Annotated in this window: 37 protein-coding genes and 1 other annotated feature; of the genes, 13 read left to right on the forward strand and 24 right to left on the reverse strand. The window is 43.3% G+C overall.

The window, feature by feature from the left end:
* Positions 1 to 22: 22 nt before the first annotated feature.
* The 3 genes from EL84_RS24340 to EL84_RS24350 form a co-directional block, all read right to left on the reverse strand.
* The gene (locus EL84_RS24340) at positions 23 to 817 is read right to left on the reverse strand and encodes an ABC transporter ATP-binding protein (protein WP_047843426.1); all 795 of its coding nucleotides are present in this window, start codon (positions 815 to 817) and stop codon (positions 23 to 25) included.
* Positions 818 to 846: 29 nt separating this feature from the next.
* Complete coding sequence (locus EL84_RS24345) at positions 847 to 1851, reverse strand: ABC transporter substrate-binding protein (protein ID WP_047843427.1); 1005 nt, start codon at positions 1849 to 1851, stop codon at positions 847 to 849.
* 159 nt (positions 1852 to 2010) lie between these two features.
* Complete coding sequence (locus EL84_RS24350) at positions 2011 to 3525, reverse strand: carboxypeptidase M32 (RefSeq protein ID WP_047843428.1); 1515 nt, start codon at positions 3523 to 3525, stop codon at positions 2011 to 2013.
* A gap of 349 nt (positions 3526 to 3874) precedes the next feature.
* On the opposite strand from EL84_RS24350, the gene EL84_RS24355 reads away from it, so the two are divergent.
* The 4 genes from EL84_RS24355 to EL84_RS24370 all read left to right on the forward strand — a co-directional run bounded on the left by EL84_RS24355 (position 3875) and on the right by EL84_RS24370 (position 6070).
* Positions 3875 to 4450, forward strand: a complete 576-nt coding sequence (locus tag EL84_RS24355) for a beta-class carbonic anhydrase (protein WP_036613541.1) — start codon at positions 3875 to 3877, stop codon at positions 4448 to 4450.
* 173 nt (positions 4451 to 4623) lie between these two features.
* Complete coding sequence (locus tag EL84_RS24360; protein ID WP_036613540.1) at positions 4624 to 5190, forward strand: PadR family transcriptional regulator; 567 nt, start codon at positions 4624 to 4626, stop codon at positions 5188 to 5190.
* Positions 5191 to 5288: 98 nt separating this feature from the next.
* Positions 5289 to 5786 (forward strand): hypothetical protein, encoded by a 498-nt coding sequence (locus EL84_RS24365; RefSeq protein WP_036613538.1) that lies wholly within the window; start codon positions 5289 to 5291, stop codon positions 5784 to 5786.
* 5 nt (positions 5787 to 5791) lie between these two features.
* The gene (locus tag EL84_RS24370; RefSeq protein WP_017687903.1) at positions 5792 to 6070 is read left to right on the forward strand and encodes a YxcD family protein; all 279 of its coding nucleotides are present in this window, start codon (positions 5792 to 5794) and stop codon (positions 6068 to 6070) included.
* Between the two features lie 156 nt (positions 6071 to 6226).
* Here EL84_RS24370 and tyrS read toward each other — a convergent pair whose 3' ends face one another.
* From tyrS to EL84_RS24410, 8 genes are all read right to left on the reverse strand, one after another.
* Positions 6227 to 7489, reverse strand: a complete 1263-nt coding sequence (tyrS, locus tag EL84_RS24375) for a tyrosine--tRNA ligase (RefSeq protein WP_047844391.1) — start codon at positions 7487 to 7489, stop codon at positions 6227 to 6229.
* 119 nt (positions 7490 to 7608) lie between these two features.
* Positions 7609 to 7836: a binding site (T-box leader), on the reverse strand.
* A 98-nt stretch (positions 7837 to 7934) separates the two neighbouring features.
* The gene (locus tag EL84_RS24380) at positions 7935 to 8384 is read right to left on the reverse strand and encodes a DMP19 family protein (RefSeq protein WP_047843429.1); all 450 of its coding nucleotides are present in this window, start codon (positions 8382 to 8384) and stop codon (positions 7935 to 7937) included.
* A gap of 20 nt (positions 8385 to 8404) precedes the next feature.
* The gene (locus EL84_RS24385; protein WP_047843430.1) at positions 8405 to 8848 is read right to left on the reverse strand and encodes an Imm63 family immunity protein; all 444 of its coding nucleotides are present in this window, start codon (positions 8846 to 8848) and stop codon (positions 8405 to 8407) included.
* A 159-nt stretch (positions 8849 to 9007) separates the two neighbouring features.
* A complete protein-coding gene (locus tag EL84_RS24390; RefSeq protein ID WP_047843431.1) occupies positions 9008 to 10477 on the reverse strand; it encodes a protein adenylyltransferase SelO in 1470 nt (489 codons plus the stop codon).
* Positions 10478 to 10788: 311 nt separating this feature from the next.
* On the reverse strand, positions 10789 to 12105 hold the full coding sequence (locus tag EL84_RS24395) for a nucleobase:cation symporter-2 family protein (protein WP_047843432.1): 1317 nt from the start codon (positions 12103 to 12105) through the stop codon (positions 10789 to 10791).
* A 312-nt stretch (positions 12106 to 12417) separates the two neighbouring features.
* Positions 12418 to 13197 carry an NRDE family protein gene (locus tag EL84_RS24400; protein WP_047843433.1) on the reverse strand — a complete coding sequence of 260 codons (780 nt, stop codon included), beginning with the start codon at positions 13195 to 13197 and terminating at the stop codon, positions 12418 to 12420.
* A gap of 46 nt (positions 13198 to 13243) precedes the next feature.
* Complete coding sequence (locus tag EL84_RS24405) at positions 13244 to 13543, reverse strand: Dabb family protein (protein ID WP_047843434.1); 300 nt, start codon at positions 13541 to 13543, stop codon at positions 13244 to 13246.
* A gap of 54 nt (positions 13544 to 13597) precedes the next feature.
* Positions 13598 to 14179, reverse strand: coding sequence for a TetR/AcrR family transcriptional regulator (locus EL84_RS24410; protein WP_047843435.1), 582 nt, complete (start codon positions 14177 to 14179; stop codon positions 13598 to 13600).
* Positions 14180 to 14402: 223 nt separating this feature from the next.
* Between EL84_RS24410 and EL84_RS24415 the strand changes: the two genes are divergently transcribed.
* The 3 genes from EL84_RS24415 (at position 14403) to EL84_RS24425 (ending at position 17531) form a co-directional block, all read left to right on the forward strand.
* On the forward strand, positions 14403 to 15518 hold the full coding sequence (locus EL84_RS24415; protein WP_047843436.1) for an NADH:flavin oxidoreductase: 1116 nt from the start codon (positions 14403 to 14405) through the stop codon (positions 15516 to 15518).
* 226 nt (positions 15519 to 15744) lie between these two features.
* Complete coding sequence (locus EL84_RS24420) at positions 15745 to 16596, forward strand: AraC family ligand binding domain-containing protein (protein ID WP_047843437.1); 852 nt, start codon at positions 15745 to 15747, stop codon at positions 16594 to 16596.
* Positions 16593 to 17531, forward strand: coding sequence for a DMT family transporter (locus EL84_RS24425; RefSeq protein WP_047843438.1), 939 nt, complete (start codon positions 16593 to 16595; stop codon positions 17529 to 17531). Before EL84_RS24420 ends, EL84_RS24425 begins: the two co-directional genes overlap by 4 nt.
* 71 nt (positions 17532 to 17602) lie before the next feature.
* Here EL84_RS24425 and EL84_RS24430 read toward each other — a convergent pair whose 3' ends face one another.
* Positions 17603 to 18304, reverse strand: a complete 702-nt coding sequence (locus EL84_RS24430) for a pseudouridine synthase (protein ID WP_036672780.1) — start codon at positions 18302 to 18304, stop codon at positions 17603 to 17605.
* Between the two features lie 204 nt (positions 18305 to 18508).
* Between EL84_RS24430 and EL84_RS24435 the strand changes: the two genes are divergently transcribed.
* From EL84_RS24435 to EL84_RS24455, 5 genes are all read left to right on the forward strand, one after another.
* Positions 18509 to 19141, forward strand: coding sequence for a hypothetical protein (locus EL84_RS24435; RefSeq protein WP_047843439.1), 633 nt, complete (start codon positions 18509 to 18511; stop codon positions 19139 to 19141).
* Positions 19142 to 19483: 342 nt separating this feature from the next.
* Positions 19484 to 20698 (forward strand): MFS transporter, encoded by a 1215-nt coding sequence (locus EL84_RS24440; protein ID WP_047843440.1) that lies wholly within the window; start codon positions 19484 to 19486, stop codon positions 20696 to 20698.
* Between the two features lie 90 nt (positions 20699 to 20788).
* Positions 20789 to 22027, forward strand: a complete 1239-nt coding sequence (locus EL84_RS24445; protein ID WP_047843441.1) for an aspartate aminotransferase family protein — start codon at positions 20789 to 20791, stop codon at positions 22025 to 22027.
* Between the two features lie 267 nt (positions 22028 to 22294).
* A complete protein-coding gene (locus tag EL84_RS24450; RefSeq protein WP_047843442.1) occupies positions 22295 to 23344 on the forward strand; it encodes a zinc-dependent alcohol dehydrogenase in 1050 nt (349 codons plus the stop codon).
* 71 nt (positions 23345 to 23415) lie between these two features.
* Positions 23416 to 24153, forward strand: a complete 738-nt coding sequence (locus EL84_RS24455; protein WP_047843443.1) for an HAD family hydrolase — start codon at positions 23416 to 23418, stop codon at positions 24151 to 24153.
* Positions 24154 to 24284: 131 nt separating this feature from the next.
* On the opposite strand, the gene EL84_RS24460 is transcribed toward EL84_RS24455, so the two are convergent.
* The 9 genes from EL84_RS24460 to EL84_RS24500 form a co-directional block, all read right to left on the reverse strand.
* On the reverse strand, positions 24285 to 24467 hold the full coding sequence (locus EL84_RS24460) for a YjfB family protein (RefSeq protein ID WP_036613510.1): 183 nt from the start codon (positions 24465 to 24467) through the stop codon (positions 24285 to 24287).
* Between the two features lie 383 nt (positions 24468 to 24850).
* A complete protein-coding gene (locus EL84_RS24465) occupies positions 24851 to 34672 on the reverse strand; it encodes a non-ribosomal peptide synthetase (protein WP_053061599.1) in 9822 nt (3273 codons plus the stop codon).
* 35 nt (positions 34673 to 34707) lie between these two features.
* Positions 34708 to 46641, reverse strand: a complete 11934-nt coding sequence (locus EL84_RS24470; RefSeq protein WP_047843444.1) for a non-ribosomal peptide synthetase — start codon at positions 46639 to 46641, stop codon at positions 34708 to 34710.
* Positions 46642 to 46914: 273 nt separating this feature from the next.
* Entirely contained in the window at positions 46915 to 48120 is a 1206-nt protein-coding gene (fabD, locus tag EL84_RS24475; protein WP_047843445.1) for an ACP S-malonyltransferase, read from the reverse strand.
* 325 nt (positions 48121 to 48445) lie between these two features.
* Positions 48446 to 48667, reverse strand: coding sequence for a hypothetical protein (locus EL84_RS24480; protein WP_047843446.1), 222 nt, complete (start codon positions 48665 to 48667; stop codon positions 48446 to 48448).
* An 18-nt stretch (positions 48668 to 48685) separates the two neighbouring features.
* Positions 48686 to 49951, reverse strand: coding sequence for a YncE family protein (locus tag EL84_RS24485; protein WP_047843447.1), 1266 nt, complete (start codon positions 49949 to 49951; stop codon positions 48686 to 48688).
* 175 nt (positions 49952 to 50126) lie between these two features.
* Complete coding sequence (locus tag EL84_RS24490; RefSeq protein WP_047843448.1) at positions 50127 to 50984, reverse strand: Cof-type HAD-IIB family hydrolase; 858 nt, start codon at positions 50982 to 50984, stop codon at positions 50127 to 50129.
* Positions 50985 to 51058: 74 nt separating this feature from the next.
* The gene (locus EL84_RS24495; RefSeq protein WP_053061600.1) at positions 51059 to 51289 is read right to left on the reverse strand and encodes a hypothetical protein; all 231 of its coding nucleotides are present in this window, start codon (positions 51287 to 51289) and stop codon (positions 51059 to 51061) included.
* A gap of 51 nt (positions 51290 to 51340) precedes the next feature.
* The gene (locus tag EL84_RS24500; protein ID WP_053061601.1) at positions 51341 to 51862 is read right to left on the reverse strand and encodes a GNAT family N-acetyltransferase; all 522 of its coding nucleotides are present in this window, start codon (positions 51860 to 51862) and stop codon (positions 51341 to 51343) included.
* A 221-nt stretch (positions 51863 to 52083) separates the two neighbouring features.
* On the opposite strand from EL84_RS24500, the gene EL84_RS24505 reads away from it, so the two are divergent.
* Positions 52084 to 53241, forward strand: a complete 1158-nt coding sequence (locus EL84_RS24505) for a S8 family peptidase (protein WP_047843449.1) — start codon at positions 52084 to 52086, stop codon at positions 53239 to 53241.
* 119 nt (positions 53242 to 53360) lie between these two features.
* On the opposite strand, the gene EL84_RS24510 is transcribed toward EL84_RS24505, so the two are convergent.
* The 3 genes from EL84_RS24510 to EL84_RS24520 form a co-directional block, all read right to left on the reverse strand.
* Positions 53361 to 53759, reverse strand: coding sequence for a RidA family protein (locus tag EL84_RS24510; protein ID WP_047843450.1), 399 nt, complete (start codon positions 53757 to 53759; stop codon positions 53361 to 53363).
* 314 nt (positions 53760 to 54073) lie between these two features.
* Positions 54074 to 55516, reverse strand: coding sequence for a 6-phospho-beta-glucosidase (locus tag EL84_RS24515; RefSeq protein ID WP_047843451.1), 1443 nt, complete (start codon positions 55514 to 55516; stop codon positions 54074 to 54076).
* A 33-nt stretch (positions 55517 to 55549) separates the two neighbouring features.
* Positions 55550 to 57463 carry a beta-glucoside-specific PTS transporter subunit IIABC gene (locus tag EL84_RS24520; protein ID WP_047843452.1) on the reverse strand — a complete coding sequence of 638 codons (1914 nt, stop codon included), beginning with the start codon at positions 57461 to 57463 and terminating at the stop codon, positions 55550 to 55552.
* Between the last annotated feature and the right edge of the window lie 208 nt (positions 57464 to 57671).

A 57671-nucleotide genomic window follows, 5' to 3' on the forward strand; every position in this document is an offset into this window, starting at 1 on the left:
TCCTGCTTCGGATTCATTGGATTCACGCGTCTTCCTCACCTCCCCCGGACTGATCCAGTTCACTCCACAATGCCTGAAACAACGCATTAAATCCTTCTTGCTCCCTGGCATGAAACGGCTGAGATTTACGAATTCCATCGGGAATGATAAATTCACGACGGATGCGGCCCGGATTGCGATCCAGTACAATGACGCGGTCACTGACCGCAATGGCTTCAGACAAATCATGGGTGACGAGAACAGATGTTTTGCCAAACTGTTTTAACGTGTCCGAGACCAGATCCTCCAATTGCAGCTTGGTTTGATAATCAAGTGCTGAGAATGGTTCATCCAACAATAAAATCCCCGGATCGGTTGCCAGCGTGCGCACCAGGGCTACTCGCTGTCTCATGCCTCCTGAAAGCTCTGAAGGGTACTGATTCTCCGTTCCGGCCAATCCCATACTTACCAGCAGTTCCCGTACACGCTCACGGCTCCGTTCATCCAGTCTGCCTGTCAGTTCAAGACCGATTAATGCATTATCCAGAATGGTCCGCCACGGAAACAGATAGTCCTGTTGAAGCATATAACCAATCTGTGCTGAGGGGCCGCCAACGAGTTTACCTTTAACCTTAACCTCTCCTCGGGTGGGTGTGAGCAGCCCGGCGATGATCGACAACAATGTCGTTTTACCGCATCCACTCGGTCCAACCAGACTGACGAACTCTCCTTTTTGGATCTCCAGACTCAAGTCCTCAAGCACCAAGGAAGCTTCCCGCTCGCTGACGTATACTTGAGAGATCCCCTCCAGTCGGATCACACTCTCGGATTCAGGCATTCTGCTCACTTCCTTTCCTGAATACCCCATTACTTTGATTTCGTAGCTTCTTCCGCATGGGCATTATCCACAATGGCATTCAAATCCACACGTTCTTTCAACTCTCCGGCGGCACTCATGACATCAAGCAGATTGTTCCACTCTTCCTCATCAATGATCGGATCCGTTGCATAGCTGCCCTGTTCCTTATAACGGTTCACACTGCTTACCAAAATGGCTGGATCGATGTCTTTGAAAAAAGGAGAAATGACTTCAGCAATCTCTTCAGCCGTATGGGAATCCACCCATGCCTGCGCTTTGTGTAGACCATTCGTAAACTTCTGTACGATATCCTTATTGTCGTTAAGATAACTCTGTTTCGTCATGAAGACGGTGTAAGGCAGAAGACCACCTTCTGTGCCAAACGATGCAACAACCTTACCCCGACCTTTTTGTTCAAAGATGGATGCCTGGGGTTCAAACAGTTGAACATAATCTCCCGTGCCTGAAGCGAAAGCAGACGCAATGTTGGCAAAGTCCACATTTTGAATCAGCTCCAGATCACTTTGCGGATCAATGCCATGTTTGTTCAGTGCGAACTCCCCTGCCATTTGCGGCATGCCGCCTTTGCGTTGACCGAGAAATGTGGAATCCCTCAGTTGCTCCCAATCGAAGCTACCTTCTGTGTTACGAGCGAACAGAAATGTACCATCCGTCTGGGTGAGCTGGGCAAAGTTAATAACCGCATCTTCCGCTCCCTGCTGATAGACATATATGGACGTCTCCGCCCCTACCAGTGCGATATCCACCGAACCTGCGAGTAATGCCGCCATCGTTTTGTCACCACCAGCAGTCGTTTGAATATCCACCTCAAGTCCCTGCTCTTCAAAAAAACCTTGAGCCACAGCCACATACTCCGGTGCGTAAAATACCGAACGAGTCACTTCGCCTATCGTAATCTTGGCTTCATTCTCTTCCTTATTACAGCTGGTGAGCGCCACAATGATAATCAGCAGAATAACGATGCCCCGGACGAACCATGGCGTGTATTTCATGTTGTTTCCCTCCTTCACTGGTTTCAGCAGTTTCTCTCTATTATGGATATGCCGATGCCCAACAAAAGGTTAAGAACTTAAATGCAAAAAAGAGCCGGGCAATGTTGCCCGGCTCTTCAGCTCTTCGATATGTTATTTAATATGTTATATATGGGATATCTACAGCTTGTAAATCTCGGCATATTTGGCTTCCAGATAATCGGCCAGATAATCCGGGTTCAATTCTTCACCCGTTACGGCAACAATCAATTCGGAAGGTGTGCGACTTCTACCATACTGGTAGATCTTGTCTGTAAGCCATTCCTTAATTGGAATCAGATTTCCTTCGGCAATGAGGGTATCAAACTCCGGCATTTCCTTGCGCAATGTATGTAGAATTTGAGCTGCATACATATTACCCAGAGAATACGAAGCAAAGTAACCAAAGTCACCACCAGACCAGTGAACATCCTGAAGAACACCGTCTCCATCATTCGTTGGCATAATACCTAGGTATTCCTTGTATTTTGCATTCCAGGTCTCTGGCAGGTCTTTCACTTCCAGACCATCGTTGAATAACATTTTCTCGATCTCATATCGGATAATAATATGCAGGTTATAGGTCAGTTCATCCGCTTCGATCCGAATGAGTGAACTCTCCACCCGGTTGATTGCACGATAGAAATCTTCCAGTTCAACCTCGCTCAGTTGCGGGAAATGCTGCTGCAAATCTTTGTAATAGCGTGTCCAGAATGGCAGGCTGCGACCAATCATGTTTTCCCAAAGACGGGACTGGGACTCATGAATCCCCATGGACGTTCCTTCGGCAAGAAGGGTACCCGCCAGACTGTCATCAATATTTTGCTCGTACAGGGCATGTCCACCCTCATGCAGTGAACTGAAGACTGCGCTTGCTACATCATCTTGCAGATAATGTGTTGTGATCCGCACATCACCCGGGTTAAGACCCGTTGCAAAAGGATGAACACTCTCGTCCAATCGTCCAGCTTCAAAGTCATAGCCCATTTGTTCCAGGATGAACAGACTGAATTTTTCCTGCTGTTTGGTGTCAAACAACTGATTCAGGAACTCTGTATTTGGCTTGTTTTCTGAAGCATTAATCTTCTCTTGTAGAGGCACCAAACGTGCTTTGAGGCGGGCGAACACAGCGTCCACTTTCTCAACCGTCAGATCCGGTTCATACATATCAAGCAGCGTATCATAACGTGTATCCTTCACACCCCAATAATCAATAAACTCCTGTTTGAGCTTAACGATATCTGTGAGATAAGGTGAGAATCCTGCAAAATCACTATTATGCTTGGCATCTTCCCATGCTGTTTCCGACTTGGCTGTTAGCACGGTATAAGCTTGTACTTTCTCAGGTGGTACGGATTGACTGCGATCATATTCTTTCTTGCAATCTTCAACCAGACGACGATCTATATCTTCGAGCTGTTCCAATACTGCTGGAGTCGTTAATGCATCCAGGTAAGTCTTCATGTCAGCCGAGGTTTGCAGCTTGAATGCTTCGGTGGACAACATACCCAGCGTCTCCGAACGAGTCGGAACGCCTTTTTTCGGCGCACCTGTGCGCAGATCCCAGTGAAGCAAACCAATGGCTTCATGATAGCTCTTAATTTTACGAGCCAGATTACGGAAGGATTCCAAATGTTCCTGTGTTTGTTTATCCATTGTTATCGTTCACCTCTTCAAAAAAAATGTTATACCCTATTGATGATACTTTTTGCATTGCGTATAATCAACTTTTAACAGATGAAAATTGCATTGTTCTCCTAAAGATACGTGTTCAAAAAGTCTGGTTTTCATTACCGCGAAGATAGAAATGGCGTTCAACTTCGATGCTGATGATGCCCTCAGGCATGATTCGTAATCAAAAGTGGACTTTTTGAACAACCTCTAAAGGGTTGGAGTAATGCCATCTGCTGACCGTGAAATACTATTAAAGCAAAGGCGTGTAGGACAAGCTGCATCATATGCAAGTGGCCGTGCTCGTCGTATTGGATAACAGGAGGCAATGGACATGAACAACATTCAAGAGATTTTGACTTACAACAAATCATTTGTCGAGACTAAAGAATACGAAAAGTATACGGCTGGCAAGTTTCCAACCAAAAAGATGGTTATCATCACTTGTATGGATACACGTCTGGTGGAATTGCTGCCCAAGGCCATGAACCTGAAAAACGGTGATGTGAAAATCATCAAAAACGCAGGCGCAATTATCTCTCAGCCTTTCGGAAGCGTAATGCGTAGTGTACTTGTCGCCATCTATGAACTGGGTGCAGATGAAGTCCTGGTAGTGGGGCATACCGAATGTGGTATGGCTTCCCTTCACGCTGAGACCATGATTGGACATATGGTTGAGCGTGGCGTATCGGAAGAAGTCATGACTACTCTGGAGAACTCTGGCATCCGTTTGCAAAAATGGTTGCGCGGGTTTGACAGCGTCGAAGAAGGGGTAAAACATACTGTGGAAGTGATCAAGAAGCATCCTTTACTTCCTCCCAATGTACCCGTCCACGGCATGGTTATCGATTCTGCCACAGGTGAGCTTGATCTTGTCGCTGAGGGGTATGGACAACAGGCATCTCTCTAAATGGTTTGGAGTGCGGACCTTATGGTTCGCACTTTTTTTGTCTAAATTAAGGCAGTTGCTCTGTCAGGTTGTCAAACCATACAGTTTCAGTGTACACTTTTTATGAAAGCGGTCAAAGAAAGTAAAAACGATTGTTCTCTCTGACCTAGCCCTAATATTAAGGAGACATGTGCATGAACATACTTTCCTACGGATTACTCGGGCTGCTTACCCGCGAGGAGTCATCGGGCTATGATCTGATGCTGAAAATCCAGCCACATTGGCAGGCGAAACACAGCCAGATCTATCCACTCCTGTCCAAGATGGAAAACGATGAGTTATTGGCCTCCCGCTGGGTACAACAGTCTGACAAACCGGACAAGAAAATGTACGCAGTTACGGAAAAAGGCATTGAAAAGCTCTTGGAATGGATGATTACTCCTGTTACCGCACCGGTTACACGCGATGAATTTAATTTGCGTATTTTGTGTGTTGGCATAGCGGAAGACGGAAGCATGAGACGCATTCTTAACGAGCGTAAAAGCTGGTTTATGGAACGCATACGTTATTTCGAGGATCTGAAGTCACGTATACCTCAGGATAATCTTCGTGTAGGCAACCGAGATTTTGGAAGCTACATCCTGGTACAAAAAGGGTTAATGCACGCACAAACAGGCCTGGAATGGTGTCATTGGGTTACCCAATTGCTTGATGGCCAAGCTGCAATTCAAGACCCGAGTCCAAGCGTTTCAGAAATTTAATAAAATTTGAAACGTTCCTGCAAGTTGACCGTATTACATGAGTAAGGCCCATTTTTGGGCGATTCAAACAAATTAATCGGGGGGTTACGATCTTTACAATGAAGAAAAAATTCGGAGTTAAACATCTAATGATGGTATTTATGGCCTTTACATTATTGTTCGCAACAGTGGGAGTAACGAATCCGGATTCTGCAGATGCAAGACGTGGTGGCGGATTCAAATCCGGTACGAAAAGTTATAGCAATACACCTAAGAAATCCGACAGCAATGTAAGCAAATCGAATACGAATAACAATTCCAGCAATGGAGCAGCTACAACGAACCGTGGCGGATTCTTCGGCGGTGGCGGCGGATTCATGAAAGGCATGATGCTTGGTGGTCTTGCTGGTATGATGTTTGGCGGATTGTTCGGTGGCATGGGCGCTCTGGGTAACATCCTTGGATTGCTCGTGAACGTTGCAGCAATTATGTTGATTGTTATGCTGGCTATGGCACTCTTCAGAGCCATCTCCAATCGTCGCAAACCTGCAGCGGATGGTCGTTATGACCGTCGCAATGATCGTGATGATGACCGTAACAGAAACGGACGGTACTAATCTCTATGGTTCTGAGCATGGATGAAATTGTGAATGCAATCTGTATTCATATGGCAGAACGTAAGGGTGTACGTCCAACCGATGTGAATGTAGAACTGAGCTGGGAAGAAGATACAGGTTATTCCGCTGAAGTTTGGATCCAAGGACGCAGTCAATATCTGGTCGAGTCCAATATGATTGAAGCGATTCTTCGTTACCTGCACAGTGAATACAACATCCGGGCGTACCGTGAAAATGTGCGACTTGATCTGGATGAAGAAATCACAGCGATCGTTAATCAATAAGATAGGTCACTCACTGGCCTGATATACGAAAGACCGCCTCCCCTCTGTCGCCTGACAGAGATGGAAGGCGGTCTTTTTGTTTCTGTATTTGTAGCTCTATTTGTGCGTCTATTGTAGTCTCTATACGTCTCTGTGTTACGTTCTAATTCTTGGAAACTACGATTGAAGTTTAACCAGGCTGTAGTTCTTCTTACCTTTACGGATAATAATGAATTTACCGCCAATGGCATGCTCTGCCGACACTGTGAATTCAAGCTCCGTGATTTTCTCACCGTTCATGGAGATAGCGCCTTTAGTGACATCCTCACGCGCCTGGCGTTTGGATGGCTCCAACCCCAGATCTACGAGCCAGTCGACGATATTTTTCGCTTCCCCGTCCGTTTCGAATGTTGGCATTTCCTTGAAACCCTGCTCGATTTCATCTGCTGTTAGGGAACGGATATCACCACTGAACAGCGCCGCTGTAATACGTTTAGCCTGTTCGAGCATTTCTTCGCCGTGAACGAATTTTGTCATTTCTTCCGCGAGTGCTTTCTGTGCTTCACGTCTGTGCGGTTCTGTCTCTACCTTTTCAGCCAAAGCTTCAATTTCTTCTTTGCTCAGGAAGGTAAAGTATTTCAAGTATTTGATCACATCACGGTCTTCTGTATTCGCCCAGAACTGGTAGAATTCAAATGGTGTCGTTTTGTTCGGATCAAGCCAGATTGAACCGCCAGCTGTTTTACCAAATTTCGTACCGTCGGATTTGAGCATGAGCGGAATGGTCAGACCGTACGCCTTCGCTTCAGATCCTTCTTTTTTACGAATCAGATCAAGACCACTCGTGATATTCCCCCATTGATCGGAACCGCCAATTTGAAGCTGTACATCTTCGTTCTGGAACAGGTGCAGGTAGTCGAGTGATTGAAGGATCTGGTAGGAAAACTCGGTGAACGAGATTCCGCCCTCCAGTCTGCTCGCAACTACATCCTTAGCCAGCATGGTGTTGAGGTTAAAGTTTTTGCCGTAGTCACGCAAGAATTCAATCACATTGATTTTGTGTGTCCAATCGTAGTTGTTCACCATGCGAACCTGATTATCACCGTCTGTTACAAACAACTTCTTCATCTGCGCTGTCAGTGCATCCACATTCTCCTGCACTTGCTCCATCGTTTGCAAAGAACGCTCTGCCTGCCGACCACTTGGATCACCAATCGTTCCTGTAGCTCCACCTATCAAAATAACCGGACGGTGTCCTGCCAGTTGAAAACGTTTCAGCATCATGAATGGAATGAGATGTCCGATATGCATGCTGTCCCCCGTAGGGTCAACGCCGCAGTACAATGAGATTGATTTGGTTTCAGTCAACTCACGCAGTCCCTCTGCATCTGTCTGCTGGTTAATGGCGTCACGCCACTGTAGTTCATCAATAATATTCATCATGTGTATAACCCCTTTTCTATCCTCAAGATTCAGTCATGATCAACGTTAAATTACGAAACTACACGCTGGAACGGATTTTTTGGACACAAAAAAATCGCCTCCTTGTCTTCATTAGACACAGGGACGATTATCATAACCGTGGTACCACCCAAATTGCATGGACAACACGTGACCTTAACACGTTATCCATACCACTTTTGGCAATATATCGTTTGCCCATCCGCTTGGCATTACCCAAGTACTCCAGAGTGTAATTCGCAGCCCTTGTATGTATCAGGTTCCATCAACCCCTGACTTTCTGTAACAGGGACAAAGCCGCTACTGCGCTCTATCAACGTGATTCATGTATTCAATTTATAGCAAGTATAGCCGAACGTTTCAGTCATTGCAAGACCAAGTATTAATCTTTGAACAGAACAACGGATGCATAGTTGAAACCAGATTATATAATCATCATGTTCAATTTTCCGTGATAATAACCATAAGCTTTCTCCGCGATCTGATCCTCATTGTTCCAAAACTGCTGATCCAGCGCATCTAACTGCTGCTCTTGTTCCTTTGTCAGGAATTTAGGAATATCCCACAGTTCGGTAAGCCTTTCATCCTCTTTCAAGTGCTCAATGTAGCCGTATGCTGACGTTATAATCTCCACGACTTGAGTCGCACCAATGATATGTAATGCCCGCAACGCGTAACGGTATACCTCTTCCCCCCAGTTGCAGAAAAACTGTATAAAACCGCCATTAAAGACATCCGCCTCTAACAGCCATAAAGCAGCAATGTCCTGCTCGTTCGAATTCAACGATGCCCAGCCCTGTTCAGATTCATTCTTTTTTTCGACAAATAACACAGCATAGTCATACCATACATCATTAATATCTTGCTCGCTCACGTAACACACCTCACTTTTCTTTATGCCATGCCCTCTAACTCCTGACGTTTACCCGTCTGATGCCAATGTAAATACGGATTACCGATCTGCTGGAAGGCTTCCAGAACACCCCTGTTCAGGTCTTTCATCACTTCATTTGTATAGTTCAAATGCGTTTCTTTATTATCCACGCCATGTCTTTCCAACAACCCTACATGCGTCGCGGTGAAAATAATATCTTCCAGCAACCAATAGATGACTTCATCCGGCTGTTTCACCCGTTTCTCCAACGAGACGAGACCACGTTCGTAAATTCGAACGATATACGCATCTTCTCTAATCTCTACATAGGGCACCCCATCCCATTTAAAGGTCTCAAACAAGCGGTTAACATAGTTCTGCATCTGTTCCCTAGGGAAAGATGTACGCTCTAAAAGCTGTAAAAGGATGTCTGCCAATTGTTCTTTGCTTAACATGTTGGACATGAATGCACCTGCCTCTGCAAAAGTAAAACTCTACTTCTCTGATTATTGCATGATAATCTAAAAATTCAATAAAAACGTTGAATTCTAACGTTCATGACAGAATAAAAAAATGAAAAAGCTGCCCAAGGCAGCCTCTTCATATTTATTCCTACTGTTCAATCAGGTCCCACAAAAAGTCTGATACGAAGTATTACATTGTGCAGGTAGTTCGGCATATTCAGCCTGTTCAGGTGAGTGTGCAAACGGATCTGAAAGAACTGCCAAAAGCTTCTCCATCACGCTAAGGTCTCCGTGATTCTCCGCTTGCTCAAGGGCTTCCTCGACCCGATGATTTCGGGGAATGACCGCTGGATTGTTTGTTCTCATCAACTGTCGAGAGACTTCCTTCTCCTCTTGCTGTCTGTCCAATCTTGCTTGCCACCGCTCATGCCATTCAGCAAATTCTGGCGTGCCAAACAAAGCTGTCCCTTCCAATGTATCAAAGGTCAAAGCCAGGAACGTATTGGTGTAATCTGCACTATGCTTCTCCATAAGTTCAAGAAGCTCCTTGATCAATGCTTCATCTTCGGCCTCTTCATCCAACAAGCCCAGTTTGGCACGCATTCCCTTGAGCCAATGATGATGGTACAATTCAGAAAATTGTGCGATAGCATCCTGAGCGAGTTGCACGGCCTGTTCTTCATCTTCATGCAACAACGGCAGAAGCGTCTCGGCAAAACGAGCCAAATTCCACCCGGCAATATACGGTTGATTACCATAAGCATAGCGACCTTGTCTGTCAATGGAGCTAAATACGGTCGACGGATTGTAAGCATCCATAAAGGCGCATGGACCATAATCGATGGTCTCACCACTGATCGCCATGTTATCCGTGTTCATCACGCCATGAATGAAACCAACACGCTGCCATTGGGCTATGAGAGCCGCCTGCCGTTTAATCACTTCCTGAAGGAACAAAAGATAGCGATTTTCGGCTTGGGCAACCTCAGGGAAATGTCGATTCAACGTGTAATCAGCCAACGCCCGAAGATCTTCAATAGACCCCCATCTTGCTGCGTACTGAAAGGTTGCTACCCGGATATGACTGGAAGCCACCCGGGTCAATACGGCACCTGGCCGCTCTGTTTCGCGGATAATGTTTTCTCCTGTTGATACCACAGCCAGACTGCGTGTCGTTGGGATACCCAGTGCATACATCGCTTCACTAATAATATACTCTCGCAACATGGGCCCTACAGCAGCACGTCCATCTCCTCCACGAGAGTACGGTGTTCTCCCTGAACCTTTCAGCTGGATATCCACTCGCTCGCCCTGTGGCGTAATCTGTTCACCCAACAGCAAAGCTCGTCCATCTCCAAGCATGTTAAAATTGCCGAATTGATGCCCTGCGTAGGCTTGAGCTAAAGGCTCGGCCCCTTCCGGAATCAGGTTACCTGCAAAAATTTCCGCTCCTTCATCACTGTCAAGAGACTCCACATCCAGACCCAAGCTGGATGCAAGCAGTCTATTGAAAATAATCAGCTTTGGTGATTCAACAGGCACTGCGCCCTGACTTGTAAAAAAGGGTTGCGGCAACTGCGCATAACTATTCTCCAAGTTCCAACCTTTGTTCAACGTTTCTTGTTGCATGGTGATCACAACTCCTTTTCTGCACCAGGGATATCCCTTGGTTATATTGTAGCCTTGTGAACCAATGCTCATTTATGTAGTCGCATGGAAATTCAATTCAAGAGGTTGTTGACTTAAACGAACATCTAAAATGTTCTTGATGAAACTTTAGCATATTTGCATGCCTTTTGCATTCCTCATGAATCGTAAACACAAAAAAATCCAAGAGGTTTCTTTGCCAAGTGGAATCATTGTCTTACATTCCACTTCCCAGAAAACCATCTTGGATCTATTCCACTTACTACCAGATGACACGTCTGTTATTACAAGGATTACGTATGTGCTTCTTGAGCCTGTACAGGCTGTATTGGCAAGCTCTCTTTTTTCAAAGCAAGGTTAAAGAAGACATTAAGCAGGATGGCTGACAGGCTTCCCGTAATAATACCATCGCTAACAATAATCCGAATACTTTGAGGAAGCTGGGCAAACAGATCGGGTACAGCAGTAACACCGAGCCCAAGTGAAACGGAGCAAGCCACGATCAATAGATTCGATTGTTTGCCAAAGTCGACGTTTTGCAGCATTTTGATCCCGGATGAGACGACCATTCCAAACAGGACAACAGTCGCTCCCCCGAGGACAGCACTTGGAATAATGGTTGCAAAAGCAGCTACTTTGGGAATAAGTCCGAGAAAGACCAGTATACCTCCGGCTGCAACAACAACATTGGTCGTTTTCACTTTGGAGAGCTGAACCAAACCAACATTCTGAGCAAATGTATTATATGGAAAAGCATTAAAGATGCCGCCAAGGACAAACGCAAGACCTTCTGCGCGATATCCCCGTGCCAGATCGTTTTCGTTGATCGGTTGATCACAGATTTTGCTCAAAGCCATAAATACACCTGTTGATTCGATGATAACCACCGTACCTACAATAATCATTGTAATAATGGGGCCGATTTCGAAGGTAGGCCATCCAAAGTAAAAGGGTTGAGGTAAATGGAACCAGGAGGCTTCCTGTACAGAAGCAAAATTCACTTTTCCCATGATGGCTGCGATGAGGGTTCCCACAATAATACCAAGGAGAACAGCCAGGGATTTTACAAAACCGCGAGCATATCGATTCAGGATTAGAATGAACAGTAATACACCAAATGAAAGCGCCAAATTGTCCAAACTTCCGAAATTCTCGCTGTTTGCTCCACCCGCCATGTTTTTAATGCCGGTTGGGATTAGCGCAAGACCGATAATGGTTACCACTGTACCGATCACAACTGGCGGAAACAATTTGACGATTTTGCTAAAAAATACGGCAAAGATGACGATAAATAACCCGGCTGCGATGATCGACCCATATATGGCAGGAATTCCGTATTGCGATCCAATCGCAATCATGGGTGTCACCGCTACAAAAGAGCTCCCGAGCACCGCTGGCAAACCAATACCCAAATACTTCCCTTTCCGAGCCTGAAGCCATGTTGCAATCCCACACGTTAACAGGTCAATGGATACCAGATACGCCAACTGCTCTGCAGTCAGATTTAGTGCTCTGCCCACAAGCAAAGGCACCAGAATTGCTCCCGCATACATCGCGAGTACGTGCTGAATCCCCAGTGAAAAAACTCTCATCTTTTTGGTTTCTTTCATCCCACGTTGCCCCCCTGAAATTAGAATCAACCGAACCGCTGCAAAATCATGTTATGTTGATTCACATTATATAAACTATTCAGGGAAGTTCCATGATTCATAACATAGAATTGTGATAAGAGATAAAGAGCCTAACTAAAATTGGGCGTGTTATACAAAAGGTACTCTCAAACCGTTTATGTCGCGTTATATTAGTTGACATAGAGAAACGAGAATACTCTTTAACTCAGAAGAAAAGAAACATGAACTTTGGATTTAACTTCAGTGATTCATGTAAATGCATAATGTTTGAACATCATTTCTTTCATATTCTCAGCTTGTCGAGTTAAGATGTTTGATGTTAAAACGTTGCTCCATTACCTCTCCGTTCTGGTGAACCCTCTCCGTAAAAGACACTTCTTCTCTGTTCATTAGAACAACGGATGAAGCTCTGGTCCCATAGTCGAATTTTTCACTTTTTACGAAGATGGGAGAAAGCAAACGTTCCCATTCCAATGGAACACCTGTATGGGGTAGAAGATCATCCACTGAAGGGTCTGCCATTTGCAGCAAACCTAACATTTGTTCTCTCAGGGTAGATTCGTCCTCCCCATGGATGATTTTCTCCAACCCTTCTTTCCCACGTTTCACCTTAGGCCAATCTGTATTAATCAAGTGATTACTAATCCCGTATATTCCCGGTTTCAACTTCAGCACAACATTACCCACATTAGAATAATAATAGAGGTCGTCAGGATCACCCACTAACAAATTGTAGCCAGGATAATCATTGCGACTTCTCTCCGCGTGTTGCATATATTGCTCAGGTGTGGACGTTCCCTTTAAAAAATCAGCAACCAGATCTCCTCTTGAGCCCTTGGCATGTACCTCTTCATTTGGATCACGATAATTTGTGACAGCAGCCAGACGCCCCTCTGTGGTTACGCCCATCCAGGTACCCATTTTCGACAAATCCCGGCCAGCCAATATATGAGGATGATCTTCCCAATAGTGTGCTTGAGCCGTAGGTCTATGATAGAATTCATCCCTATTGGATCCCAATATAAGCGGATACTTTGGATGCATGTTGTAAGCAAATAAAATTAAACACATGGGAATCTTCAACTCCTATATTCGTTAAACCTCTGATTTCGCGCCTTTAAATAGCATAATCAACTACAATTACATCTTCCACCCAACCATCGAGGGAAGCTACAAATGCCTGATGAGCAGGATGTGGACCATAGGCGCGCAATGCCTCCTGATCTTCAAACGTCACTCTCAATCCAATCGTGTAACCTTGGATACGATCCGTTTCTTCCGTTGCATTGATCCCTGCGGTCAGCCCGACAATCCCCGGTATTTGTTCCTGTAACGCGAGCAATTGATCCACCCATTCCTGCTGTTTGGCTATTGTGGTTTTATCGTTAAATTTAAAAACAACCAAATGTTCAAACATCTTGTTATTCCTCCCATATCCATCCGAATATTAATGCAATTTCGTTAAATAAAGTTAATTCAACAATTCCAATCCACCCATCATATAAGGGACCACTCTGTTGGCTAATTCAGCCGGAGATTCCTGCCCGCCTTCAATATTCCATCGATACGTCATTCCATAGATCGACCAACTTAGCGTGGTTGCCGTAATTTTCAGCGTTTTGGGATCTACATTACCCGCTACTTTGCTCAATAATTCAAGAAGGAATTGCTCCAGTTGAGTCTTGATGTTCTCTTCAATAATTGGTGCAACTGTCTCATATTTTTTGATGCAACCATTACTTGAGACGTGATAATCACATAATGAAAATATAAGCTGCTGTATGGTTTCGGCTGATAACCGGGCATCCGGGTCCACTCTTTTCGTCACATATTCCATAAAAGCATCCGCTAAAAAGGCTTCAAGCAGTGCATATTTATCCTGAAAATGGGCGTAGAATGTAGCCCTGTTAATTGTGGCTTGTTCTGTAATGTTTTGAATCGTAATACTGTTGAAATTTTTAATATTCAATTGGTTTATAAACGCATCAAGAATTAATTGACGCGTGCGGATTACACGCGGATCATTCGAGTTTGGAGACAATACACCAGACATGTCCCAATCCTCCTTTGTACACAAAATATTTGGTTAGACTCCTTCATTATAGATAAGTGTTAATTGTTCAACAAGTGAAAGTAAGTGCAAAGACACCATACAATAATCCGTGTCTTTCGCTTAAGCAACAAAATGCTTCGATTGTTGGTTGAGCATGCCTATACACCTTGTTAAGATTGCACTTGTACCCGCTTGAAGGTGCATAATAATGGAGGTGCTTAGTTTGAGTAATCAACAACATAACGTTATTTCTACGGAGCTTCTGTTCCAACCATACACTGTTCAAAAGTTAACCCTGTCCTCGCGCATCGTCATGTCCCCCATGGCTCGTGCCTTCTCCCCGGATGGTGTGCCAGGTCCCGATGTAGCTGCATATTATCGCCGGCGTGCCGAGCATGGTGTTGGACTCATTATTACAGAGGGTGCAACTATTGAGCATCCGTCTGCATCAAGTGAGCCTAGGCTCCCTCATATGTATGGAGAAGCAGCTCTTCACGGCTGGGCTGAAGTAGTCAAGCAAGTCCATGAAGCTGGCGGCAAGATTTTCCCGCAAATTCTGCACTTGGGTATTACCCGCCCTTCTGGATCTCAACCTCACCCAGAAGCTGAATCTCTTAGTCCATCGGGAGTTGATATGGAAGGTACTCAAGTAGGTGCGCCCATGACGGAGGCAGAGATCGCAACTGTGATTCAAGCTTATGCAGATGCAGCAGCCAATGCACAAAGCATTGGTTTTGACGGAATTGAGCTTCACGGTGCACACGGTTTTCTGATCGATCAATTTTTCTGGAAAACAACGAATAGGAGAACAGACCGCTATGGCGGTGACCTACAGAAACGAACTCAATTCGCGGTTGAAGTTGTAATGGCAGTTCGTGCTGCGGTAGGTCCTGATTTCCCTATCGCGATGCGGATTTCCCAATGGAAGATGAATGATTATCAAGCCAGACTGTTCGACACCCCCGAACAACTGGAGCAATTCCTTCATTTGCTGGTTGACGCAGGTGTAGATATCTTCCACTGCTCGACACGACGCTTCTGGGAGCCAGAGTTTGAAGGATCTGAGCTTGGATTTGCAGGTTGGGTGCGAAAGCTAAGTGGTCAAACCACCATTACCGTCGGTTCTGTGGGTATGCCAGATGAGCCTGAAGCAGGAGCAGATAAAGCAACACATCCAGGTATGAGCGAGCTTATGAAGCGTTTCGATCAACAGGAATTTGATCTGGTGGCTGTGGGACGTGCACTCCTTGGTGATCCGGCATGGGCTGCCAAAATACGCGAAGGACGCGTATCCGAGATTCAAGCTTTTACACCTGAAGTACTCGCTACGTTACACTAAGAACAATTAGTTATTGTTCCCAGAGATTTCTTCTCCCCTATATATAGGTTTGAACTCATGAATCAATTATACTTAGCAAAGGGCTCGCTTTCCCTCCGGGATTGCGGGTATTTTGTTTTTATAGATATCTGTCCGATCAAACACTTCGAGCAATAGCAATATCGTTCAAGAAAATTCCTTCTTTGCAACCTATAATAACGTTAACATACCAGAAAGAAGGTGCATCATGACTCGGGAAGTCCGGACTGTCGTATTTGATACCGATCTACAGCTAGAAGCTTATCAATTTGAAGGCATTATGCAGAAGTTTCCCAATCATTTTCATGACTATTACGTCATTGGATTCATTGAGCAAGGCAAGCGTCACCTCGTCTGCAACAACGAAGAATACATTCTGAATAGTGGTGACATGATTGTTTTTAATCCACATGATCCGCACGCCTGCGAACAGGTGGATGGCAGAACCCTCGATTATCGCTGTATCAACGTCCAGCCTGAGGTTATGCGAGAGTATGTGAGAGAGATTACTGGACAAGCTTACTTGCCACGGTTCACATCCCCCGTTCTCTATCAAAGTGAACTTGTGGGTTCCCTGCACGAGCTGCATCAGATGATTCTGGAAGAGCAATCGGATTTCTGCAAAGAAGAATTGTTACTCTTACTACTGGATCAATTGCTGCGAGATTATTCGGATGCTGAACCACCTGTTTCCACACAGGATGTGACCTTGGAGATCAGACGCATATGTGATTACATAGAAGCTCATTACATGGAGAGCATCTCGCTGAACGAGTTAGCCGATTTGACGGAGATGAGCAAGTACCACCTGCTGCGTTTATTCACCCGCCAGAAAGGAATATCACCTTACCGTTATCTGGAGACGATTCGCATTAATCAAGCCAAACGTCTGCTGGAACAAGGTCTGCTTCCGATTGAAGTAGCCGCACAGACAGGATTCAGTGACCAGAGCCATTTCACGAATTTTTTCAAAAAACTGATCGGCCTGACACCCAAGCAATATAGACGTATCTTCAATCATGATTCGGAGTTGAAACGAACCTCCACTAACATCGTATGACAAGTCATCTTGATCATCAAAACACTAGAGCCTCTACCGGACATTTACTCGCTTTGTTTACTATACTGATCTGGGGGACTACCTTTGTCTCGACGAAGGTTCTACTGATTGACTTTACTCCAGTGGAGATTCTATTTTTCCGTTTCCTGATCGGGTATTTGGTACTGTTATTGATCTATCCACGTTCACTGCGGATCGCCTCATTCAGAGAAGAATGGTTATTTATCGCAGCAGGACTATGTGGGGTGACGTTATATTTTCTTATTGAAAATATTGCTCTGGTGTACACAACAGCTTCCAACGTGGGTGTCATTGTCTCCATTGCCCCGTTCTTCACTGCCGTGCTCGCACACTTCTTCTTAGATGGTGAGAAGTTAACTCGCCGCTTCATTATCGGATTCGGGATTGCCTTGAGCGGCATCCTACTCATCGCACTGAACGGCAGTTTCATTCTGCAACTGAATCCGATAGGTGATCTGCTTGCTTTCATAGCACCTGCGGTATGGGCGATCTACTCTGTGCTAATGCGGAAAATTGGGCAGCTTCGCTATCACTCCATTGGTGCGACTCGCAAAGTGTTCTTCTATGGCCTGATCTTCATGCTGCCAGCTCTTTTCCTGTTTGAATTCCACTTGGAACTCGGACGCTTCACAAACATGACCAATCTCTCCAATATTCTCTACCTCGGTCTGGGTGCCTCCGCGTTGTGTTTCGTGACCTGGAACCGGGCCGTGAATCTTCTCGGAGCTATCCAAACGAGCGTATATATCTATCTGGTGCCTGTCATTACTGTTGTGTCATCTGCACTGATTCTTCAAGAGCAGATAACCTGGGTGATTGTACTCGGTGCGTTCTTAACCCTATTTGGCTCTTACATTTCAGAACAAAAAGGACACAAGCTTAACAACAAAAACACTAATCCACATAGGGGTTAGTGTTTGCTTCATTTTTTACTGATATAACTGGACATCATGGTTGACCACCGTTGACATGCAGCAGAAGTCATTCATTTTATCTCATTCAATTGAGACAGCAGAATCTCCAGTTCCTCTTGCTCCAGATGACGCCATTGCCCCCGCTCCAGTTGATCCAGCGTAATATTCATAATTCGCACGCGCTCCAGCTTCAGGACTCGGTACCCCAAGGCTTTGCACATTCTGCGGATCTGCAGGTTGAGACCCTGTGTCAGAATAATACGAAATACATTGTCACTTTGCCTATACACTTCGCAGGGCTTGGTCACCACGTCCAGAATTTCAACGCCATCAGACATGGACTTTACGAATTCGTCAGTTATGGGTTTGTCTACAGTCACTACATATTCTTTATCATGATTATGCTCCGAACGCATCATCTTGTTCACAATGCCTCCGTCATTCGTAAGCAAAATCAACCCCTCAGATGCCTTATCCAGCCTGCCTATCGCAAATATGCGAGAAGGATAATTCATATATTGAATGATGTTCCCCTCCACATGTTCTGCTGCTGTGCAGACAATACCGATGGGTTTGTTCAAAGCAATGTAGACAGGTTCGCTGTCATTACGAGGAATCTGCTTGCCATCAATGAGTACCACATCGTGAGGTTCAACTTCCGCCCCTTTTTCACATACCCTGCCATTGATCGTTATGCGTCCGGCCGCAATTAAACGGTTCGTTTCCCTGCGGGAGCAGAATCCCGTTTCACTTATGTATTTGTTAATTAACATGTGTCACCACTTCTCATCTATAGTATTGCCACTGGTTCTTTGAATGCTGGTATGTTCATTCGCTTCATGCAATGAGTTAGTACCTTGTACTGATTTTCATTCCACATCATCTCATTTATACTGAAACGAAGCAATGAATTGTTATATAAAAACACATACAACGTTACATAGGAAAGCCAAAATACACTCTGGAAGGAGTTTCTCATGTACAAAGTTACTCGATTTACAGTTGACCCCGATGATCCAAACCAAGACTCTGGCATGTGGATTGGTGGAGAAACTGCATACATTTCCGACTGGCCTCTCAACCCTGAGGGGCAACCTTTATTGCATCTGTTCTCCATCAATTGCAATACACTTTCACAGCAGATCCATATCCCTTCTTTACCACAAGATAAATATATCTCGGTCTTCTCGACCTACTCCGCCTCCGAATACTTTCTGGATCAGGTAACCTATACGGGAGATGAACTGGAATGGAACGAGAATATTGTTGCCGGATGCACTTATGTCTCGGTATCTTCGCATCCACTCACTTCCGTATGTCCCGTTCCACCCATTCCGTTAAGCGGCGTACGTTTGATAGAAATGGAGTTAGACGAACGGGAGTTCCCTGCATTTTCATTTTTCTCTCCCACTGTACCAAACGGTGTGAAAGGAATTGACCATTTGCTAGAGGAACATCAACTGGTGTGTCAAATATATTCCGGAGATTTTCCTGAGCCTTATCGGGATATATTGGGTCTTCCCGATGCAAATGGTTATTTATTTTTGCGAAAGGGTCCCGCGTCTGCTCACGCACCATTCGATGGAATTTTCTTTGTACAGACTGCTTAAGAGCGATACGTGGAAGTCAGGTATCATCATATAAAACGGTTAATCAGAACGTTTCCCGTCTACCTAGACAGGGAACGTTTTTTTATATATGCACGTTTTACTATTCTCGATCAATACAGATGCCAAACCCTGTTAAAAGGCATATGGATTGAATCATATCTACCCTTTCGACACGAAATCGTTTTAGAAAAAACTTAGCACGAGAAATATTTCTTTTCATCAAAATTTAACATTATTTTACAACAAAAAGCATGTACATTTGGACAATTATGGTATAAGTTATATATGAAATAAACATTAATTACATAATATAAAATTTATATCCATCTAGGAGGCGGGCTTTTGAAAAGAATATTCGCTCTAAGCTGCGGTTTTTATCTGTTAATCGGCATAACCAGCGTTGTCCTCGGTGCACTTCTTCCTGTTTTATTGTCACATTATGAGCGCGGTTACAGTGATGGCGGATTTTTGTTATTTCTGCAGTTTCTTGGATTTCTTGTCGGTGTCATCGCAGCTCCTGCCCTGACAGCCCGTATCGGAAGAAAAGCGATGCTGACCCTAGCTCTGATCTGTATTGTAGCCGCCTATATAGTACTCGGTTTTCTGCCATCCTGGTCTGTAGTTCTTCTTCTCACAATTATCGTAGGTTTCGGTTCAGGTATCATCGAACCCTCTGTAGGTGCATTCACGATCGAATTCACTGAGAATCAAAAGGCGGTCGCCATGTCCAAGCTGGATGTCTTCTTTGCTCTTGGAGCACTTCTCATCCCGGCTGTCGCTGCTTTATTCATCTGGATGGATCTGTGGCATCTTACTTTTTATACGGTGGCCGTGTTGTCACTGGTTCTTATGCTGCTGTGGATCACTATGCCCCGGCCAGCCGCACTGTATCTGGAACAGGCTGGCGAGAATACAGTGGCACATGCAGCAGGTAAAGCCCAATATTCGAGAAAACATCTGGGTCTGCTGACGATCTTCGTCATCTTCTTTTTCATCTACATGGGATTGGAATTGGGATTGATGAACTTCCTGCCTTCCATTCTCGTAGAACGATTGCAGCTTCAGGAATCCGTCGCATCGCTGAGTGTCTCCATCCTATGGATTGCGATGATCATCGGTCGTCTTTTCTCCGGGAAAATAGCGGAAGCCGTCAACTATATGCCTTTCCTGATCTGGAGTACAGTCGGTACGTTTTTGTTCACATCCGCTATGGTATTTGTAACTGGACAGTGGGCAACGTATGTACTCATCTTCGGAACCGGTCTATTCATGTCAGGGCTGTTCTGTATCGCACTGGTCTATGCTAATGTTTTGATTCCCGGTATGACCGAGCGGACAACCAGTATCCTGATCGCATCGGGGGGTATTGGGGGTGCCATCTTGCAGTATGTGACTGGATGGAGTATGAGTACAGGGCCTGTCGTGAATACAATCTGGATTTTGGCCGGATTCTGTCTGATCCTGCTGCTCACATTGATGGTCTCTCATCTATGGACTGTAAAAAATAAAAATAATGCAGTACGTACTGCTCTCGCACAACATAGCAAGAAAATGTAAACATCGTTTCTTAAGGGAGGTGATGCCCGTATCATCCGGGATTGTTGAGCTTCGTTCGAGCTAGTACACCATTATATTGGAGGAAATCGTATGCAAACTTTAACCAACAACCGCTTCATAGCCGGAAAAGGGATTAAGTTGATTGACGATTCAGGTGTTGAATACCTGGACGGCGTGTCGGGAACATTCAATCTGTCACTGGGCTATAATCACCCACATGTAGTCAGCAAAATTCAGGAACAAGTCGGCAATCTGACGCATATGTCTTCCTCCTTCACTGAACCGTACGTAAATGAAGTACTTGATCACTTAATCGAATATGCTCCAAACGACATTAATGCCGGATGGATGCGGGATATCACTGGTTCAACTGCCAACGAATGTGCAACCAAAATTGCACAGAAGTATACCGAATCAACAGACATCATCAGCCTGTATCTATCCCATCATGGGCAGACCCAATTTGCCACCGGGATTTCGGGAAATGCCTTCCGGCGGAAACGGTTCCCCAATTCGGCTGTGGCTAACGCTGTCCATGTACCTGCCCCATACTGTTATCGCTGCCCATTCAAATCCTCAAATGGAGACTGCGGATATCAATGCGTTGAAGCTATATCAGATGCGATAGAATATGCAAGTTCTGGCTCAGTCGCCTGCATGATTATCGAACCTATTCTCGGAAATGGCGGCAATATCATCCCTCCTCCCGGATATTTCAAACGTCTGCGTAAACTGTGTGATGAGTACAATATTATTCTCATTGCTGACGAAGTGCAGACAGGCATCGGTCGTACCGGAACCATGTTTGCCAGCGAACTGTTTGATATCCAGCCTGATATGATTACCCTTGCAAAAGGTCTTGGCGGGATCGGCGTACCTGTTGCTGCGGTGTTAATGCAATCCCGGCTGAATGTGCTCGAAAAGCACGAACACTCCTTCACCTCAGGAAGCAATCTGATCTCCGTAACCGCTGCCAAATCCACCTTGGAAGTGGTATCCGAACCCGGGTTTCTGAATGCGGTGAAACGCAAAGGTGAAATTTTGGGTGAATTGCTGCAAGAATTGGCTATGAAATACCCAAGTATCGGTGAAGCTCGTGGTGTCGGGTTAATGTGGGGGTTGGAGATTGTAGGTGACGGTAATGAACCGGATACGCTCAAAACCAATGCCATTGTTGACCGTGCTTTTACAGATGAGCATCTGATCTTGAGAAGTTCAAGATATGGCTTCGGTAACGTTGTTAAGGTTCGGCCTTCCCTTACCACAACCGAAGACGAACTGGTTGAGATTGTAGAGCGGCTGGATTCGGTGCTTGCCAGCGTTAATTAGTGAGGAATTCATATTACACTCGAACACTACACAAACAGAACAACCTTTCGATCGCTGTTATCTCTGTTTTTTTGATTCCCTTTCTCAAGGGAAAAATCCGTGGATAGCGTATGCTCCCGAAGTAGCTTTCTTTCAGAAAGCTTTGAGGCGAACGCTTCGCTTCTCCAGAATCGATTTCGTCCCCTTCACTACTTTCGTATCTTGTCAAAAACTGTTTAAGATGAATCGCTATATTTATATTTTATATAATTATAAGGAGGTTATATCATGCTTGCATTGGTATACAAATCGGCTTGGGATGTGGCTCTTGAGGAAAGGCCTGTCCCTGAAATTACAAGAGATTATCAGGTGTTGGTTCGTATTCGGGCGACAGGTGTATGCGGTACCGATCTCGGTATTGTCAGCGGCAAATATCATGCGGTTCCTTCTGTCATTCTCGGTCATGAGTCTGCCGGGGAAGTCATTGCTGTTGGCTCTGCGGTAACGACATTACAACCGGGCGACCGTGTTGTGATCGATCCTACCTACTATTGCGGACAATGTGACATGTGCAGAACAGGCAGACAAAATCATTGCACACACAAGTCTGTTACCGAGACAGGTGTGAGTGCTGACGGGACATTTACAGATTATTATGTGACCGAGGATCGTTTTTTGTACAAATTGAAGGACCATGTGAGCTATGAGGAAGCGACTTTGACGGAACCGCTCAGCTGTATGCTGACGGGGATTAATCAGATTCATCTACTGCCGAATTTCAGAACAATCATCCTCGGTGCAGGCCCGATTGGCATTCTGTACAGCTATGCGCTCGCTTCCAAAGGGGTTACCGGCTGTCTGGTTGACATCTCCGAAGAACGCTTAGCCATTGCAGGTTCCATTGCACCTGATCGTTGGGAAGTTCATTCATCCTTCGAAAATGCAATAGAATCACTGTCACCCGCAACCCATCAGGTCGATATGATTGTGGATACAACTGGCGTTGTGGGCACACAAGTGCTATCCCAGCTCGCCAGCGGCGGTTACCTGATGCTGGTTGGTCTGAGAGATGGAAACACATCCTTCAATCCCAAGGAAGTTGTGGACCGCAGTCTGAAAATTATTGGTTCCATCGATTCTCTGGGAACATTTGCAACCGCACATTATATGATTGAACAAGGGATTATTCCGGCAAAAAAAATCATCACCCACTCCTTCCCGTTGGAGGATTACGAAGAAGCATTCCGCACACTTGGCTGCGATATTCAGGGACGCACACTTCAAGCCTCTTCACATGCCATTAAAGTTGTGCTGCAATCCAGCGGTTCCAGTTTCTAAAGTGGAACGTTAACCATGAAAGGACTACATTAGAGATATATGTATACACAATCCTGGAGGAGGAATACAACATGGCAGTAAACAAAGAATCTAACGGACTGGGAGCCCCCAATGATGACATCATTCAAGCGGTCATTTTTGACATGGATGGTGTACTAATTGACAGCGAACCGATTTATTTCGAGATTGAGCGCAGCTCTTTTACCCATTTTGGAGCAAGGGTGACTGATGAAGAACATCATAACTATGTAGGAGTTACGCTGGAATCCATGTGGCAGCAAGTATTGGACAAACATCAGCTGACAGCTACGCTGGAAGAAATATTTGCTTATCATCAGCATAATGTGATGCAAACGATGCTCGCCCATCCCAATTTGACGGCAATGCCTTCCGTGGAACGCTGGTTACGCTGGCTACATGAGCAACACGTACCCATAGCCGTAGCTTCTTCCTCTCCACGTGCACTGATTGATTTGATCATGGACAAAACCGGACTTGGACAATACTTTGAGGTGCGAATGACAGGTGAGGAAGTTACAAACGGCAAGCCGGCACCAGATATTTTCCTGACCACCTCTGAGATGATTGGTGCATCTCCTTCGAATTGTCTAGTGATCGAGGACTCGCGCAATGGTGTTCAGGCCGCCAAAAGTGCAGGCATGCGCTGCATCGGATATCGTAATCCGGGATCAGGCAATCAGGACTTATCCAAAGCCGACCTTCAGATTTCCAGTTACGATGAGTTATGGACATTGAAGGACACACTGCCCTTTGAAGGCAGATTGCCAAGCTTGTCAAAGCTTCGCTGAGACGATCGTAATTTAGGAATGAGTATTCAGAAAAGAAACAACCCAAACGGCTTCAATTCATTCGAATTGGAGCTGTTTGGGTTTTGCTTGCTGCAATGGGTGTTACATGTGGACACATGCTGTAATTTCAACTAAACCGAAAGATCGAGACTTCTACCCAGATTGGGATGAGGAGCAGGCATTGACTTCAACATTTCCGCCATCTGCTGGCCTTGCTGCTGTGCCATGTCTTTTGTAATCGACATCACTTGCAAGCTTGCCGACTGCACCACTGAAGCTTGGCTCATCGCCATTGATAATGCTGCAATATCCATGTTCTGCACTCCTTTCACTTTCTGATTACATGATGTACTTATTATATATCGGTCAGAAGGGAAGAAATGTTAAAAGGTCGATCAAAATGTTGATCCGACCACGTAAGAAGCTTTATTTCTCCATCTACAGTAATTTTCCAGCTATCATCATTAACGGAGCATAAAAAGGGGATGCCTCAGTCATGAGCATGACTGAGGCATCCCTTATTAAAGTTATTTTATTCTAATGAACCTGGCACACGCTATTCGCTCTGATTTGCACAGGTCTGTGGTGTAACGAATCACTGAGACATTATTTCGTAGATTGGGTCGTTTTTTAGGTTCTGACACCCTGATATGATGAAATAACGTTACTGAGGTTCGTTAAAGATTGCTATTCACGTCTAATAACTGTTCGACGTACTCAACGCAAGTTTGTTTATTTTAACTTCCGGGTTACTTACCACCTGTTGAATCATGGAAATAAAGTGTTTTTGAATCTGTTCAACGGTAGATGGGTCATACACATTGGCATTGTACATCAATATGATCTTCATATTTTCATAAGGCTTGACGATCAAGGTAAAATCAAAACTATTGTGTTCTGTACCCCCAACATTCATAATCTCAAGCGGTATTTCGCCTTTCTGACCCAGACTCTCCATTCGGTTCTCTACCGGGAAGTTCTGATACACAACAACATGATTAATCAGAGATTGTTTTTGCTTGGTCAGATTTTGAATATCATATAACGAATACGTATCATATGCATGTGACTCCACAGCTTGTGCCTGATTCCTTTTCATTAGAGATATAAATGACTCATCGGCCTGAGCCTGGATCCGAACAGGAATTGCATTAATAAATAATCCAATCATGCTTTCGATCCCAGGAATGACAGGCGGTCTGCCCGATACAACACTTCCGAATACAACATCGTTGCTCTCATTGTATTGTTGCAACAATACACCCCAGACCGTCTGCACTAATGTATGGAGCGTTACATGCTGCTGTTCCGCAATCTGTTTCATTTGCTCGATTAGTACATCATCCAAATAACAGTTTAACGTTCTGGAATCCTGTCTTTCATGTTTCGGTTTGATTTTTTCTCCAGGCAATTTCGTTTGTCCTTCATAACCCTTCAGGTAATGAGTCCAATACGTTATTGCACCTTGATGATCTTGCTGTTCCAGCCATTCGATGAATTGACTATATGGGGTTAATAGAGTCACTTGAGGCTTTCTATTTTCCCGAATCGCAAAATAATTTTCAAATATCTCTTTGCTTACAAGAGACATACACCAGCCGTCCATCAAAATATGGTGAAAACTCCATATGACGCGGTATTCCTCAGGCTCTATTCTCAAAACAGACATACGGATTAGCGAATCTCGTTGTAAGTCAAATCCTCTTGCCTTGTCCTGCTCGATATACTCGTCAACATACGTTTTACGTTGCAGCTCACTTGTGCCAGCTACAACTTCATAGTTAAATTCAAATTTCTTCTCTTGATACACGATTTGAAGAGGGATATCCACGAAATCACTGTAAAAATTAGTTCTTAATATCGCATGCCTTTGCATTAATTGATCCAAACTTTGCGCAAAAGAGGCAACATCCAAATCTCCACGCATATCAAACATGATTTGTACAAAGTAAGCGCCCGAAATTGGATTCCGTTCACTTTCGTACAACATTTCCTTCTGTAATGGTGTAAGTGGGTACACATTTTCGATTCGACCGATGTGCCCAGTGTGTTCCACGATTTGATCCAATTGATCAATGGTTAATGACTTGCATGAAATATCACTTGGCGTAAGCTCGGTTTGTTCCTTCCTTACACAATGTTCAACGACTCTATTAAGACCTTCCTTATAGAGACAAGCCAGTTGCTCCATCGTTTCCCGGCGATATTGTTTTGAACTATAGTTAATGGACAACGACAACCGCCCCTCTGTAACAATGCCATTGATATTAAGCACAAAAGGTCTCTTGTTGTTTTCACTTACGGATGGTCCGCTGGAATAAGGCGAGAATTTAATGCCATCTTGGCCCGAATCCTGATTCACCTGTCCCATATAGTTGAAACTAATTTCGGGATTTTTCTCTAACTTGAATCCTTCATTTCCATGTGACAAATACCTCGAAATCCCGTAACCAATGCCCTTGGTTGGGATCTGGCGCAGTCCTTCCTTGACGGTCTTAATCTTCCTTGATAAGTCAGCCCCGGACTCCATCGTAATCATAACGGGGTACATACTCGTAAACCATCCCACTGTACGCGTAATGTCCAGCTCTGGCAGGATGTCTTCTCTACCATGCCCTTCCAGATTTACGAGGATTTCTCCCATGCCTGTCCAATCATGAACAGCCATTCCCAATGCCGTTAGCAATATATCATTAATTTCCGTATGGTACGCATGATGTGTTTGCTTTAATAATTGCTCGGTTTCCGCTGCTGTCCAATGAATGGTGATCGTTTCACTATCTTTGCCAATCGTCTCATCACAATCCCTATCTTTAGGCAGCGAGCTTAGCTGTGCCCGCTCCACACGACTCCAGTATGGATTCTCTTGCTTCATCGCCGGGCTGTCTGCAAACGTCGACAATTGTTCTGCCCATTGTTTAAACGAGGTCGTTTTTTGAGGAAGTCGGATTTCTTGGCCTCTCAGGAACTGGTCTTGCCCTGTCTGAATATCTTCATATAAAATACGCCATGAAACCCCGTCTACCAACAAATGATGAATGGCAATAAGCAGGTGATCCCCTTCAGCACATTGGAACAACCCAAGTTTGATCAAAGGTCCGTGAGACAGATCCATACCACTCTGAATTTCTTTTGCTTTATTTTCAATGAACGATGCAGGATCTGCTTCTGTTTTGAGGTCAACGATTTCAAGGCTGTATAATCCATCTTCGTCTGCCCCTCGGTTCCACGCTTCATATCCGCCTTCAGGCGCTTGTCGATAAAGGGTACGTAGAGCATCATGCTGTTTAACGATCTTATCCATGATGCTGTGAATGAAGCGGACATCAAACCCTTTTTCACGAAAGAACATCATTTCCTGATTGTAATGATGTGCGTCCACCATATTTTGATCAAAGAACCAGCGCTGAACAGGTGTCAGCATCACTTGTCCCGTAACTTCCCCTTGGTCAGAAATAGTGCTCACGGATGTAACGTGTTCACTCAACTCCGCTACTGTCGGATAGGTGAAGAAATGCTTCATTTCCACTTTATACCCTGCTTGGAGCAGTCGTGAGGAAACTTGAATACATTTAATCGAATCGCCCCCGAGTTCAAAGAAATGATCTGATGTACTAACCTTTTGAACACCAAGCACAGCTTCCCAGGCAGCGACGATCGCTTGTTCTACAGCGTTTTGCGGCGCCATATACTCGGTGCCTTTTTGCATACGTTCTTGTGGAGATGGCAATGCCTTTCGGTCAACCTTCCCATTGGAAGTTAACGGTATATGCTCTAATTGAACAAAATAAGACGGGATCATATAATCCGGAATTTCATGAGATAATGCCATTCTGATTTTCTTCGCTGTCAGTGAGCTGTCGCCTTTCCAGTACGCACACAACTGCTTCGAACCATCCTTATGCTCACGGGCAATAACGACTGCTTCCTGAATGGAGTCTATTTGCAAGAGCGCAGTTTCCACTTCGCCAAGCTCAATTCGGTAACCGCGAATTTTCACTTGATGATCGATTCGTCCCAGATATTCAATATTTCCATCCGACAGCCATCTTGCGGCATCTCCTGTGCGATACATTTTCCCTTTTGTAATCCAGGGATGATCAACAAATTTCTCTGCGGTTAAATCAGGCCGGTTCAGATAACCTCTGGCAAGGCCCTCACCTGCTACAACTAATTCTCCCTGAACACCGATCGGTTGAATGCGCTGGTGTTTATCCAAAATATAGGTCTGCAACGTCGGGATTGGTTTTCCAATATTGCTCTTTCCAGCATGTATTTCAATGTCGGTTATTTCCTTATACGTTACATGAACCGTTGTTTCGGTTATCCCATACATATTAATTAACTGGATAAATGGATATTTCAGCTTCCAATCCTTTAATAACACGGGATTGAGGGCTTCTCCTCCAAAAATCACTTTTCTTAATTTCAGATTTGTTGCATGACCTGCCAGTTCTTCCTGAAGAAGATGATAGAAATACGTTGGCGTTTGATTCAATATCGTCACTTGCTCGTTTTTTAACAATTGTAGAAATTGTTCCGGACTTTTTGCCGTCATTTGAGGTACGATAACCAGTTTTCCGCCATAGAGCAATGCTCCGTACATTTCCCATACCGAAAAATCAAAACAAAAGGAATGGAATAATGTCCATGTATCTGATGCATTAAAATCAAACAAATTTTTACTGTTGAACAACAATCGCACCACATTTTTATGTTCAATACATGTCCCTTTTGGTTTACCTGTCGTTCCTGAGGTATAAATTACATATGCCAGGCCTGTTGGTGCAGCAGTCATTCCCAAATTGGAATGATCTTCATGATAGGACTCAGGTTGATCCAGGCAAACGACCTCTCCTGCAAAAGAGATGCGTTCTTGCAAATGACTTTGCATTAATAATACATGTACGCCCGAATCCTCAAGCATGTAGTTTATACGATCCTCCGGATATTCAGGATCAATCGGCACGTATGCGCCACCCGCTTTCAAAATCGCAAGGATTCCTACAACCATGTCTAGCGAACGATCAGCGATGATCCCGACTAACTGATCATTTTGAATGCCTTTAGCCTTCAACGTTCTTGCCAATTGGTTGGCTTTCTCGTTCAGCGCTTGATAGGTCAAATGTTGATCCTCAAATACAACCGCAACGTGTTCAGGAGTTCTTGCCACTTGTTCCTCAAACAGTCCATGAATCGTCTTGTCCATTGGGTATTCAGCCATAGAATCATTAAAATGTTCCAAAATTTGTGTTTTTTCCTGTGTTGTCGTCAAGTCAATGTCATGGATCGCAATATTCGGATTGTTGACCACTTGCTCCAACATCTGAATCAAGTGACCTTGAATGCGTTCTACGCTTGCCCGATCATAGACGTTAGCATTGTAATAGAACATACATTTCATGGATTGGCCTGGTTTAATAATCAGATTAAAGTCATAGTTCGTTTGTTCATCTGCTTCTACATTCGTAATCCGAAGAGCTGTCTCTTCCTGATCCCCAAACTGTTCCATAATGCCCTGTACAGGATAATTCTCGAATATCAGGATATGATCAATCAAATTTTGCTTTTGCGATGTTTCTGCTTGAATCTCGTATAACGGATACGTGTCATGTGGATGCGAAGCGACAGCTTGTTCCTGATTCCGCTTCATAATCGCTGCAAATGTCTCGTTACCTTGAGTCTGAATGCGTACAGGAATGGTATTGATGAATAAACCAATGATTCGCTCCACTCCAACAATCGCCGCAGGTCTGCCCGACACCACGCTTCCGAATACAACATCCTCACTGCCATTATATATCTGTAGCAATATTCCCCAGGCTGTCTGCATGAACGTATTCAGAGTTACCTGATTCTGACTGGCCACATGTGCGATTTGTCCGGTTAATTCCTGACTTATTGTACAAATCATATGCTCTGAATGATATTCATCACTCTTCGTAATTGAATGTTCTTTTGGCAAAGTGGTCTGCTCATCATAACCTTGCAAATAGTCACGCCAGTATTTCAGGGATTCTTCATGATCTTGGTTGTCCAGCCATTCAATATAGTGTTTGTATGGAATCGTACTCTTTGCCTCCAGTTTTCGTTGTTCCTGAATAGCAAAGTATCCATCAAACAACTCCTGGATTACAAGAGACAGGCACCAGCCATCCATCAAAATATGATGATAATTCCAAATGAAACGATAGGTTTGGTCATGCGTTTGCAAGATCGAAATACGCATTAACACATCCTGAGACAGGTCGAAACCTTTTATTTTATCTGCTCTTGTATATTCTGCCACGTATGCTTCACGATCTTTTTCATTCATCTCACGCAAATCTTCGTATATTAGCCCATTCCGTTTATGACGGTATACCACTTGCAGGGGTCCATTCTTCCATTTGCTATGAAAATTTGTTCTGAGAATCGAATTACGCTGCATCAACTGATCCAGACTCTTCGTAAATGCTTCCACGTCTAACGGACCATGAAGATCCAGCGTAGTTTGAAGGAAATACGCTTCCGATTTTGAATGAAGCAAATGATGAAAGAACATTCCATTTTGCATCGGTGACAAAGCATATATATCTTCGATTTCACCAATGTGTTCCGATTCTTGAACAAATCCTTCTAATTCTTCAATGGTAATTCCTTTTAACGTTAGATCACTTGGTGTACATTCCGGCTTCTCTTTTGTCACACAATGCATCACGATTTCTTGCAGATGATCTCTAAAATATGTTACCACTCGCTCCATCGTTTCTTTTTGATATTGGGTGCGACTATACCGAAGGGACAACGTCAATTTGCCTTCCACAATTAAGGCATTCATATCGATAAGAACATTTCTTCTGTGATTGTCGCTTGCTGTTGCTCCGCCTGGATAGGGAGAGATCTGCATCCCGCTATTCTGAAGATCCTGATCAAATTGACCCAAATAGTTAAAACTAATTTCAGGATTCAAGGTAAAGGGCGTTTCTTGTTGATGTGCACTTAAATATCGTAAAATACCATAACCAATCCCTTTTTTAGGGATTTGACGAATCATTTCTTTGTTTGTTTTGATGAAAAGAGACATATTTGAACTTGCTTCCATATCAAGTACAACCGGATACTGGCTCGTAAACCATCCGATCGTTCGTGTAATATCGAGATCCGGTAAAATTTGTTCTCTTCCATGTCCCTCCAGATTGACCAGCACTTTATCCATGCCCGTCCATTGGTGAATAGACATGCCTAATGCATGGAGCAGCAAATCGCTAATCTCCGTTTTATACGCACGATTCGCTTGTTTTAATAATTGTTCCGTTTCTGCCGCTGACCATTCTATCGTGATCTCTTCACTGTCTTTTTCCAGTGCATGATCCGCTTCGAAATCTGTAGGTAACGGTTTATAGGTTGCTTGTTCAATTTCATTCCAATAGGCTAGCTCTTGCGTTATCGCATCACTGTTCGCATACAACTGAAGCTGTTCTGCCCATAATTGGAATGAAGCCGTTTTTTGCGGTAGTTGAATCGATTCTCCCTCACTTAATTGTTCATATCCTCTCGATAGATCTTCAATCAAAATTCGCCATGAAACCCCGTCGATGACGAGGTGATGAATAACGATGAGTAAATGATCTCCGTCTGCACATTGAAATACGCCCAGCTTCATCAAGGGTCCACGTTCCAAAGTGAACGTGCTTTGCATTTCGTTTGCTTTCTTCTCAATTTGTTGAGATGGATCTGCTAATGACTTGAAGTCCATCACTTCAAGTGTATATAAGGATTCCCTTGCCAACCCTTCATTCCACGCTTCATAACCCTGTTCTGTAAGACGATATACCGTACGAAGTGCATCATGATGCTCACTCAATTTATCGAATACACGGCGAAGTGTGACTTCATGAAAACCTTCTTTCCGATACAACATCACGGACTGATTATAATGATGGGCATCTACCTTGTATTGCTCAAAAAACCAATGCTGGATTGGAGTCAGCATCACTTTTCCAGTGATGATTCCCTGTTCTGACAGGGTACTTATGGGTTGAACATAGGGAATCAAGCTTGCTATGGTTGGATTTTTAAACAAATGATCCATCTGCACCTGGTAACCTGCTTGATATAACCTCGAAGAAACTTGAATGGATTTAATCGAATCTCCTCCAAGCTCGAAGAAATTATCCAAAATCCCAATGTTCTCTACCCCAAGTACCTCTTCCCAGATCGATACAAGTTGTTGTTCCACCATCGTTCGGGGTGCTTCGTACTCCATGCCCTTCAACATATGTTCTTGGGGAGCAGGCAAAGCTTTGCGATCGATTTTCCCGTTAGACGTGAGCGGCATCTGATCCAGCTGTACAAAATAGGACGGAATCATGTAGTTTGGCAGTTGCTGGGACAGCGCCTCCCGCAGTTCCCCGATCGTGATTGCATCCTCTCCTACCAGGTACGCACATAATTGTTTGGTTCCCGTTTCATCTTCTCTGGCTATGACGATGGCCTCTTTTATCTGGGTACTATTTAGAAGAGCCGTCTCCACTTCACCAAGTTCAATCCGGTGTCCACGAATTTTCTCTTGATGATCCACCCTTCCTATATACTCTATGTTCCCATCGGGCAGCCATCTTGCGAAGTCACCCGTCTTGTACATTTTCGCTCCCGAAACAAATGGATCATCCACGAATTTCTCCGCAGTCAGATCTGGACGGTTCAAGTAACCTCTGGATAGCCCTGCTCCGGCTACACATAATTCTCCCTGAACTCCAATAGGCTGCAATTCATTCCGTTCTCCTAAAATGTAGACTCTATTGTTCGCAATAGGCTTCCCGATTGAGATATTTTGATCTGCCGACTTGATCGACAGAACTGTGGATACAACACTATTTTCAGTCGGACCGTATTCATTACACACTTCGATGAGTGGATTGATGCGCTGCAATTTGTGTATTAAGGCAGGAACAATCTTCTCTCCCGCAGCCACCACATTTTTCATGGATGTCCAATCTTCCGCGCTTACTTGTTCCAATAGGGTCATCAAGAAACTGGGTGGACTTTGGATATGCGTGATTTGCTGTTTTTTGACCATCTTATTAATGGCTATAGCATCTTTACACTGTTGCTGGTTTAACAAATACACTGTCGAGCCAGATATCATCGGACCAAAGAAATGAGTAATAAATGAATCAAAAACGAAAGGATTCAGCATTATTACCCGATCATCTCCGGTAAAATGATAAAAATCCGATTTCCATTGCAGGGAATTCACAATGCTGGCATGTTCAATCATTACGCCTTTGGGATGACCTGTTGTTCCAGACGTGTAGATCATGTATGCCAAATCACTGGAGATCGCTCCATCTTCCAAATTTAAATGATCATCATAATGATTTATTTCAGAATCCAGAATGACACATGTCCCTGCAAAATGTTCAGGTTCCTGTATATGACTTTGATGCAGCAACCAAGCCACTTTTGAATCCTCAAGGATGTAATGAATACGGTCTGCCGGATATTCCGGATCGATTGGGACATATGCCCCGCCAGCTTTTAGAATACCGAATAAACCTATGATCATCTCAAGTGAGCGCTCTGCCATAATGCCAACGAACTGACCCGCCTGCACCCCCTTAGCTTGAAGCAATCGGGCCAATTGGTTGGATTTTTGATTTAACTCTCTGTACGTTAACTGTCTATTCTCAAATACGACTGCCGGATGGTCCGGTGTTCGTTCCACCTGTTCTTCAAATAATTGATGCATCGTTTTGTTCTGTGGATACCCCACCCTTGTATCGTTAAAGTCATATAACAGCTTGTTTCGATGAAACTCTGATAACATATCAACTTGACTTAACTCCAGATCAGGCTGGTTTAGAACTACGGAAAACAATTGGTCAAGATGCTCTACAATCTGAACCATATAATCGCGATCATAACGATCATCATCATAAACTAATCTTAACTGAATGGAGTCGTTCTCCAGATCAAAGTGGAACATCGTCGCCGCTTTTACGTTATTTTCATCAAGGGCAGGATGAATTTCATTTAACGAAACCAAGGTATGAATTAGAGGTACATGGTTCGAATCATACTGAACATTTAAACGTTCAACCATTTTTCTGAAAGGGATTCGTTGATGCTGAATGGCTTCGGTTAAACTGATCTTCACTTGATTAAATAAGGATTTGAATGACATCGCTTGATTGATATTATTTTTTAAGACAAGAACCTTATTCGAGAGCGATAGATCAGTGTTCTTTTCTTCCATCGTTGGTATACCAATAATCATCTTGGTTTCATTCGTGTATTTATATAACAGACACTGAACTCCCGTTAATAAGATCGTATATATCGCCATAGGAGCATTTCGCGACATGGACTTGATTTTATATGAAACATCGGCTGACAAAGACTTATATATATCATTCTGGTGCTGCGTATCGTCTGGGTGTTTGGAGGTTGTCTTGCAATAAGGCAAATGAACAAGATGATCATCATCTTCAAATCGGCTTGCCCAATACGATTCCTGTTTCTTGAAAATAGACATACGGCACCCCGATCACATTTATATTTTTAGTTATCTTAGAAATCTACTTCAATTAGATCAGCCAGCGTATCCCCATCTATTAATTCTTCAACCAATTGAATCTTGTTGATTTCAATATGAGGGTCTTTGGCAATGGTTGTTAATATGACCAACAGATTTTGTGACATCGCTTCAATCGTTGTTTTCTCAAATAAAATCGTACTGTATTCAAAGGCCACTTCTAACTTGTGTTGCAATTCGGTAACATACAACGTTAAATCGAATTTGGATACTCTCGTATTTGGGGCATAAGGCTTACAGGTTACTCCATCCATCTGAATCTCTGAAGCATCTGTATTCTGCAATACAAACATAGTGTCAAACAACGGATTCCGCCGAGCATCTTTGGTTACATTTACTTTCTCAATCAATTCTTCAAACGGATAATCCTGATTCTCATAAGCGTTCAACATATTTTCTTTCACTTCCAGCAGATACTCCGTGAATGTTTTATCCGCGGCAGGATAATTTCGAATAGCCAGTGTATTCACAAACATCCCCATAACCGGCTCCAGCTCAGCATGTGTCCTTCCTGCAATCGGCGTGCCTACAATGATATCTTCTTGTCCGCTGTATTTAGATAATAGAATGGTATAGGCGGCTAATAGAATCATATATAACGTTGTTCCTGTCCGTGCTTCGATGTTCCTTAAGCCTGGAAAGATGTCTTCCTGCAAAACAATGTCCAATACATCTCCCGCATAGCTTAGGGTTTCAGGTCTTTCGTAGTCTGTTGGCAGATCCAATAGCGGGATACTTTCACCAAACACAGTAAGCCAATACTTCTCCTGCTTTTTCATCCGCTCACTATGAAGTTGCATTTGCTGCCATTCAGCATAGTCCTTATATTGAATTCGAAGAGGAGACAGCTCCTCTCCCTTATAGAACTGGCTAAGTTCAGTCATCAGAAGATGCACGGATAGTCCGTCTGCAATGATATGGTGGAGATCTACCAGCAAAACATGACGCTCCTGCTGAAGTTCAATAAGTCCCACCCTCATAAGAGGTGCTTGCCCGAGATCAAATGTGCGAACAAACTGTTCAATTCGATCTTCGATCTCTACTTCCGTTGACTCGATCAATTCAATTCCAAAGTTCACTTTAGGGTATACGATCTGTTTCGGTTCTCCGTGTATGACTTTGAATCCAGTCCGAAGCGATTCATGACGATGAATCAATTGTTGGAATGCTTCTTCCAATCTGATCCGATCAAGCGATCCTTCCAACATAAACATACCTGACATGTTGTACATGAGTTCCTTGCCAGCTTTGATGCTCATAATGTACATTCTCATTTGCGCTGAAGAAATAGGATAATATTCTTTTTCCTCCACTTGAGGAATGGACACTGATACTTCCTGTTCCATTTGTTCAATAGATTGAGCCATCTGTTCAATGGTCTGCCATTCAAAGACGTTTCTTACCGATATGTGGATATTCAGCTTTTGATTGATTTTGGCGGCCAGCTTGGTCGCACGTAAAGAGTTGCCTCCAACATCAAAAAAACTGTCTTTTACACTGATTTTTTTCACGGCAAGCACATCCTGCCAAATAGGCAGCAACTGTTTTTCCACCCCAGTTTGGGGTTCTATATATTCACTTCCCGTTTGTATGTTTTCTTCTGGACTCGGAAGCGATTTGCGATCGATTTTCCCGTTCGCTGTCAGAGGCATGTGATCCAATTCTATAAAGTAGGCTGGTACCATGTAATTTGGCAACACCTTAGAGAGGCTTTGTTTTAACTCTCCCACCGTCAGCGTGGAATCCGCTGTAAAGTATGCACATAACGATTTGTCTCCATGATCATCCTCATGTGCAATGACGATAACTTCTTTCACACACTCTAGATCTAACAGCGCCCCTTCGACTTCTCCTACTTCGATCCGATATCCGCGAATCTTAATCTGGTGATCCATTCTTCCCAAATACTCGATATGGCCATCGGGAAGCCATCTCACCAAATCTCCCGTTTTGTACATTGTCGCTCCCTGTACATACGGATCACGCACAAATTTTTCTGCTGTCAGCTCAGGTAAATTCAAGTATCCTCTACCAACCCCATCGCCAGAGATACATAATTCCCCTACGACGCCTACAGGCTGAACTTTGCCATGTTTGTTCAATACATACAGGCGATTATTTCCTAATGTTCGACCAATCGGTAGGTGAGCTCGTTGATTCGCTGTATCCAGGTGTTCTGGAAGTACACGGTATGTCGCAACATCCACACAACATTCTGTTGGACCGTACACATTAATTATGGCTGGCGCCGTGATCTGATTGAGAGCAAATAATGATGTGATTTCATTTACACTTTGCTGAGAAAGAGCTTCACCGCCAATGAGCATATATTTTAGCGATATGCCTTGAACGTTTTTTGCCTTCGAAAGCAATTTCAGGTGCGCAGGCGTACCGTCTGTCAAATCAATTTGGTGGAGCTGATAATAATTCATTAAATCTTGTCCATCCAGTACCGTGTCCTTGTCTACAATAAACAAGGCATGGCCTGACAGCAGTGCGCCAAAAATCTGCTTCACAGATGCATCAAAATAGTAAGGCGCAAGTAAAGCGACATGCAAACCGCTATGCTGATCATCTATAACTTGACTGTACAACGCTTGAACCAAGTGATGAACCTGACGATGTTCGATCATTACACCTTTTGGCATGCCTGTTGTGCCTGAAGTATAGATCACATAAGCCAACTGCTCGGAATTCCCTGCCGGTTCCAGATTCGACAGATTAGCTGCATAGATTTCTTCATCGTCCAAATCAATCATTTTTCCATTAAACGATACCAACTGCTTCAAATGCTTTTGCGTGACTAACAACGTTGCCCCCGAATCATGCAGGATGTACCGGATACGCTCTTCAGGAGAATCCGGATCAATCGGTACATACGCCCCGCCTGCTTTTAGAATGCCAAAGATGCCAACGATCATATCAATCGAACGATCTGTCAGAATACCTACAAATTGATCCTGCTGCACTCCCTCAGCTCTAAGCGTATATGCCAACTGATTCGCCCGTTCATTCAATTGACGATACGTCCATCGCTCATTTCCAAAACTAACAGCCAATTGATCAGGTGTCCGTTCCACCTGTGCTTCGAATAACTCCTGAATGGTCTGTTCCCGGGAATATTCTATGTTGGTATCATTAAAATCATATAAAAGAACGTTCTGCTCAGGTTCAGACAGCATTTGAATATCGGACAAGGCAATATCAGGTTCGATCACAATGTCTCTGAGGATGTTGAACAGATGTGTTTTCATTCTGTCGATGGTATCCCGTTCAAACAGCTCCGTCTTGTAATTAAAGTGCATTTCCAGACACTCATTATCATCCTCAACGATGAACATCAGATCATATAACGATACACCAACATTTAATTCTCTAACTTCAAAGCTGCAATCCTGTTCTTGCCGTTGATTCAACGCGGTATTTAAGAAGATATACATCGTATTAAAAAGTGCTGTCCCGGTTGTATCCCGATGCGTGTTTAAATTCTCTACAAGGTTGTCAAAAAGATAGTCCTGGTTATCCAATGCATCCAGGGATTGTTTTTTAATTTCCTCGAGATAGGATCGAAATGACTTATTCCCCACCGGCTGTGATCGAATCGCTACCGTCTGGATAAAGACACCTATCATATTCTCGACATCCGGATGGTTTCTTCCTGATGTTGGCGTGCCTACAATCATATCTTCTTGATCCGTATATTGATGAAGCAGCACATTATACGCTGCCAATAACACCATAAACATCGTAGTTCCCGTTTGTTTCGCAAGCTTCTCCAGCGACTGCTTCAAGTGTGCGTCCAACACAAATGACAATCTAGAACCTGCCGAAGTCAACTGAGGTGTCCGAACAAAATCAGTAGGCAGATTAAGGTTCGGGAGTTCTCCTTTGAATTGATCCAGCCAATATTTTTCTTGCTGCTTATAAGACTCACCCGCCAGGAATTCTTTCTGCCAAGCTGCAAAGTCTTTGTATTCAACCTCAATGTCCGACATGCTTCTTCCGTCATACGCATCAATCAATTCATTCGCAAGAATACCAACGGAATATCCGTCCGATATAATATGATGCATCTCAATGAGGATCTCTGCATGATCATCGTCTATACGAATGAATTCGGCACGTATTAACGGCGCTTTGGAGCAATCAAATGGTTTGGCAAACGTCTTAACATGTTGTTCGAATGAAGCAGAGCTTTCCTGAGATCGTTTCACTTCAAAATCAATCGTTGGCGCGATACGCTGGTAAAGCTCTCCATCCATCAGATGAAAACTGGTGCGAAAAGCTTCGTGACGTTGCACGATTTGTTCCAATGACGAAATTAGTTTAGCTTCATCGATTTTTCCTGTGACCGTGATATGACCGCACATGTTCTGAAACACACTATTCGGCTCAAATTGATCCAGAAAGTAGATTCGCTGTTGTGCAGCTGACGTCTCATAGAACTCCTTCACGTCCAATGCCTTGATTGGAATGAATGTTTCCTCGTTCTCGCCTGTAATCAGACTGGCAAGCTGCTTCAGACGTTGGTTTTGGAAGAATTGAACGATTGAAATTTTGTGTTGAAACTGCTCATGTACCTTGGATAGCATTACTGTCGCCTTGAGCGAGTTACCTCCGAGATCAAAAAAGTGATCATGTCTCCCCACTTGATCGAGGGATAATACGTCCTCCCAGATCAAAGCCAGCTTTTTCTCCACGTCATTGACTGGAGACTCGAATATGGCTGCATGATTAACGTGAGGAAGACGCTCCGTAACAAACCGATTATATATTTCCTGTAATTGGTCCTGTTGCTCGGATGAGAACAACGTCAAAGACGAGATTTCAGCCTCTGGATGACTCACCATTTTTTGCAGCAAACCCTTAAATCCTTCAGACCACAATTTCATCATCTCAGGTCCAATAAGCTCGGTATTGTAATCAAAATCCAGGTACAATTCATGGCTAACATCTGTAATATTAAGAAATAAATCGTAAGAAATATGTTTGATCGGATACGACATGAATTCAGTCTTGATATTTTCAAATTGGAGATGATGAATCGTTCTGTCCATATTAAATAAAATCCGGGTATCCGGTGCAGTCATATGAGCAAGCTGTTCGGATACGAGGGTCAATGGAACATGCTGATATTTCATGACTAGAGCCAGCGTTTCCTTGAGCTGAAGAACATGGTCTACAACGGATTGCTTCGTTAACAAGGCATGATGAACAGGTACAATGTTGACACAGTTGCCAATCAGCGCATTTTTTCGCATATGAGACTGACCCGCTGTAGGCACGCCGATGACAAGGTGAGACTGCCCTGTTAGTTGATGCAAATATAAATGAAACGCTGCAAACATTGTTACAAACAAACTGCTCTTATTATTGATACTTAACGTTCGCAATGACTCTGTTAATTGATGATCCAGCTTGATGGAATACCTGTCACCAGAATATCCCCTGGGCACATCATGGGACGGTGCCGTTGGAAGTGTGATGTTGGGATAGGATAAGGAAAATTGTTCTTTCCAGAACTGAATCCCTTCGGTAAATGACCCTTTTTCATGTTCAAGTCGTTGCCAGCTTAAATACGCACGGAATGGAGTGGCTTCAGGTAATTGAACCGGAACTCCTCGGACCAGAGCAGAATAGGTATGTTCCAACTCTTGAATGAATACAGCAATCGACCAGCCATCTACAACAATATGATGAAATGTCAGCACCATAAGGTATTGATCGGCTGCCTTTTTAAGCAAGGTGATTCTAAATAGAGGTTCCCCAGACTGTAAATCGAAGGCTTCATTTGCATCGGCAGATAACCAATTGGAAATTTCCCTTTCTTGATCCTCACCCGCATATGCCGAGAAATCCAACCATGTACATTGAAATTCCATTACGGATCTGATTTGTTGTGTTTCACGATCGGCATGAATGACTGTTTTCAGGGCTTCATGACGCTGTGCGATCTGATTCACGGCCTGATCCAGTGTGGAAGGCTTTATTCCACCTGTCATTTTTAAAATAACACTCTGATTTAATGCAGCATTCGCATCTTCCCCATGTAATGAAGTTAACAATAATTGTTTTTGCACTAAAGAGAGCGGATATTCCGAAACAGGCGATTCACCAGGGATAAACCCCCACTCGCGTAGTTCATGGATCGTCTCTTTCACGATTCTGATTATCGTATCCATCTCACCCATGGAATGCACAGTCGATATAAAACAGTTACGACCTTCCCAAATATATAAACCTTTATAAATTAAATGGTAGAAGAATAATTCCATATCTCCAAATGATATAAATCGAAATAAAGATCCATAGTTCACCATTTGCATCGGTACATTCGCTGTTTTGAAAAACACATTTAATTCTTTAACAAGATAATCTGTTTTTTCATTTAATTCCTTATATAAAGTTCCTGCTTCGGATTGAAGATACTGCAGTACCGTTAACATCACTCTCATCGTAAGAGGGTGTGTACAGAAGGTTCCACCGACAAACGTTTTCTTATCTGCATCGGAAGGGTAAGAATCATCACCAAAGTTCCAGGTTCCACCATCTACCGGATTCATAAATTCAGCCTTACCCGCGACTATGCCAATAGGCAGCCCACCACCGACCACTTTTCCATACGTAACCAGATCTGCTTGAACCCCAAACCAATCCTGTGCTCCACCCAGACCAATTCTGAATCCAGTGATGACTTCATCGAAAATAAGTGCAGTCCCAGTTTGATTTGTTATTTCTCTAAGTTCCCGTAAGAATTGTGTTGGCTGCATATCAGGTCTTCGACTTTGCACCGGCTCTACAAGCACAGCAGCCAATTCACCACCCAGGTTCTGAATCATATCCAGGGATTGCGGATGGTTATAATTAAGAATAATCAAATCATCCATTGAGCTTTGTACAATACCAGGAGCCATAGGCATCGCAGACGATAAAGCATCCCCAGGATTCGCTACACCCAACACGCCGTCATGTGTACCGTGGTAAGATCCAGAAAATAATACAACTTTGGAACGCCCCGTTGCTGCCCTCGCTAAACGAAGTGCAACCATGACAGCTTCTGTTCCTGAATTATAAAATGCGACACGCTCTACACCCGTTAGCTCGGAAATTTTAGCTGCAACATCTCCTGCCAAATCTGACATAGGGCCCAATGGAGGCAATTGTTCCTGGAGGCTGTCTGCTATTACATTTTGAATAAACGCTGGATTATGGCCAAATAGATTCACACCAAATCCCATCGTCAGATCCAAATACTCGTTCCCATCCAGATCCCATATCTTAGATCCCTCTGCACGACTTGAAATGATGGGATACACCATTTCCTTCCAATACGAGCGAAATCCGGATACATTGCGATTATTCGCATGAACCAAACGTGTTTGGCCAGTTTTTAATTTGGAGCCTTTGGTTCTTGCGGTATACTTTGTTACAAACTGTTCAACATACTGGTTCTGAAGCGGTGATAATCCGTTCTCTTCATGAATTTTCAACGATTGATACGGTATAAAAGGTTTTTTTTCTTCCTTCGATTCCGAATCCGGTTGGATCTTTTTGGGTTCGTTGGTTTTATTGATTTCATTCATTACCGGTGAAGCTTGAACTTTTGGGGTTTCATGATGTTTCATCTCCAAAAGAGGCGATTGAACAGCATTCATTTGCTCGCCTAACAGCACATTCAAACTTTTTAATTGAGATTCCATGAGCTGAATGGCAGACATCACAATTTGTTCCGACACATTCCCTGATGATTTTGCCGTGTTTATATTGTTCACAGATGCCAGATTTCGTTGTTCAGTATGCTCCTGAACTGTTTGATTGTTTATATTTTCAGATACATCATGATGCTTTATATTCTCTGACACATATTTAACTAAGGAATTAATATTTGTAAGGGTTTCAAAAAACATTTCCATCGGGATATTCAAACGGAACAGCTCTGAGATTTCCTTCTGAATTTGCACAAGAATAATGGAATCCAATCCCATTTGGAGAAAATGAGCTTGATGATCCAGCTCTTCCAACTTCAAACCAGATGCACGACTGATGCTTGTTTTAATCTTTAATTCAATATCGTTTGTATTCATCTCCATTTGAACCTCATTCCTCTCTGACCAATGTTCCGCTGGTATCGTATGTTTGACTTCAATCCAACACCGCTTCTGCTCAAATGGATATAGAGGCAATGGAATTTTCCGAATGACTTCATGATTATAAAACCTTTCCCAATCAATCACTGCCCCCAGTGTAAATAACTGACCGAGTTCATTTAAAGATTCTGCCTTTCCCTGAACATAGAGATGATCGCTAACAAGCGTTTTGTCTTTTTTGGCATAACCAAAATAAACATTTGGCAGTTTACCCTCTCCGCTTGCAATTCGTTGTAATTTTTCATGTAATTCTTGTGTACTCGTCACTACGATGGCAAGCCGATAATCCAGATTAGCCCTTCCCGTACTGGCTGTATAACAGATTTGTTGAATAGAAACATCCGTGTGATCGGTTAGATATTCATGATACGTTCTGACCAATTCACCCAGCGCCCGTTCCGTGGCAGCAGACAGAACAAATAGATTAGGCTCTTGGGACATTCTTTTATCTACGGTTGGGGAAGGAACATATTCTTCGAGAACCACATGCGCATTGGTACCACTGAAACCAAAAGAACTAACCCCGCATCTTAATGGACCCTCTTTTTCACCAAAAGCCATTAGTTCCTGATTCACATAAAAAGGTGAAGCTTCAAACTTAAGCAGGGGATTAGGCTTGTCAAAGTGAACCAATGGTGGAATCTTTCTATGTTGAAACATAAGAATAGATTTAATTAATCCAGCGATCCCCGCCGCTTCAAAACCATGTCCAATGTTAGCTTTGGCAGATCCGATTGCACAAAATTGTTTCCGATCCGTATATTTCTCAAAAGCTTTACGCAAAGCATTGAACTCAACCGGATCACCTAATTTTGTCCCTGTTCCATGTGCTTCAATAAAGTTAAGCGTATCAGGAGAAATGCCGGCTTCTTTCCATGCCTGTTCGATCACATTGGTCTGAGACTCCGGGTTAGGTGCTGTGATTCCTACCGTCTTGCCATCCTGATTAATCGCACTTCCCTTAATCACACCATAGATATGATCCCCGTCCTTAATCGCTTGCTGCATTGGCTTCAACATGACCGACCCAACACCTTCGCCAAATCCCGTGCCGTTGGCATCTTCGCTAAACGTTCTCGTCAATGCATCTGGAGATTCCATATCCAGTCCGATACTTATCGGTAATAATGCCGTTCGAATGCCTCCTGCGATTGCCATTTCACAGTCTCCGGCGAGCAATCCTTTACATGCCATGTGAACAGCAACAAGTGAGGAGGAACAAGCGGTATCAATCGTTAAGGCCGGGCCTTTTAAATTCAAGAAATATGCAATTCTGCTCGCCAGTACAGATGGTAAATTTCCAATGATATAATTTTTGAGTTCTGCGGGGTAACTCGCTGTCACGAGCCGTTCGTAATCATACCCAACTTTGGAATATCCCACGTACACGCCCACATTTCTTCCATTGATTCCTTCCCCTGCATACCCAGCATCTTCAATCGTATGCCATGCCGTTTGCAAGAACATCCTTTGATTCGGGTCCATAAATTGTGCAGTTTTTGGAGTTATGCCAAAGAAAGAATAGTCGAATTGATCAATTTGATCCAAGTAACCACCCTTGATCCATTGAACTTCGCTCATTCCACTTCGCATGGATTGTATATAATCCGCTGCGTCTTTTATCCGACTTTCCGGGTAGTCCCGAATGTTATGCGTTCCATTTTCCAAAACACGCCAAAAATCGCTTGCATTTGATGCACCAGGGAGATTCAAAGACATACCGATAATAGCAATATCTTTGGATGGCGTATGATCCTCTTGAGTTTTGTTGACTTGCATGGTCTCGCTGTAGCCTCTAACCAGATATGCTGCCAATTCAGTTATCGAGGGATAGGTAAAGAGGTCCGTAACAGCAAGCTCTTCTCCGTATTTTTGTTCTATACGTTCAGCGATTTGGGCCAGCTGTAATGAAGTTGCACCCATATCAAAATAGCTATCCTCAAGTTCAACCTTTTTCCCAACCAGCACTTCAGAAAATAGTGAAGTTAATTCACGTTCTATGACTCGAACCGAAACAGCAGCCTTTTCTTTTGCCTTGTCATTGTCATTCTTGATCCAGTCATGGATGAATGCAGATTCTGTTGAGAATTTGCCTGCTTCATACTGCTTGGCTAACTGATACCGCTGGATTTTCCCACTTGTTGTTTTGGGTAATTTTTTGATGGGCAGTACCTCTTTGACACTCCATCCCCCATGTTTATATAGATGTCTTTTGATTTCTTTAACATGCGGCAAGAAGTGTTCGATCTTTTTTTTGTACACGACAAACACAATAATTTCTTCACTTTGACTATTCGAATCATACACACCACAAGCAGCAACTCTTCCGAGTTCAATATCATCTAATTGTATGGCGACACGTTCAATGTCATGGGGATATACATTTTTACCATTGATAAAGATAATGTCTTTTTCCCGCCCTGTTACAACCAGTTTTCCGTTCATGATGAAACCCAGATCTCCTGTATTCACCCATCCGTCGTGCGTTAATAACTTCTCCGTTGCTAGTGAATTGTTATAATAACCTTGGGTGACGTTATCCCCCTTGATTTGAATTTTTCCAATAACTAAATCGGGAACACTGTTCATTTCCTCATCGCAAATTCTAACATGGCAATAATCAATTGCTTCGCCAACGGCAACAAATGATGCCACATGTTCAGCATGTTTCTCGACTTCGATGACACGCTCCCCTAAGTTCAGATGATTCCGGTGAACGTACACCGCAGTAAATTCTTCTTCTACCTTGGGAAAGGAGACGGCAACAGAGGCCTCTGCTAGTCCATATACGGTAAACATGGCTGTTTTCTTTAAGTGATATGCTGACAATACATTTAGGAATTCATCACACACTTCGGGTAATATAGGTTCCGCCCCATTATAAATGACTCGTACAGATGACAGATCCCATCCCTCCGCTTTGTCTTCGCGAAAGAAATTCAGGAAGTATTTATAACCAAAGTTAGGAGAAGACAGTATGGTTGCTTTGTGTTCATTTACTTTTTTCATCCATAGAATCGGTTTGCGAATAAATAATTCCGTTGGGAGCAAGTACTGATGAATTCCTGCCACGAGGGGTACGAGATGAAATCCAATCAAACCCATATCATGGGTAAGGGGCATCCAGGAGAGAAAACTATCGTTTGAACTAATTTGTGTGCCATTAATAGCAGCACAAGTATTATAAATCAGGTTTCGATGGGTGAGCATAACGCCTTTGGGATCACCGGTTGATCCAGAAGAGAATTGAATAAATGCCAAGTCATCAGACTGAGGTTCAACTATATTATTAATAGATTCATAATGATATATGGTGTCTTGGATCATATCCGTTCTGACTTCTAATTGATGATGGAAATCAAGCATGTCATGTTCCAAAACAAATCTCTTCATTTTATCCAGCACCTTCTCAGATGCAATCATGAAAGGGTTATTTAGCAAATTCCAAATACGGCATACTTTCAAGTTTTGTTCTTCATCTTCACCAATACTTACAGGGATAGGGATCATTCCACCGAGTATACAAGCCCAGAATGCGACTAAAAACCGTTTGTTTTCTTGAATCTGAAAAATAATCTCTTGTTTAGGTTTAATTCCGATGGCTTGTAGATAACCTAAATACCCTTGTGCCTCAGTAAATAATTGATGATAAGATATAAAAGTTTCTCGTTTGTCCGCATCGATAAAACGAATACCGCGATCCGTTATTTTACCTCTGTCGCGGATAACATCCACTAGTGTTTGAAACTGATTAGTATACATATCTCTCCTCCAAATGAATCATCTCTAACATGCTTATCTAATTATTTACACATATTTTCAAGCAAAATTTTACCATAGAAATATATGTAAAATCAATCAGTTTATTGTTACTATATGGTAAAAAATAGAGATTGATTTGTGAGTTATTGACATATTTATTACCAAATATCTGAAACTTCAACAAGTTCAGATGCATTAAAAGACAAAAAGACTACCTTACAAAAAGGCAGTCTGTCGCTGTAATATAGATCTTGCAAAAGAACAGATCGGGTACTAGATTGCATCGATGAACGCGGTTCCATCCAATGGAATTTTTTTTGCTATAATAATGGAATGACATACCTGTAGAGCAACATTTATCTCTTCTTCACTAAGTTCACATTCATTGTTGTTTACTTGTTCCTTTGCCCGTTGTAATTGGTTAAATAATGGCTCAACCGTTTGGGTGTATGATATCGAATCAGGGTTATAATTCCGTGAAATGAGTGCGGTTACTATAAGTTCTGATAACAACTTTTTACGAATTGTTAAGCGTTTATTTTTCCTTTCTTGTGTATTTGTAAGCATTAGTAAATCGGAAGGCTGACTTAGCGAGTAAGGTACAATACGCTTCGTTATTTTACTCATAAGACTAGCTAACACATGTTTAGAACCCAACTCTATAACTTCAGTAACCCCATTTGCAACCAGATAGAGCATAGACTCTGACCATCTTACAGGCATCGTCATCTGCATGGTTAAATAATCGACGACAGATCGATCAGACTCATAGGGTGCTGCTGTAACGTTGGAAATAACCGGGTATTTTGCATGGGCATATTGATATTGATCCAATTCAACTTTGAATTGTTCTGCTGCGGTTTGCATCAAAGGAGAATGATAGGGACCACTTACATTGATATACGAATGTTTCGTTCTCAGGGCTTCTGTCCTTTTAATAATTTCTTGTATAGAGTGCCGATGTCCCGAAATGACAAACTGCTGGTCAGCGTTCACACAAGCCACACAAGCAGGACGCTCGATCGTGGAAACTTGTTCGCATATGTTTTGAAGTGTATCTAAATGAATACCTGAAATGGCGGCCATGGTACCTTTCTGATCCGGGTCTGCATTGTGCATAATGATACCTCGTTGTCTTACCAGTTTAATGGCATCATGAAATGATAGAACACCTGCGCAGACCAGAGCCGAATATTCTCCCAAACTATGCCCAGCCAAATAAGCGGGTTCCATCCCTATTTCTTGCATATACACCTGATACGCTATGACACTAACAGTCAAAAGTGCAGGCTGAGCGTTCATCGTCATTGTCAAATCAGCCATGCTACCTTCAAAACATAACTTTCTCAAATCGAAAGAAATGGCATCACTGGCTTCTTCAAATAACTTCTTAGCCACATCGAAGTTATTCCAAAAGTCTCTCCCCATCCCAACCATCTGAGAACCTTGTCCAGGAAACAACAGAGCTACATTACTCATTCAGCATCCTCCATGTATCAACTTTATATTTCATGCACTTTGACAACTTAAAACCAATAAATTCCTAGTTTGCAAAATTTATAATAAACTTTCATTAGGAGTTATGCAATAATAAAGTCAAACGGAGGGGCATCTATTTCTATGAACGGAAAAAAATTCGTGGTTCTTTTTGGGCTCCTTGTTGGCCTCTGTGTTGGAACATTTAGTGTTATTCTTTACTGGATCTTGTCTGTAGTCTGAGTACTAATGCAAAAAGACACCCCCATTGAGGAGATGCCTGTTCCATTCTGATCTGATCATTCAAGACTCACGATTCTCCTTATCCTCAGAGAAACGGATTCCTCTTTATTTCAGATCCGATTTTTTCGCTCACTTCGTTCTCTGTATCACTCAACATTTGATCTGAAGATGGCACAGTTGAATAATCGTCCTGTAATACAATTACATACATCCCCTTACCTGGAATCCTAACTTGGCATACAGAATTTTCTTTGTTCATGGTGATCAGCTGTTCCATTAAGTCTGATACCGTTATAACTTCTTTCATCCGAATCCCCTCACCTTTCTACGGATTTACACCTACTGCGAACGGACGTGCCCCCACCGGAATAGTAGCAATCACCGTATTTGTTTCGCCATCGATCACAGAAATGGTATTGTCATCTTGATTGCTTATATAAACTCGATTGGTTAACGGATTGGCGCCCGCTCCGTTTGGATTAATTCCGACAGGAACAGTTGCAATCACCGTATTGGTTAGTCCACTAATTACTGAAACATTATCCGTGTCTCGATTGGGTACGTAAATAGCGTTTGTGGAGGTATTAACAGCTACTTCAGCTGGCGTAACGCCGACTGGAATGGTATCAATGACGGTATTCGTCAATCCATCAATAACGGAAACCGTATTACTGGTAAAATTCGATACATAAATACGGTTGGTGGCTGGATTGACCCCTACACGGAATGGATTAACCTGAACGGGTATCGTAGCAATCACTGTATTGGTTACTCCATCGATTACAGAGACAGTATCAGAATTAAAATTAACTGCATAGATCCGATTCGTTAAGGAATTGACGCCTATACCCGTTAAAAAATTGAGTCCCGGAATAGTGATAGTATCAATCACCGTGTTGGTCAATCCATCAATAACGGTTACATCTTCAGTTGTATCCAATGAATTAAAATTTGCCGTATAAACGGCATTGGTTGCTATATTGACCCCTACGTCCCCTGACTCATTCCCAACCGGAATAGAAGCAATTACCGCGTTGGTTACACCATTAATGACGGAAATGGTATTACTGCTTCTGTTTGCGACATAAATACGACTCGTTAATGGATTGACATCAATCCCTGCAGGATTCGTCCCCACAGGAATGGTAGCAATGACCATATTCGTATCGCCATTAATGACGGAAACATCGTTACTATTAAAATTGGCTACATATATGCGGTTGACTGACGTATTATCCCCCTCTATTTCAAGTTCGGAAGAAACTAATCGATGTGCGGCAACTAGCTGACCGGTTTCATTTTTGCCCCACACGGAAATCTCCGTCTGCTCTATAGCTACACCTTCAACTGTAAAGACAAACTCAAACGCATCAAGATTGGCAAAATAAGTTCTTGTCACTACCTGGTCCGGATCAATTGAAATCTGCTCGCTGACATATAAAGTCCTCGTAGTGGTCAAATTATACCCTTGTATCAAAACAACGGATCCATCCAGAGAATTCCTGTTATCAATTTTAACGGTAACTTGTTGTGTTGGCCGTACATCACTGACGGCATTATTCTCGATAGGTCCGGTTGATAGAATGGCCATTTCGATTCTCTCCTTCACTTAGATGTTATGGTTTGATTAGAATCCTTTTGTAAAAATATAAATTGATCTGTTTAAACCAAAAAAAGACCCTGCAATAATATATGCAGGGTCTAAAATAAGGTTTGGGACAAAGGGTGTACGTATTAACTGTTTTCCAGATTGCCTCATTTTTTTATCAAGTGATCAATCCATACTTCACAAAACTATGATACAATCCATCTTCCTCGACAGTTCCAGTAATATCATCTGCAATGGCTTTCAGTCCAGGCTTTGCATTACCCATGGCAATTCCGATGTTACAAAATTCCAACATCTCGGCATCATTCATGCCATCACCGATGGCAAATGTATCTTCTTGGGACATGCCCAGATGCTTCAGCAAATCGGCGATTGCAATGGCTTTGTGAATGCCAGGGATCATCAGTTCACCACTTCCTTCACCAAAGATCGGCACAGTGCACTGAATGACTTCGAATTTCCCTTCAAACTCTTGCTTGATCCGCTCAAACGGGATGGCTGAGCTCTCCAAGAAACATACTTTGTTCACATCATCCTTGTACAGGTCGGCCTCACCATACGTTAATCCGGCAATAAACGGGTGCGGCTTTAGCTCCTTCTTCTCTCTGGCTACAGGGTCATTCTCCACATCACCATAGATGCGGCGTTCCAGGTGAGGTTGAAGATTGCTACTCGCATACAATGCCGAATTGGATTCAAGGTAAAAGTCAATGCCGTTTTCATTGAAAAAATCGACCATATGTCGAACATCTTCCGCTGTTACCCTTTTGTGATATAACACGTCCTTGCCAAACTCCACATAACCCCCACCTGCACCAATCAGACCATCGAATCCGACATCCCAGATGGAATCATAAATTTCTGCTTTGGATCGGCCTGTACATAAATAGAGCAGATGTCCGTTCTCTCTGGCCTGTTTACAAGCCTTCTGTGCTGACAACGGAATACTTCCGTCATCATCTACCAGTGTGCCATCAATATCAATAAAAACAATTTTTCGCTTCGTTTCGTTCATCTGCCTAGCCCCCATCATGTATGTTGTCTATGTCTAACCGAGCGAGTGCCGACAGACATTTTCCTTATACAAAATTACCTATTCCGTGGTGTTCGCTGATCGATCAACTTCTCCAAAAATTCGGCAAAAGAATCCGCGTATACTTCAGGTTCCCCATTAAAGTAATCCAAACGCATCACTTTGTACTCTCCAAGGTGATCAGCCGTCCGCGTATCAAAATAGTAATATTCATCCTCGTCCGGTACAAACAGCTCCAGCTTCCCTTCCTTCTTCGTGTCTTCATCGGTAAGTCGGTATCTATACAAAATGTCAGCGTCCGTATAACAATGTCATTTTCCTTCAATAAATTCCAATGGTTACTTACATGCCAACTTGTCCATATGTACGGTTTGCCAGTCATCATCCTGCTCAGCAATAACCGTAAACCCTTGGCGTTTCCAGAAATCTACGGCTCCTGCCAAGAAGCGATGTGTATGCAAATACAGCGTCGTATAGTGCATATCCTTTGCCACGCTCTCCAGTTCGTTCATCAACATCGAGCCAATGCCAAACCTACGATACGCGGGATCTACATAACATTTTACTATTTCGGCAGCCGATCGAGCTGCATATCGACCTTCCACAGCTTCGATACGTCCATCATAAGGTAATATTCCAATAGAACCGACGATGCCCGCATCCTCCATCATTGCAACAAGAAAGATCGAACCATCGGAGTGCAGATAATGTTCTCTGAACTGCTCGAAGTCCACAGGCAATTTCGTATGATCCATCATCGGAAACACTTCTCTGCGTACACGCATGGCAAAATCAATGGCGTCATGAATCTGGTGTACCTGAACTGGTGTGACTGTCGGTATACTCTGAAGTTGTGTCAATAAAACCACATTCCTTATCCTCTGTATTTAGGAGTTACCTCTCGGCCCTGCCTTAAATCTTGTTCATGCCAAAGTGGTTCTCTTCATATCATCTTACCGAATTTATCCCTTCCTATCAATCTATCTACACTACTATCCAAATTGCAAGAGTGCCCGCGCAGTCTGATAGAGTTCGCATACGATAAGGCGTGTCACAAATCATATTGGAGGGATAAACGCTCATGTGGTTATGGTTAGGTGTTTTTGTTTTCATTTTGCTAGTAATCGGGTTCATGTATCGTTATCTGGACCAACTTGCCGAGAGCAAGTTTCATCCGCACGCTCCCAAGCAGCTCTTCGTCAAATTCAAGGAAGGTACAACCGAGGATGAGATGCATACCCTTCACAAAAAAGGGAGATGTAAGGTCGCTGAGACCTATGAAGATTTAGGATGGTACCGTGTGGAATCCCGCAAAAAAATACACCGGATGCTGAAACATTACAAAGATCATGAGCTTATTGAACATGCAGAGCCGAATTACCTCGTTGAGGCATCCTTCACTCCCAATGACCCTTTCTTTCCTTATCAGTATAACCTGTCCAAAATCAACGCCCCCGCTGCATGGGATATTACTCAGAGTAACAGCTCTGTCAAAATCGCCATTATCGACACCGGTGTACAGCTAAACCATCCAGAATTGGCCTCCAAGCTCCTCCCCGGTTATGATTATGTTGATTATGATAACATCCCTGAGGACGGGAACGGCCACGGCACCCATGTAGCCGGGATCGCTGCCTCCGTTACCAACAATGGAGTGGGCATCGCAGGCGCTGCTCCACTCGCATCCATCGTTCCGCTCCGGGTACTGGATAACAACGGGCAAGGAACGATAGGTAATGTAGGTAACGGGCTTGTCTTTGCTGCCAATAACGGTGTTCAGGTTGTTAACCTGAGTCTTGGTGGGCCGATGGGAAATGCTTTCCTTCAAGCTGCCGTACAGTATGCTTGGGAGCGAGGAGCTGTGATTATTGCCGCAGCCGGTAACGATAACACTTCGTTCCCAATCGTACCCGCATCATATCCCAACGTGATTGCTGTCGCTTCAACCAATCCCTCCGATCTCAAATCCAATTTCTCCAACTATGGCTCTTGGGTGGATATGGCCGCACCGGGTGATACCATTCTATCCACATACCTGGGAGGTTCCTATGCCTACCTTAGCGGGACATCCATGGCTGCCCCTCATGTGGCTGGAGTAGCTGCACTTCTCGCTGCACAAGGGAAAACAAATGCTCAAATTCGGGATGCGCTGTGTTTCGCTTCTGATCCGGTATCAGGCTCCGGGATCTACTGGACATATGGTCGACTGAATGCTTATCAGAGCTTGCAGGTGCCATAATACACCTACTATCGCTCATGATTGCACACAGGCATATCCTTTCCATTTTTCACAAATTAAAAAACGAAGGGGCATCTGTAAGTGAGATGCTCCTTCGTTTGGTTAAAAAGTATTCGATGTTATACTTTTGCTGCCCAAAGCTCTATTTCAATTTTAATCTCTGGTAGACCTAACGCCGTAATATATCCAATCGTCATTGCAGGATAATCCGTACTAAATAATTGTCCCCACTCGGCATATAAGAAATCCCAATCGATTTCCTCGGTTGCCCATACGTTCACTTTGATAATATGTTCAGCATCTAAGCGCTCAGATTCGAGCACTGTTTTAATATTATTAAATGTATTCGTGACTTGCTCATTCAGACTCTCTGGAAAGAGTCCATTATGATCTGCTCCAATTTGACCCGAAGTCACAAATAACTCTGCATTCCTCGGAATTCTTGTAATATGCGTGTACTGACCTACAGGAGCTGGCATATTTTCTGGATTTTTTCTAGTAATTTTGTCAATATTCATCTGGATTACCTCATCATTCTTAAGATTTTTCTGCGTTATTTCCTAGTTTTCTTCCGATTTTGGGCAGACTTCACCCTTGGAATAGATTCTAGAAAAAGACAGCAGTGGAGTATCCATATCCCGAAGATATAAACGCAAGTGATTTTTTCTTCATGAGTGGATGCTCCTCCCTTCTTAAGTGACAAGATTCTCTTAATTTTTCTATTATATCTGAAAGCCACATCATGGGTCAAATTCATCCCCTCATAAACAAAGAGCAATCCCATAATAACGAGACTGCTCTTTGTTTATTCTATAGCGTCGGACATCTTGTATCAGAAATATTGTGCGCCATTACTCGCAATGATATCTTTGTACCAGTGAAAACTCTTCTTTTTCACTCTGCGAAGTGTGCCCGTACCATCATTATTTCGGTCTACATAGATATAGCCATAACGTTTCTTCATCTCTCCGGTACCCGCACTGACCAGGTCAATCGGTCCCCAGCTTGTGTAACCTATGAGCTCTACACCGTCTTGAATCGCTTCAGCCATCTCGGCAAAATGACTATTCAAATATTCGATGCGATAGTCATCTTCTACGGAGTCATTGTCTAACAACACATCGGTTGCTCCAAGTCCATTTTCTACGATAAACAAAGGTTTGCCATAGCGGTCATGCAGTTGATTAAGTGTAATTCGAAGCCCCTTAGGATCAATGGTCCACCCCCACTCGGAAGCTTGCAGATAAGGGTTCTTCACCGAACCAAATACATTGCCTTCTGTCGAATCTTTCAAAATCTCAGGGTCTGTACTGGTGCACCGGCTTGCATAATAGCTAAAACCGATATAATCGACCGTGTTCTGCATCAAGATATCTGCGTCTTCCGGTTGCATGTCAATCCGAATGTCATTTTCCCTGAAAAATCTTTTCGTATAACCTGGATATGTTCCCTTCGACTGCACGTCGATGAAGAAGAATGACTCGCGATCTTTCTCCATGGCTTTCCATACATCATCCGGATTAGAGCTGTATGGATACACCATTCCAGCGGCTAACATACATCCAATCTGTGCATCCGGAATGATCTCATGACAAGCCTTAACAGCAAGTGCACTCGCTACCAATTCATGATGTGCTGCCTGATACAGAACCTGATCTTTGTTTTCACCATCCTGAAGGACAATTCCCGCTCCAATATACGGAAGATGCAGCAACATGTTGATCTCGTTAAACGTCATCCAGTATTTCACTTTATTCTTATATCGATTGAACAAAGTCGTCGCATATTTCTCAAAGAAACCAATCATCTTACGATTCTTCCAACCGCCGTAAGTTTCGACCAGATGTACAGGTACATCGAAATGGCAGATCGTCACGACAGGTTCAATGTTGTATTTTAATAACTCATCAAAGACATCATCATAAAATTGCAAGCCTACTTCGTTTGGCTCCGCTTCATCACCATTAGGGAAAATCCGTGCCCAGGCTATCGAAAGCCTGAGGCACTTAAATCCCATTTCTGCAAATAACGCAATATCTTCCTTATATCGATGATAGAAGTCAATAGCTTCATGTGAAGGATAGAATTCCCCTGTTTTTGGTTCATATGAATCCAGGTTACCCAGAGCAATATTCCATCGATTGGCACCAATCGGAATCAGATCTACCGTTGTTAAACCTTTGCCACCTTCCAGATAAGCACCTTCCAATTGATTCGCTGCGGTTGCTCCTCCCCAGAGAAAATTCTCCGGGAAGGCTGTAAACTTTTCATTCATTGAGGAGTTCCTCCTTACCATCCTTAGTTTGAATTAGCTTAATACCGTGATCAATTTATCTTTCTCATGAACGGATGCATCTTTTGTTCCTACAACGTCCAGATAATTTGAAGTATTAGTCACAATGATCGGTGTAACCGTCTCATATCCTGCATCTTTAATGGCTTGCAGATCAAACTCAACAATCAGGTCACCTGCGTTAACACGGTCTCCATCTTTTACATGGGTTGTAAAATGTTGACCTTTCAGCTTGACCGTATCCTGTCCAATATGGATCAGCATCTCTACACCATCATCGCTTACAAGACCAATGGCGTGTTTGGTACGATATACGGTTTGAACGACACCTGTGATTGGAGATACCACCCTACCACTGGTTGGACGAATTGCAATCCCTTTACCCATGTGCTCACCTGCAAACGTTACGTCATTAATTTCATTCAGTGCAACAACTTCACCAGCCATTGGGCTGACAATTTCGTATCTGCTGTTCGGATTTGGATCAAGTACTGGTGCAGGTGCAGCTACTTTTTCCACCGGATCTTTGAATCCAACCACGTATGTCAGAATAAAACCAAGGATGAATGCAATAATGGTTGCTGCAACCGTCCAGAAGAATACGGAATTCATTCCCTCTGTAGGACTTACATAGCTCGGATAACCGAAGATTCCAAGACCACCAATTATATAACCTTTAGTTCCAGCAAAACCAAGGATACCACCACCAATACCACCAGCAATACAGCTCATAATAAATGGTTTTTTCAATGGCAATGTTACACCGTAAATCGCTGGCTCAGTGACACCGAAAATACCGGATATAAACGCTGGTGCACCGAGTGTTTTTATTTTTTGACTTTTCGTTTTCAGAGTAACCGCAAGCACTGCACCAATTTGAGCAAAGGAAGCTGCAAAAGACAATGCCAGAATCGAATCATAGCCAAGCGTTGCAAGGTTAACGAATACCAATGGAACGAGTCCCCAGTGGAGTCCGAACAATACGAATACTTGCCACAAACCGCCGATTACAAGTCCTGTAAGTAAAGGGCTCAGTCCGTAAATTGAAGATGTGAATGCACCTAACAGTTGACCCGCCCATGTCGCAACCGGCCCAATTACTAGGAACGTAACTGGTACAATAACTAACAAAGTACAAAATGGAACTAGGAAATTGCTGACTACTTTAGGCATAACCTTTTTGAAGAAACGTTCGATTTTGACCGCGAAGAACGTTGCTACGATAATCGGAATAACGGATGAAGCATAATCCATTAAAATAACCGGTATACCTAGAAACTCGATCCGAATCGGTGATTCGAACAAAGTGCCTGCAAACAAAGTGTATAACGGTTCTCCAGCACGAATTCCCGCAAGTGTTGGGTAGACTAACGATGCACCGATAGCCATGCCTAGGAATGGACTTCCACCGAATTTTTTTATAGCTGTGTAGCCAAGGAAGATAGGGAAGAAGTAGAATAAGCAATCCCCTATGGCATTCAATAAGGCGTACGTACCAGCAGTATTGTCGATCCAACCCAGGGACACGAACATAGCTGTGAAACCTTTAATCATCCCCGTCGCTGCAAGCAATCCAAGCACTGGAGTAAATACACCCGAAATCATATCTACAAAACGGTTAAACAAATTGCCTTTGGGACCTGAATCTGCATCTTTCTCATCTACTTGACCTTCAGTAGACAAATTCCCTGCTTTAACAACTGCTTTATATACATCCGGCACTTCGTTGCCGATAACAACTTGATATTGTCCACCACTTTGCATGACGGTAATAACCCCTGGCAGATTTTTAAGTTCTTCCGTTTTGGCTACGCTTTCATTTTTCAGTTTGAACCGCAGTCTTGTTACGCAATGGAATACACTGTTTACGTTCTCGCGACCACCTACACGTGACAGAATGTCCTTAGCTAATTGATCGTAGTTGCTCATTGTAATTCTCCCTCTCTAAGTAGACTCCCCATGACTTTTGAAACAAATAAAACCTGAACCACTGAACATACACAACATACCGGATCGTCCGGAAATCAGTCGTGTTATTCAGCAATTCAGGTTTTGCCCTTAACGGTTGCAACCCTGTAAGGCTGTACACATTGGTATTTAATTATTTGGATAACGAAAGTAAGTTACATTCCATACC

The sequence above is a fragment of the Paenibacillus sp. VT-400 genome, from assembly GCF_001029205.1.
Classification (GTDB): domain Bacteria; phylum Bacillota; class Bacilli; order Paenibacillales; family Paenibacillaceae; genus Paenibacillus; species Paenibacillus amylolyticus.

Coding starts and splice junctions, on each gene's coding strand:
- EL84_RS24340 (WP_047843426.1), bottom strand. CDS start 817: ATGCCTGAATCCGAGAGTGTGATCCGACTGGAGGGGATCTCTCAAGTA.
- EL84_RS24345 (WP_047843427.1), bottom strand. CDS start 1,851: ATGAAATACACGCCATGGTTCGTCCGGGGCATCGTTATTCTGCTGATT.
- EL84_RS24350 (WP_047843428.1), bottom strand. CDS start 3,525: ATGGATAAACAAACACAGGAACATTTGGAATCCTTCCGTAATCTGGCT.
- EL84_RS24355 (WP_036613541.1), top strand. CDS start 3,875: ATGAACAACATTCAAGAGATTTTGACTTACAACAAATCATTTGTCGAG.
- EL84_RS24360 (WP_036613540.1), top strand. CDS start 4,624: ATGAACATACTTTCCTACGGATTACTCGGGCTGCTTACCCGCGAGGAG.
- EL84_RS24365 (WP_036613538.1), top strand. CDS start 5,289: ATGAAGAAAAAATTCGGAGTTAAACATCTAATGATGGTATTTATGGCC.
- EL84_RS24370 (WP_017687903.1), top strand. CDS start 5,792: ATGGTTCTGAGCATGGATGAAATTGTGAATGCAATCTGTATTCATATG.
- tyrS (WP_047844391.1), bottom strand. CDS start 7,489: ATGAATATTATTGATGAACTACAGTGGCGTGACGCCATTAACCAGCAG.
- EL84_RS24385 (WP_047843430.1), bottom strand. CDS start 8,848: ATGTCCAACATGTTAAGCAAAGAACAATTGGCAGACATCCTTTTACAG.
- EL84_RS24390 (WP_047843431.1), bottom strand. CDS start 10,477: ATGCAACAAGAAACGTTGAACAAAGGTTGGAACTTGGAGAATAGTTAT.
- EL84_RS24395 (WP_047843432.1), bottom strand. CDS start 12,105: ATGAAAGAAACCAAAAAGATGAGAGTTTTTTCACTGGGGATTCAGCAC.
- EL84_RS24400 (WP_047843433.1), bottom strand. CDS start 13,197: ATGTGTTTAATTTTATTTGCTTACAACATGCATCCAAAGTATCCGCTT.
- EL84_RS24405 (WP_047843434.1), bottom strand. CDS start 13,543: ATGTTTGAACATTTGGTTGTTTTTAAATTTAACGATAAAACCACAATA.
- EL84_RS24410 (WP_047843435.1), bottom strand. CDS start 14,179: ATGTCTGGTGTATTGTCTCCAAACTCGAATGATCCGCGTGTAATCCGC.
- EL84_RS24420 (WP_047843437.1), top strand. CDS start 15,745: ATGACTCGGGAAGTCCGGACTGTCGTATTTGATACCGATCTACAGCTA.
- EL84_RS24425 (WP_047843438.1), top strand. CDS start 16,593: ATGACAAGTCATCTTGATCATCAAAACACTAGAGCCTCTACCGGACAT.
- EL84_RS24430 (WP_036672780.1), bottom strand. CDS start 18,304: ATGTTAATTAACAAATACATAAGTGAAACGGGATTCTGCTCCCGCAGG.
- EL84_RS24435 (WP_047843439.1), top strand. CDS start 18,509: ATGTACAAAGTTACTCGATTTACAGTTGACCCCGATGATCCAAACCAA.
- EL84_RS24445 (WP_047843441.1), top strand. CDS start 20,789: ATGCAAACTTTAACCAACAACCGCTTCATAGCCGGAAAAGGGATTAAG.
- EL84_RS24450 (WP_047843442.1), top strand. CDS start 22,295: ATGCTTGCATTGGTATACAAATCGGCTTGGGATGTGGCTCTTGAGGAA.
- EL84_RS24455 (WP_047843443.1), top strand. CDS start 23,416: ATGGCAGTAAACAAAGAATCTAACGGACTGGGAGCCCCCAATGATGAC.
- EL84_RS24460 (WP_036613510.1), bottom strand. CDS start 24,467: ATGGATATTGCAGCATTATCAATGGCGATGAGCCAAGCTTCAGTGGTG.
- EL84_RS24465 (WP_053061599.1), bottom strand. CDS start 34,672: ATGTCTATTTTCAAGAAACAGGAATCGTATTGGGCAAGCCGATTTGAA.
- EL84_RS24470 (WP_047843444.1), bottom strand. CDS start 46,641: ATGTATACTAATCAGTTTCAAACACTAGTGGATGTTATCCGCGACAGA.
- fabD (WP_047843445.1), bottom strand. CDS start 48,120: ATGAGTAATGTAGCTCTGTTGTTTCCTGGACAAGGTTCTCAGATGGTT.
- EL84_RS24480 (WP_047843446.1), bottom strand. CDS start 48,667: ATGAAAGAAGTTATAACGGTATCAGACTTAATGGAACAGCTGATCACC.
- EL84_RS24485 (WP_047843447.1), bottom strand. CDS start 49,951: ATGGCCATTCTATCAACCGGACCTATCGAGAATAATGCCGTCAGTGAT.
- EL84_RS24490 (WP_047843448.1), bottom strand. CDS start 50,984: ATGAACGAAACGAAGCGAAAAATTGTTTTTATTGATATTGATGGCACA.
- EL84_RS24505 (WP_047843449.1), top strand. CDS start 52,084: ATGTGGTTATGGTTAGGTGTTTTTGTTTTCATTTTGCTAGTAATCGGG.
- EL84_RS24510 (WP_047843450.1), bottom strand. CDS start 53,759: ATGAATATTGACAAAATTACTAGAAAAAATCCAGAAAATATGCCAGCT.
- EL84_RS24515 (WP_047843451.1), bottom strand. CDS start 55,516: ATGAATGAAAAGTTTACAGCCTTCCCGGAGAATTTTCTCTGGGGAGGA.
- EL84_RS24520 (WP_047843452.1), bottom strand. CDS start 57,463: ATGAGCAACTACGATCAATTAGCTAAGGACATTCTGTCACGTGTAGGT.